Below are 55,075 nucleotides of genomic sequence, written 5' to 3'. Positions count from 1 at the left end.
GATCTACAACGAGGACCGCAGCAAGGCCAACCTGTTTGCCAGCATCGGCCCGGTGCAATTGCCCGGCATTGTGCTGTCCGGGCATACCGACGTGGTGCCGGTGGACGGCCAGCCCTGGACGGTGCCGGCGTTCGAGTTGACCGCACGCGACGGCAAATTGTTTGGGCGTGGCACGGCAGACATGAAAGGCTATATCGCCTGTGTGCTGGCGCTGGTGCCGGCGTTGGTCGAGGCGCCGTTGCGGATGCCGGTGCATATCGCCCTGTCGTATGACGAAGAGGTCGGCTGCCTCGGCGTGCGCTCGTTGCTCAAGGTGCTGGAGCAACGCCCGGTGAAACCGATGCTGTGCATCATCGGCGAACCCACCGAGCTCAAGCCGGTGCTGGGCCACAAGGGCAAGCTGGCGATGCGCTGCGACGTGCATGGCGAGGCCTGCCATTCGGCCTACGCGCCGTACGGGGTGAATGCGATTGAACATGCCGCCGAGTTGATCGGTGAACTGGGACGCATCGGCCAGCAGCTGCGTGGCACCCAGGACGCGCGGTTCGATCCGCCGTTCAGCACCGTGCAGACCGGCGTCATCAGTGGCGGCAAGGCACTCAACATCGTGCCCGCCGATTGCCGCTTCGACTTCGAGATTCGCGCGTTGCCGTCGCAGGACCCAGGCGAAGTGGCCGACGCGTTGAAAGCCTATGCCACGCAGCAGGTGCTGCCGCGCATGCAGGCGGTCAGCGCGCAGAGTGCGATTCACTTTACCGAGCTGTCGGCCTATCCGGGGTTGGTCACCGACGAACGCAGCCAGGCCGCGGAGTTGATTGCCGCGTTCAGTGGTTCACGTGAGTTCGGCACCGTGGCCTTTGGCACCGAGGGTGGCTTGTTCGATGCGGTGGGCATCCCCACCGTGGTATGCGGGCCGGGGAGCATGGACCAGGGGCATAAGCCGGATGAGTTTGTGAGTGTCGACCAACTGGCGGGGTGTGATGCCATGCTGCGGCGGATGCTCGACTCAATCCGTGTGTGAACCGTCTATCTGCAGGCAACACAGGTCACCAATGTGGGAGCTGGCTTGCCTGCGAAAGCGGTACATTAGCCACATCCTGGCAACTGACCCACCGCTTTCGCGAGCAAGCCCGCTCCCACATTTTTGCCCTGCGCTCACTCCAGTAAGCGCGCTCTTCCCGGCAGCCCCCTTCTACTGTGGGAGCTGGCTTGCCTGCGATAGCGGTACATCAGCCACATCCTGGCAACTGACCCACCGCTTTCGCGAGCAAGCCCGCTCCCACATTTTGCCCTGCGTTCATTCCAGTAAGCGCGCGCTCTTCCCGGCAACCTCCTCTACTGTGGGAGCTGGCTTGCCTGCGATAGCGTCACATCAGCCACACCTGGGGCGACTGACCCACCGCCATCGCGGGCAAGCCCGGCTCCCACATTGATCTCCAGTGCTTGCCAGAAAACCGTGCAGATTCACCCCAGCAAGCGCGCCAGTTCTTCGCGGCAGTAATCCACAAACAACTGCACCGGCTTGGTCAGCGGCGCCCGGCGCAACCACACTGCCGACAACCCCGACCCGGTCACCGTCTCCGCCAGCGGTACGCACGCGACCTTCTGCCCATCATAGGTGTATTCGGTAAATGGCTTGGTCACCAGAATCGAAAAGCCAAAGCCCCGTCCCACCATGCCCCGCACCATCTCGATCGACGGCGAGCTGAACACGATATTCGGCGTCAGCCCGCGCTCTTCAAAGATGCTCACGAAGTACGTGCGGCTCGGCAGCACGTCCAGCAAGATCATCGGTTCCAGCACCAGGTCCGCCAGGGATACCTTGGCCTGCTGCGCAAAGCGGTGATCCGCCGGCAGCAACGCGTACGGCTGCTGCGGCGGCATCAGCGGCGTGGTCTCGATGGTCGCGCCCAGGTCATGCTCGAAGAGCATCGCCACATCGATACTGCCCGCCGTCAGCGCCTGTACCAGTTCTTGCTGCTCGCCGTCACGGATGCGGATTTCCACCCCCGGCCAGCGCGCCTTGAAACCGGCGATCAAGCGCGGCAAGTACAGCGGTGCCACCGTTTCAAAGCAGCCGATATCGATCTGCCCCGCGACCACGTCATTGTCGGCCAGGGCGTTCTGTTCGAACTCATGGGCCACCCGCAGCAGCTCCAGGGCCTTGCGATAGAAGCGCGCGCCGCTGGGGGTGAGTGACACGCCCTGGGCGTGATGGCGGATAAACAACTGCACGCCAAAGCTGTCTTCGAGCTGCTTGATCGCAGTGGACACCGACGGCTGCGCGATATACAGCTTGCGCGACGCTTCGGCGACGCTGCCGCACTCGGCCGTGGTGACAAAATATCTGAGTTGGCGCAAGTTGTAGGCAGCCATCGGGACCTCCAGAAACGTGGGACTTCGCCCGCAAAACAGGTGTAGGCAACATACCGGAGCGCGGCAAAGCGCGAGCGATATTTTTTAAGGTCTATAGCAACAAACTTACTAATTTACCTCCCTGCGCCCATTGCAGATGATCACTCCAACAACAAAGCGCCGCGCAGGCGGCGCACAGCGAAGTACGTCCACGTACTCACCTTGCCTTGGAGCTCGTCATGGTTACCACTGCAACATCCTCCGCCCCGCTTATCGAAAAACACACGATTGGATACGTGCCCCCGGAAGATCGCCACGGAAAGGTAAGAGACCTGTTCACCCTGTGGTTCGGCGGCAACATCGCGCCGTTGCCGATCGTCACCGGTGCGCTGGGTGTGCAACTGTTCCACCTCAACCTGATCTGGGGCATCGTCGCTATCCTCGTCGGCCACCTGGTCGGCGGCGTGCTGATGGCGCTGCACTCAGCCCAAGGCCCGCAAATGGGCATCCCGCAAATGATCCAGAGCCGCGCGCAGTTCGGCTCCCTCGGCGCGCTGCTGGTGGTGGTGATCGCCGGCGTCATGTACATCGGCTTCTTTGCCTCCAACATCGTGCTCGCGGGTAAATCCCTGCACGGCGTGGTCGATGCCGTGCCCGTGCCGGTGGGCATCGTGATCGGCGCCATTGGCTCCGGGATCATCGGCATCATCGGCTACCGCTTCATCCATGTGCTCAACCGCATCGGCACCTGGGTGCTCGGCGCCGGCATCGTGCTGGGCTTCGGCTACATCTTCACGCATGTGCAGACCACCGACTTCCTGACACGCGGCAGCTTCAACATTTCCGGCTGGCTGGCTACCGTGTCCCTCGCAGCGCTGTGGCAGATCGCCTTCGCGCCCTACGTGTCGGACTACTCGCGCTACCTGCCGGCCGACGTGCCGGTCGCCTCGACCTTCTGGACCACCTACCTCGGCTCCGCCCTGGGCTCCAGCCTGTCGTTCATCTTCGGCGCCGTCGCCGTCCTCGCCACCCCGGTGGGCATGGACACCATGGACGCGGTCAAACTCGCCACCGGCGCCATCGGCCCGCTGATGCTCGTGCTGTTCTTGCTCAGCGTGATCAGCCACAACGCCCTCAACCTCTACGGCGCCGTGCTGTCGATCATCACCCTGGTCCAGACCTTCGCCTACCGCTGGATCCCCACGGCCAAAAGCCGCGCGGTAATCTCCATCCTGGTGCTCGCCGCCTGCGCGATTGCCGCCGTGTTCGCCTCCAAGGACTTCATCGGCCACTTCGTCGACATGGTGCTGGTGCTGCTCGTGGTGCTGGTGCCGTGGACGGCGATCAACCTGATCGACTTCTACGCGATTCACAAAGGTCAATACGACATCGCCTCGATCTTCCGCGTCGATGGCGGGATTTACGGCCGCTACAACCCCCAGGCGCTGCTGGCCTACGCGGTCGGGATCGCGGTGCAGATTCCGTTCATGAACACGCCACTGTATGTAGGGCCGATTTCCGAACACATCAACGGCGCGGATCTGTCCTGGGTGGTGGGGTTGGTGGTGACGTCGCCGTTGTATTTCTGGTTGGCGAGTCGCGACAGTGCCTATAAACGCCGTATGCATGGCGGGAAATTGGTGGAAGGGGTGTGAGCTGACGGCTTGAAGTGATTCGATTGTGATGTCTGGAACCCTCCATATCGTGGCATCGAGGCCAGGGTGTGGAGGGTTTTTTCATTTTTCAGCGACGTCGCGCATTGAGTGTCGTGCCACCGCCCGCAGGGGGCTGATGACGTAGTGAGGTGTGATCCGAGGGTGCCTAATTGAAAACAAGGCCGGCACCGCAAATCCCTGTGGGATTGAAACGCAAATCCCCTGTGGGAGCCGTCGAGCTTTAGCGAGGCTGCGAAAGCGGTGTGTCAGCCGAAGAAAATGCCAGCAATGCCGCCGCCTTCGCCACCTCGCCGGGCCTCGACAGTTGCTCCCACATTTTTGCTTGTGTGCTCGCCGCAGCCCCCGCGATGGCGATGGCCGGGGCACGCCGTTATCATGGGGTCTTTCGCTCAACCCTCCAGGAAACGCCCATGCCCGCCCTCACCTTCCGCAACGCCCTCCCCGCCGATGCTGCCCGTTGCTTCGAGATTGAAATAACCGCCTACGAAGGCGACGAGGCGGCGACTCTGGAGAAGATCGCCACGCGCATTGCGCAGTACCCGCAGGGCTTCTTGATTCTGGAAGCCGATGGCGAGGTGGTGGGTTTCATCAACTCGGGTTGCGCCCATGACGTGGTGATGTCGGACGAAGCGTTCAAGGAGTTGGTGGGCCATTCGGCCGAGGCACCGAATGTGGTGATCATGTCGGTGGTGGTCGACCCGGCGCATCAGGGCCAGGGCTATTCCAAGCGGCTGATGACCGAGTTTGTGCAGCGCATGCAGGCGCTGGGCAAGCAGACGATTCACTTGATGTGCAAGGAACAGCATGTGCCGTTGTACACCCGCATGGGCTACACCTACGTGCGCCCTTCGCCTTCGGATCATGGCGGGATGGCGTGGCATGAAATGGTGATGGCTTTTTAATATCAACGCTTGGAACTTATGCTGTTGGCGACGTCCAACAAGGCACCACGAATTGACTCGGAGTGCCTTGATGTCCAGGAATCGGATTAGCCGCGTTACCGCTGTGTTGTTCGCCGCCACCTTGATCTCGACCGTGCCGTTGGCCTTCGGCGCCACGGCCCAGGACATTGAACACCTACGCAACGGTTCCTTCGCACAGTTTCAGCGCGAAGCCAGCCAACGGGCCGATGAGCAAGCGCGGCAGAACCGCGAGCAGATGCGTCAGTTTGCCGAGCAGAATCGCCAGCAGATGAAGGACATGGAAGCGCAAATGCACCGCGACCAACAGGCGCGTGAAGAGGCCGACAACAAAGCACGCCTGGCGGCCCGGGAGAAGCCATTGGAAGAGGAGGCAATGCAGGCTAAAGTGCCTGCCTCCTCGACTGAGATACCCGACGATGACGCCACCGCTCATTGAAATCAGCGACCACGCCAACCCCGACGCCGAGCGCATCCTCGGCAACGGCCTCGCCGCCTTCAATACGGCCGCCACCGGCGGCAACGACCGCCGGCCGCTGAACGTGCTGATCAAGGATGCCAGCGGGCAAATCCTCGGTGGCATCACCGGCAAGACCACCCTGGGCACCGCCTTCCTCGACCTTTTCCACCTGCCCGAGACCCTGCGCGGCAGCGGCCTGGGCAGCCAGTTGCTGCACGCCTTCGAAGACGAAGCGCGGCGGCGCGGTTGTACGAATGCGGTGCTCTACACCCTCAGCTTCCAGGCACCGGGTTTCTACGAGCGGCATGGTTGGCTGCGCTTTGGTGAAATCCCGTGTGAACCGGCTGGCAGCTGCCGCGTATTTCTATCTAAGCGGCTGTAGCGTCCAGGGCTTTGCCGAACAAGCGATTCTCATGGGTTTCCCCCTGGAACGTGTACGTCGGCGCGCCCAGCACGGCGTAGCCGCGCCGAGGATAGAACCCCAGCGCCCGCGCATTCCCCGCCCACACCGTCGCCCACAACAACGCAGCACCCGCCGATGCCGCGCGCTGCTCCGCCGCGTGCAGCAATTGATTGCCGATACCCCGCCCGGTGAACCGCTCCTGGATGTACAGGCGTTGCAGTTCGGCGACGTTGGCCGCTTCGATCAGCGCGTGGCCGGCCTCGAGTTGGATCTGGGCAAAGCCAACCAAGTGGTTATTCACCTCGGCCACGATCAATGCCGTGCCCGGTTCGGCGATCAGTTGGGCGATGGATTCCGGTGCAAAGGCGTGCAGCGCTTCCTTGGCAATGGCGCTGCGGATGCCTTCGGTGGCGTAGGTGTCGAGGAACACCTGCATGCCCAGCACGCCGATGCACAGGGCGTCCTGCGGGATCGCGTCGCGAATCAGGCAGGTCATGGCAGGCGGGCCTTCAGCACGTGATGGCCGGCCGTTTGCGCACACAGGCCGTGGGCATCAATCATTGGAGATCAACGTGCCGGTGCCGGCGCTGGGATAGATGATCTCCTGGGAGTCGAGGTCCTTGATGCTCGAATAGGTGCGGTATTGAGTGCTGTAGTTCGGCCCCACACCGCGGGTGCTGGCGGTCAGGCGGTAGCTGACCAGGTAGCGTCTGCCGGCCTTGAACTCCACGTCGTCCGCGCCTTCGTTGCAGAACGCACCGCCGGTGCCGAGGGCGTTCATCGACACGTTGCACCAGCGCAGCGAGTGTTTGCCTGGGCTGAGCTTGAGGGCCTGTTCGCCGCTCACGTTGAGAATCGACTGGCGACCCGCCCCCGGCAACGTTACGCCGTCGACTTCCACCGCAAGTGCCAGGCGGTGAAACGGCACGCCCAGCTCGCGTTCGCGCCAGGTGTCGAAGTACACCAGCACCGCGTCCGGCGCGTTGTTGGAGAGGTCGACAGGGTGGAGTTTTTCCGGCGCCCAGTCGCCCTGGTAGTTCTTGTAGTGGTAGTCGGAGCAGGCGCCGAGCAGTGGCAGGGTCAAGATGGCAGCGAGTTTCAGCAGTTTCATCGGGGGGAACGGTCCTTGTGGTCGATGAGATCCTATCGACATCATCGTGGATTTCTTGAACCGATTGCCACTGCCGATTTGCCACAGTAGGGTTTAGCCCTCGCCAACCCCGCAGGAGCCCTGCCATGAGCTTTTTTTCCGACCCCGACGCCGTCGCCCGTTACGCCGAAGGCCCTGTGCGCCTGGTGCCGGGCTTCGATGGCCTGCAGCGCATGACCACCCTGCTGCTGCGCGAAAGCGTGCCGGCTACCGGCACGGTCCTGGTACTCGGCGCGGGTGGCGGCCTGGAGTTGAAGCGCTTTGCCGACGCCGAGCCGGGTTGGCGCTTTGTGGGGGTGGACCCGGCGGCCGAGATGTTGAAACTGGCGCAGGCGACATTGGGCCCGCTGAATGAGCGCGTCGACTTGCACGAGGGTTACATCGACACGGCGCCGCTGGGGCCGTTCGATGGGGCCACGTGCTTGCTGACCTTGCACTTCATCCCGCAGGAGCAGCGCCTGCAAACCCTCAAGGCATTGTGGCAGCGCTTGCTGCCAGGGGCACCGTTGATTGTGGCGCACCACAGCTTCCCGCAGGCCGCGCAAGACAAGGCCCGTTGGTTGCAGCGCTATGCGGCGTTCGCGGTGGATTCGGGGGTGCCGGTGGCGGACGCCGAGCGGGCGATTACCGCGATCAGCGCGCAGCTGCCGGTACTATCGCCCGAGACGGATGAAGCCTTGATGCGCGAGGCCGGGTTTGAAGGGGTGGAGCTGTTTTATGCCGGCTTCAGCTTCAAGGGCTGGGTCGGCTACAAGCCGCGCTAGCGGCTTTACCAGCTCCCTGAAGCCCCGCCGCCGCCGCTGGAGCCGCCGCCACCGGACGAGCTGCTGCTGGAGCTGGAGCTGCTGGAGCTTGAACCGGATGAACTGCCGCCCGAACCGGAACCCGAGCCGGCGGCGGTCTTGCCAAAGATGAACAGCGCCACGAACGAAGCAATCGGAAACGCCACCAGCCAGCCGTCACGCCCGGCGTCGGCGATCAACCCGGCGGCCACGTACACCGCGACCGCCGCCAGCAGCCGCACCGCAAATCCCATGGGGCTGGTCTTCCAGGCGTCTCTCATGACCACCCACAGCGCCAGGTACGCCCCCAGGACGGCCAGCGCGCCCAGGGGCAAGGCCAGCCAATGGACAAAGCTGACCGCCACGAAACGGTCCGCCACCAGCAAGGCCGCGATGTAGGCCAGCAACCCGATCACGCAGTAAAACACCGTGCGCGCCAGCCACAAGGCGCCGAAGGTCGCGCCGCCGATCAGGATCGTCAACGGCAAGAGCAGCAGGTACATCGGCCAATCCCGCCCACCGGCCAGTGCCGCCAGCGCCACCGAGACCCCGACGGTGAGCATCAAGGCCTGGCGCCAAGGCAGCTTGCCGGCGGCCATCAGCACGCCGCCGATGCCGCCGACGATAAACGCCAGTAACACCGCCACCGCCTGGGGATTGATGCCGGGGCCGGCGACCTTGGGCAAGTCGCCGCCGTCCACCAGCACCACCAGGTCGTTCACGCCCAGGGCCACGCCGCCGGCGAAGTCGCCCTGGCGAAATGCCGGGGTGATGTGTTCTTCGATGATGCGGTGGGCGAGCAGGTCGGTGACGGTGCCCTCAAGGCCGTAGCCGACCTCGATGCGCACCTTGCGGTCGTGCTTGGCCACCACCAGCAGGATGCCGTCGTTGACGTCCTTGCGCCCCAGTTTCCAGGCGCGAAACAGCTGGTTGGCATAATCCTCGATGCTGCTGCCGCCCGTGGTGGGCACCAGCAGCACGGCCACCTGCGCGCCTTTGCGTTGTTCAAGGGCGGCAAGTTGCTCCTTCAGGCGGGTGGTGGTGCCAGGGTCGAGGGTGTTGGAGAGGTCGATGACCCGTTGGTCGAGGGCCACGCCGATCGGCGAAGTGTCGGCCTGGGCGCTGATGAACAGGCTGCAGGCCATCAACACCAGCAGACTCAAGACGGATTGCTGCAACCACCGCATCATGATTGTTACCTGAAGTTTCTTCCTGAAGGCGCCGACTGTACCTGATCAACACTCGAACGCGTAGGCGCTGCCCTGCATCACCGGCGCCACACTGCCGGTCAGCACGACACCGCCCTGCCCGTCCCAGTGCACCGTGACCGTACCGCCATCGCACTGCACCTGCACGGTGGCGTCGAGCAGCCCACGCCGGATGCCATTGACCACCGCCCCGCAGCAGCACGAGCCGGACCCCAGCGGCACGCCGCCACCGCGCTCCCAGATGCGCAGGCGGATATGCCCGCGATCGAGCACCTGCACAAAATGCACATTGGTCTTCGCCGGGAACAACGGATGGATTTCCAGCGCCGGCCCCAGCGCCGCGACGTCGACAGCGGCGATGTCCTGCACAAAAAACGTGCAATGCGGGTTACCCATGCTGCACGCCGCAGGACGTCCCTCGATGGGCAACGTGCGCGTATCCATGGCCTCGGCGAGCGGCACCGCGGCCCAGTCCAGCGACGGCGCGCCCATGTCCACCGACACTCGCCGCCCCGCCTCGCGCACGCACGTCAGCAGGCCGCGATCGGTGCGCAGTACCACCGAATCGGCGCCGGTTTCATGCATCAGCCGATCAGCCACGCCACGGGTGGCGCTGCCGCACGTGGCCAAAGGCGTGCCGTTGGGGTTCCAGAACTTGATGCGTGCGGCGGCGTCTTCGCAATCGAGCACCACCGCCAGCTGGTTGAAGCCGATGCCGGTGTGACGGTCGCCTAGGCGGCGGGCGACTTCGGGGGTGATCGGGTCATCGAGGCCACGGCGGTCGATGATGATGAAGTCGTCGCCATGGGCGTGCATCTTCACAAAGGGCAAGGTCATGGCGCGTCCTGGTATCGACCGGTGGGTGCGCCAGCATACTGAGTTGACGGGAGTTTCATCAAACGCTCGCCGGCTGCGTGCTAGCGTGACGGGGTTCGCGTCCGGCAGAGCTTTTCATGAAAAAAACCATCTTGACCCTGGCTGCCATACTGGCGGCGTTTACCCACGCGGCCTCGGCGGCAAGCCTTTGCCAACCCGTCGCGACAAATCCCGCCTCCCCCGCGCTGCTCGTGGCGGCGCAACGTCACGTGGGTGACCTGCCCCAGCCCCTGGCGCATGTGCACACCGAAGGCACCTTGCCGCACCACGGCATTCGCGAGCAGAGCATCGCGGCCGAACAGGACTGGCCGGTGATGCGCCAGGCGGCACTGGCCTGGCGCTTGAGCGGCGATGCGCGTTACCTCAAGCAGGTCGATGCCTACCTCGCCGCGTGGGCCGGGGTGTACCAACCGGACTTCAACCCCATCGACGAGACCAACCTCGACATGCTGATCAGCGCCTACGCGCTGACCGCCGACCATCTGGACCCGGCTACCCGCGAGGCCAGTCGCCGCTTGATCAGCCAACTGGGCAACGGCTACATCGCGCGCATCGAACAGTTTCACCCGCCGAAAAAAGGCACGCAGACCAATAACTGGCAGAGCCACCGCGTCAAGTTGGTCAGCGTGGCGGCGGCCGCCTTGGGGGACCGGGTGATGCTGGAGCAGGCCTATCACCTGTTCAAGCAGCAGGTCGCCGACAATATTCTGCCCGATGGCTCGGTGACCGACTTCCACGACCGCGACGCCCTGCATTACGTGGTCTACGACCTTGAGCCGCTGGTGCAGGCCGCGCTGGCGGCCAAGCCCTACGGGGTGGGTGGCAACTGGCTGACCAGCACCGCCAATGGCGCATCCCTGGGTGCCGCCCTCGATTGGCTGGTGCCGTATGCCACGGGTGAGCGCAGCCATCAGGAGTTCGTGCACACCCATGTTCAATTCGACAAAGACCGCGCCGGCGTTGGCGAGGCTGGCTACAGCGGCGCCTGGCAGCCCAGGAGCAGCGCAAGCCTGTTTTGGCTGGCTGCGCAACTGGACCCGCGCTACCGACCCGTGGCAATGCAGCTCTCGGCCAAGCCGGCAGACTGGATCAGCGCCTGCTATTTGAAATAGGGCATCTGGGCGTGTGGCCGTCGGGGCGGGAGCAGTTGCGGGAGCACGGTGTTCGGCGTCAGCCATCAGGCGGGAGCGGATGTTGGGGGTGTGATGGGGCTGCTGCGCAGCCCAACGCGGGGCAAGCCCGCTCGCCACAGGAGCCCAGGGGCCAGGGTTTGGGTGGGTTAGAGGACGCTGCCCATCGCCTTCATCAATACCGGGTCACGCGCGTAGATGTCCGGCGCGTAGACCAGGTCGCCCTGGCCGTCGACCTGCACGGTCCAGTAGCCCAACAACACCGGTACCGGCGTGGCCAGGCGGAATTCGTGGGTCAGGCCGGTAGCCAGCAGTTCGTCGGTGCGCGCGCGTTCGGCCGGGCTCACCAGCAGGTCGCGCAACAGCAACGGCTGCTCGACCCTCACGCACCCCGAACTGAACGCCCGTGGCCCTTTGGTAAACAGCGGCTGGCTCGGGGTGTCATGCAGGTACACCGAGTAGGGATTGGGGAAGCGCATCACAATCTTGCCCAGCGGGTTGCGGGGGCCGGCTTCCTGGCGCAGGAGGATATTGCCAGGGCGCGCCCAGTCGACCTGGTCGGGCGCCAGCGGGTGGCCTTGGGCGTCGAGCACCTGCAGGTTCTGCTGGCGCAGGTATTCGGGGTTGAGGCGAATTGCTGGCAACTTGTCCTCGCGCATGATGGTCGGCGGGATGGTCCAGGTGGGGTTGAGGGTCAAGCGGGTAATGCGTGACTTGAGCAGCGGCGTCTGGCGTTCGGCGCGGCCCACTTGCAGGCGGGTTTGCCACACCGGGATGCCGCTCTGGTACACGCTCAGTTGCGCGGCCGCCACGTTGACGAGCACGCCTTCGGGTTCCAGGTCCTGGGCCAGCCAGCGAAAACGCTCGAGGTTGATGCGCAGTTGTTCGCGGCGCACGGCCGGGCTGACGTTGAGTTCGGCCACGGTGCCGGTGCCGATCACGCCGTCGGCCTGCAGCGAGTGGCTGAGCTGGAAGGCCTTGACCGCCTTGACCAACTCGTCGCGATATTGCCTGCTGTTGCCGGTCGGTGCCTTGGCCAGGTAGCCGCCGCTGTACAGGCGCCGCGCGAGTTCGGGCACGCGCGGGTCTTCCATGCCCGGGCGCAGCAGCGGGCCGGTGGCGACCGGGTCCCAATGCGGCAACGGTCGTTGGCGCACGGCGGAATAGGCGTTGCGCAAGCTGCGATAAAGATCGGCGCTGGGGCGCGCCTGGTCGAAGGCCTGGGCCATGTCCTGCAGGCCGGCGGCGGCAAAGGCCAGCACTTCGGTATCCGGGTCATGGGCCGGCGGCTGCGAGTGCCACAGGGGCTCGAAGCGCGACTGCTGCAGGCGCCCGTAATGCAGATCCTGCAGGGCTTGCAGGTACTGCCGGCTGCTGTCGATATCGCTGCACAGCACGTTAGCCGTGGCGTCCTCCGCAGGCAGGCTATAGTGGGTGGGGTCCAGGCCGTCGTCGGCGAGCATCAGCAACTGAGCGTGCAACGCTTGCCGACGCTCATCGGCGGTCCATAAAGGCACATCGCCCTGCTGCTGGTAGAAGGCTTGCAGACGGGCTTGCACGGCGGCATCGATCTGCGGCGCCAGGCTGGGGCAAACACTGGCCAGTTGCCCCAGGGCCTGCTGCACCGGCGCCGTGGCGACCAACGTTGGCGGCGCGACGGGTAACGCGGCGTCCGGCAGCGCATCGGCTGTCGCGACCAATGGTGCAACGAGCAGGCAAATGCTCAAGTAACATGCGTGTTTTTTGAACAATGGCTTTGCTCCAATCCACAGTGGGGGGATGTACTGTAGATGCTGACTTTTTTCTGCCGCCTCGGTTTGATAGCCGTAAGCCTGGCCGCGTTGAGCAATACTGCGCTCGCCGCCAATGGCAATCCTCCTTCCTTGTATAGCAGCCTGGCGCGCTCGGCTCCAGAACTCAATCCCACTGTGCTCAAAAGCGCCCTGAGCGCGGTGCAGTGCGCGGTCAACAACGGCGAGGAACGCTCAGAGCGCCTGGCCGTCATTGACTATTCGCAGCCATCGACCGCTCGTCGGCTGTGGATCTTCGACTTGCGCAAAAAGACCCTGGTACTGCGCGACCTGGTGGCCCACGGTGCCAAGTCCGGGGAAAACTTCGCCACCCAGTTTTCCAACCAGGAAGGCAGCCACCAATCCAGCCTGGGCCTGTTTAGAACCCAGGAAAGCTACCTCGGCGCCCACGGCTACTCGCTGCGCATGGACGGCCTGGAGCCGGGCTTCAACGACCAGGCCCGCGACCGCGCCCTGGTGATTCATGCCGCCGACTACGTCAGCCCCTTGTGGAGCAAGCGCGAAGGCCGTATCGGACGCAGCCAGGGTTGCCCGGCCGTGCGCCCGCAGGTGGCACGCCAGGTGGTGGATAAGCTCAAGGATGGGCAGTTCATGTTTTCGTGGTACCCCGACCAGCGCTGGCTGAAGTCCTCGACGTACCTCAATTGCAAACCCCAACAGGTGGCGAGTAGTCGTACAATCCGTGGCGGATAGCCTGTCCCACAGATAAAAGAGAGCATCGCATGCTGCTACACAAATCCACCTGGATCGAGATCGGACAGTTTCTGGAACGCAGCCGCACGGTGGTGATCCCCATCGGCTCCAACGAACAGCATGGCCCAACCGGCCTGCTCGGCACCGACTGGATGTGTCCGGAAATCATCGCCCATGAGGCGCAGAAAAACGCCGACATCCTGATTGGCCCCACTTTCAATATCGGCATGGCCCAGCATCACCTGGGTTTCCCCGGCACCATTTCGCTGCGCCCTTCCACCTTCATTGCCGCGATTGGCGACTGGGTGCGCTCGCTGGCGGGGCATGGTTTCGAAAAGATCCTGTTCCTCAACGGCCATGGCGGCAATATCGCCACGATTGAAGCGGCGTTTTCCGAGCTGTACGCCGAGGCGAGCTTCGGCCGTCGCCCCGCCGGGTTTGCGCTGAAGTTGGTGAACTGGTGGGATCTGGAAGGCGTCAACGAGTTGGCTCACCGCCAATTCCCGGTGGGCCATGGCAGCCATGCCACGCCGTCGGAGATTGCCGTGACGCAATGGGCGTACCCGGAATCGATCAAGTCTGCCGACTACTCGCCGCAAATCGCCAACACCGGGCCGATCCGCGAAGCCCTCGACTTCCGCGCACGCTTCCCCGACGGACGCATGGGCTCCGACCCCGCGCTGGCGACCGTGGAAAAAGGCGGTGAACTGGTGGCATTGGCGGCGCAAGGGTTGGTCAAGACAGTCAACACCTTCAGCAACGAAGCCAAGCCCTAGGTCCTGCACCGACTAAAAATGTGGGAGCGGGCTTGCCCGCGAAGGCGGTGTGCCAGTTGATGCATTCGCTGGCTGATCCACCGCTTTCGCAGGCAAGCCAGCTCCCACACTTGATCTGCGTACACCCGGGGTCTCAGGCCCCATCCCAAACCCCTGTGGGCAAGGGCTGGCCAGCACTTTCAGCCTCGCAGCCAAACCCCGAGCCCTGCACACATCAAAAAAATGTGGGAGCGGGCTTGCTCGCGAAGGCGATCCGTCAGTTGATGCATTCGCTGGCTGATCCACCGCTTTCGCAGGCAAGCCAGCTCCCACATTTGATCTGCGTACACCCGGGGTCTCAGGTCCCTCCCAATCCCCCGTGGGCAAGGGCTGGCCAACACTTTCAGCCTCGCAGCCACCCCCCGATCCCTGCACACATCAAAAAATGTGTGCGGGCTTGCCCGCGAAGGCGGTGGGTCAGTCACCGCAACTATCGACTGAACCACCGCTTTCGCGAGCAAGCCCGCTCCCACATTGGGGATGTATTTCAAGTTGGAACCGGGTTGTGCAATCCGCTCAAAGGTTGGCGCGTCCACATCCCCGCACCAGGCGATGCGCTGCCGGCAGTTACTTGCATTCCTGCGCGGCAAGCTCCAAACGAGATGGCGTGATCGTCGACGCCAGCGGCTTGCGCTCGTACAAGAACACTTTGCCGCCATCCTGCGATTTGTAGGCTTCCAGCACGTCATCGGCGGCGATCTTGCTGGTGAGTACCACTTTGGCGTGACGCGAGTTTTGCGTCACGGTCGAGGTGATCCCGTGTTTTTCAAGTTTCGGTACAACACACTGCACATAGGCTTCTGGGCCCTTGCTGGTTTGCAGGGTCAGGGTGGGTGCATTCGGAGCGGAAACACAACCGGCCAGTAACAGGGAAGCAAAGGCCAGGGCCGGGACGAAAAAAGAGCGCATGAAAAATTCCTGAAAATAACTAAAAAAGGTCACATCAACTGGCACGAATCAACGCTTTGAGCGATGCATCGAACTGCTTCAAGGCATCAAGCTGTACATCGCGCTGCTGTTCGATCTGCGCAGCAATCTCCGGTGCGGCCTTGTCGTGCACCCACACCGATGGCAGCTGTTTGTGCACCGAGCCTTCGGCCTTGGCGATGTATTGCAGGTTCGTGTCATAGAACCGCGCAATAAAACGCGCCTCGACCTGGTCGTTACGCTGGGTCAGCAGTTGGTTGTGGGTGTCGAGCATCACCACCACATCGGGGTGAGCCTGCATCAGAGCATCCAGGTTGTCGTACACGGTGACCGACAGGAAGGTGCCTTGCAGCGAGCTCATCAACCAATCGATGGCCAGTTCCGGGTCGGAGCTGTTGACGAACGCCTCGCGGATACGCCCGTCGAGAGCATCCTTGGCGCCATTCAAGGCCATGTCGTGGTAGCGTTCAAGGTAGCTGAGATTGTCGCGGGTGTTGTCGCTCAGCAACACACCCACCGATTGCGCACGCTGCAGGGAGTCTACGCTACCGACGATAGGTAGCAAATGGCCTGTGGGCAGTTCATCGGCGATTGCCGCCGTGTTCATGACGACAGTGCCCAGCATCAGGGCCATCAAAGCCAGTTGGATAAATGTCCTCATCGCGCATTTCCTTGAGCAGCGTCTTGATGAGGCGATTTTCCGCCTTTCCTGTAAAAACAGAACTTGCGATGCTTGATGGTGACTATTATCTGAACCGATAGTGCGCACATAAAACTTATAAGGACCACGCCATGAAGCCCCACCAGAAAACCTTCGACCGCATCCGCGAGGCCGTACTGCCGGAGTTTCGCGAGCGGGTCGCCGATTACCTGGTCGACTATGAAACCGTGCTGCAGAACGACACCGCCGATGCCGAGCAGGTGAACGCCAGCGCCCAGCAACTGCGCGGCTATCTGCGCGGCTTGAACACCACACGGGTGCTGGGTATGGCGGATTGGGAAGACCTCGACCGCCGCGTGGAGCAGGCCTGGCTACGGGTGGTGGAAGCCGAATAAGCGGCTCGGCGTATCGACCAGCAACGCCTGCTCGACCTGCGCCGAACAGCCCAAGGCCTGGCGCTGCTCAACCACACTGGCATAGCCCGTGGACGCTTCATGTTGGGTGTGCGGCCAGTCACTGCCCCACACCAGCCGATGCCGACCGAAACTTTGCAGCAGCAGCGGCATGGCCTCGCGCGCAAACACCAGGTTCTGCTCGGGCGTGCCGGCCAGGCGGTAGATACCCGAGACTTTCAGCCACAGGTGGCCGCTGAGTCCCAGTTCCAGCAGCTCGGCAAACCCGCGTTGCTCAACCCCTTGCCGGGCATCGGGCCGGCCAAAGTGATCAATCACCAGCTTGACCCCGAACGGAATCAAGTGCCGAACCAGTTGCGGCAAGTCATCCACCTCGCGGTGCAATTCCACGTGCCAGCCGAGTTCGGCGATCAGCGCGAAAAACCCTTTCCAGCCCGGCCCGGCAAAATCCGGCAGCGCACGCCCCACCAGGTTCAAGCGCACCCCCACGACGCCCAGGCGGGCCATGGCCTGCAAGGTATCGCGACCGACTTTTGGGTCTACGACGACCACCCCACGCAACTGACCGGGCGCCTGCCGCAGGGCCGCGAGCAGGTATTGATTGTCGGTGCCGAGGAAGCTCGGTTGTACCAGCACGCCGTGGCTGAGACCATTGGCGTGCAGGTGGCTGAGGTAATCCCCCAGCGTGGCGTCGTACCCAGGGGTATAGCGCCGCTCACCGGCCAGGGTCAGCGCCTGGCTGAACACATGGGCGTGGGCATCGATGCCGGTGATGGGCGTGGAGCAGTTATCGAGCATGGTGGTCGTCTTTCATCCGTAAATAGGTCTCAGGCCTGCGCGCGCTGGCCGCTGGGGACGCTGTCGACCGGCGCCGCTTCCAGCACGCGGCCACGGGTTTCCGGCAGGCACAGGGCGGCAATCACGGCGACCCCGTAGGCAATCCCGGCATCAATGCCGATGGCCGAGCCCAGCGACATCGAGTCGCTCATGTGCCCCACCAGGAACGGGAACACCGCCGACAGCACGCGCCCGAAGTTGTAGCAAAAGCCCACGCCGGCACCGCGCACATCCGCCGGGTACAGCTCGTTGAACAACGCCCCCAGGCTGGCCGGAATGCCGGCGGCGAAGAAGCCCAGCGGGAAGCCTAGGAACAGCATCTGCGTATTGGTCAGCGGCAGGAACACATAGGCCTGCACGGTGACCACGCAGCACAGCGCGAACAGCACGATGTTCTTGCGCCGGCCGATGCGGTCGATCAGCAAGCCACTGACCACGCAGCCACACCAGAACGCAAAAATGATCACCGCCAGGTAGCCACCCGAGTTGAGCACCGACAGGTTGCGCTCGGTCTTTAGGAAGGTCGGCAGCCAGGTCATCACCGCGTGGTAACCGCCATGTGCGCCCAGGCCCAACAGGCCGCCAAACAGCGTGACGCGAATCAGCTCGGGGCGAAAAATCCCGGCCAGCGACTTGAAGAAGCTCTGCGGGATGACCTGCTCTTTTTGCAGGCGCTGGAAGCTGTCGGGCTCTTCCACATTGCGGCGCACCCAGATGATCAGGAACGACGGCAGCAGGCCCACCACGAACATCACACGCCAGGCCATGTCCTGCGGCACAAACGAATAGATCAGCGCAAACACCCCGACCGCCACGCCCCAGCCCACGGCCCAGGCGCTTTGCACGGTGCCCATGACCTTGCCGCGATACTTGGGGTTGATGGTCTCGGCCATCAACACCGCGCCCGCCGCCCACTCACCACCGATGCCGAAGCCCTGCAGGGCCTTGACGATCAGCAACTGGTGGAAGCCGGTGACAAACGCCGAGATAAACGTGAAGAACGAGAACCACAGGATCATCCACTGCAGGGTGCGCACCCGGCCGTAGCGGTCGGACAAGGTGCCGCCGACCCAGCCACCGATGGCCGAGGTAACCAGCGTGACCCCGCTGATCAGCCCGGCATCGCCCTTGCTCAAGGCGAACGCGGCGATCAGGGCCGGGATCGCCAGGCCGAACATTTGCACTTCCAATGCATCGAGGGACCATCCGCCGAAGCAGGCCCAGAACGTTTTGCGCTCCCGAGGAGTGACTTGGCGATACCAACTGAACATGATTTTTATCCTTATAGGTCAAACGCGAGGCAGCCGAGCACGAACCGCGCCGTTGCAAGGCCAGTGTTGGCAAACACGTGAAACTACGGGTGGTGCGTCAGCGGATATCCACGCGGTATCGGAAGTGCTCGGCGTGCCCGCGCGAGCGGCGCCACTCCAGCGGCTGCCCGGCGTAATCGCGGGCCAGGCGCTCGATCACCACCACCGGGCTGTTGACCGGCACCTGCAGCAGCCGCGCGTACACCTCGTTGACCGACTCGGCGGTAAGGGTCTCCTCGGCCGAGGCCACCACTTGTCCGCAGACGCTTTCATACACCGGGTAGAGCAACGGGCCCTGGGCGGACAAGTCGATGTCGAGCAACGCCTGGAAGCGCTTGCGCGGCAGCCAGATCTCTTCCGCCAGCAACGGCTGCACGTCCAGCAGACGGGTACGCACGATGCGAATCACCTGGGCTTCGGCTTTCAGGCCGAGGACCTCGCTGACTGCAGACGGTGCTGTCACGGACTCCACCGTGAGGATGCGGCTCTCGGGCACCTGGCGTTCGCCCGAGGGGCCTTGGAAACGGAAGAAGCGAAACAGCGAAGACTGGAATTGCGGGCGACGTACGAACGTGCCACGGCCCTGCTGGCGCTCAAGGATGCCCTCGCTCACCAGCGCATCCACCGCCTTGCGCACGGTGCCGGTGGAGATCTCGTATTCGGCGGACAGCACCGCTTCGGTGGGAATCGCTTCGCCAGGGCGCCAGCGATTGTTGGCGATCTGTTCGACCAGATGGTCGCGCAGGCGTTGATAGAGCGGCAGACGGGCATCACTGGAGAGCGTATTCATGGGGCCACATTCACTTTGTTATTTAGTCATATATATGAATATGGCGAGAGTATTTGCCGCGCGGGTGACGCCTGTCAAGGGCGCCACCGCAGGCGGGGGATGAATGGTGGCTTAAAGCGCAGGGCGTGGCAGGTTGACCCATTCCTGCACAGACGGCCGCGCCCACTGGCGCTGCGCGTAATCAACCAGCCCGGCGGGCACGCTGTCGCCGTTGAGAATCAGGCGATTGAGCATCACCGCAAGGTCCACATCGACAATCGACCACGCGCCGAACAGGTACTCCGGGTTACCCGCCAGCAGCGCCTGCGCCGCACTGATCAACGTACCTGCCGCGACCTCGGCCGCCGGCGACAGCGGCGGCATTGTCTGCCCGCAGAACACCACCAGCGTCGAACGCTCCTGGCGGATCGGCAGCAAGTCGCTGCGCAGCCACGCCTGCACCTGACGCGCCCGTGCCCGCTGCCTTGGCTCGACCGGGTACACCGGCGTGTCCGGGTAAAGGTGCTCCAGGTACTCGGTGATCGCTGACGACTCCGACAGCGCAAAATCGCCGTGCACCAGCGTGGGCACGCGCTGGGTCAGGGACAGTTGGGCGAAATCGGCGGTGCGATTTTGCGCGGCGTCCAAGTCCAGGGTCACCACATCGAAGTCCAGGCCCTTTTCGCGCAGGGCGACGAACACCGACATCGCGTAGGGGCTGGTGTAGAGCGAATCAACATAGAGGCGCAACGGGGGCTGGTGCATGGCAGGGTCTCCTTGGGTGAAACCCCACGCTACGAGATGTCCGCCGAGAAAGACAATGCGCTGTTTTTATGGGGGCATTCCTCGCGGGAATAGCCGCTCAGCCGGCGAACCCGCCCTCCTCCAGAAAGCTGCGCTCGTCGGGTGTGGTGAGCCTGGCCAACACGTCGTTGCGGTGCGGAAACCGCCCGAAGCGCTCGATGATGCGCGCGTGCTCCTTGGCCCAGCGGTAGGTGTTGGCGTCCAACGCCGCGTTGAGCGCCACAGAGCGTTGCTGGTCAGCCGCATCCTCCGAGTGCTCAAACGGCAGGTAGCAGAACGCACGCAACGCGAGGTCCACCTGCTGATCGAGGCCGGCATCGACCATGCGCCGGGCATACAGGCGCGCCAGCGGGTCGGTGGCGAACATGTGCGCGGTCCCGCGAAACGCATTGCGTGGATATTGGTCGAGCAGGATCAACAGCGCCAGCGCGCCGTCAGCCGTGTCCAGCCAGCCTTCCAGCTCACGCCGGGCCGCTTGCAGGTGGGTGGCGTGGAAGGTGTCGCGAAAGCTTGCGTCAAACCCGTCATCCTTGGCGAACCAGCGCTTGGGGCCGGCGTGCTGCCAGAAATCGATGACGGACTGCGGCGTGTGTTCGGTCGTACTCACGGTGGCTATCTCCTGTAGGCGCCGGTTGGCCGGCACCTACAGTGGACCGTAGTGGGCGCTTAGAAGTCCACGGTGGCCGACAGCTTGATCGTGCGCGGCTCGCCCTGGGTCAGGTAGTTGTTGGCCGTCGATGCGGAAGCCCAGTACGCCTTGTTCGCCACGTTCTCGACGTTGGCGCGCAGGGTGACGTACTTGTCGTCAGCCTTGAAGCCATAGCGGGCGCCGAGGTCGACGCGGGTCCAGGCCGGGATGTTCAGGGTGTTGGTGGCGTTGACGTATTCCCCGCCGGTGCGCAGCAGCCGTGCGTTGACGGCGGCGCCCTGGAGGCCCGGGATGTCCCAGTCGGCACCCAGGTTGAACTGGAAGCGCGGCACGCCGGCGGCGCGGTTGCCATCGGTGGCGCCGTTGGAGGTGTTCTGCAATTCAGTGTGCATCCACGTGGCACCCGCCAGCAGGCGCAGGCCGTCGATGGGCTCGCCGAACACGTTCAACTCGACGCCTTTGTTGATTTGCTCGCCGTCGACATTGAACGTGCGGGTGCCGTTGGGGAACTGCGGCGTCACACTGTTGGGGTTGTTGTTGGTCGCGCTGTTGGGCTGTTCGATGCGGTAGACGCCGAGGGTCGCACCGTAGTTGTCCCAATCGAGCTTGACCCCGGCCTCGGTCTGTTTGCTGCGACTCGGCGGGAACACGTCGCCGCTGTTGGTGATGTCGACCGCCGTCGGCACCGTGGGCCCCTGGGCCAGCCCTTCGATCCGGTTGGCATACAACGACACGTGCTCCCACGGCTTGACGACCAGCCCATACACCGGCGTGGTGATGGACTCGCCATAGTTCGCCGTGCGCGCGCCGCTGGTGGTGTTCCAGCCATCCACTTCGATGGTCTGGCGACGCACGCCGACGGTCAACAGCACGCGGTCGTCGATGAAGCCGAGCGTGTCCGAAACGGCGGCGCTCTTGATACGGTTCTTGCCGACGACACGCGGGTCGTGAATGTCGCTGCCGAAGTAAGTGACGGTCGGGCGAGGCAACTGGGTCGGGTTGTACAGATTGCCCGGCCGACGGTTGGCCTGCAGGATCGCCTCGAACGCCGAACGCTGCTCGCCCCAGATGCCAGACAACCCGAGATTGACCTGATGGGTCACCGGCCCTGTGTTGAAATGCCCGTTGAGGCCGGCCATGGCGCTCTTGTTGTCTTCATCATGGGGTGAGTACAGGAAGCCGACGCGGCCGCTGCCGTCGTTGCCCACGTACAACGATGAATACTGGCCATTCTCGCGCGTGTGCTTGGCACCGCCGCCGACATAGGCGCTCCAGTTTTCAGTCAGGTCGTACTCGGCATTGAACATGCCGTAGGTGTCTTCCAGCTCCGACCAGCTCCAATCCTGCGCATAGTTGTCCTTGGCCGAAGGCGCCTTCGGCACTTTGGTGCCATTGGGGTACACCACCGAGCGGCCATTGTTGATGCGTTCTTTCTGGTAGCCGAAGTCGGTGGACAGGCGCAGGCGATCACCCCGGTAATCCAGGGCCACGGCCACCAGTTGCGAGCTTTTGAATTCATCCTCGATGGCAGTATCGCCGCCATGCCGGGCCAGGTTGACCCGCGCGCCGAAGCGGTTGTCTTCACCAAAGCGCTGGCCCACGTCGAGGTGGCCGCCGGCCTGGCCATCGGTGGTGGTGTCGAGGGTGACGCTGCGGGTGGCGATGTCTTCGGCGCGCTTGGGCACCAGGTTGACGCTGCCGCCAATGCCGCTGCCAGCCGGCGACACGCCGTTGACGAAGGCGTTGGGGCCCTTGAACAGCTCGACGCGCTCCAGCGCCTCGGTGGTGATGATCTGCCGCGGCAGCACGCCGTACAGGCCATTGAAAGCAATGTCATCGGTGTTCAACGGCAAGCCACGGATGGTGAACACCTGGGAGAAGTTGCCGAACCCGGAAGACTGGCGCACCGACGCATCATTGAGCAGCACATCGCCCACGGTGCGCGCCTGCTGGTCGGCGATAGTCTTGGCGGTGTAGCTGACCACGCTGAACGGCACATCGTTGATCGAACGATTGCCCAACACGCCCAATCGCGCCGAACGCGCGACCTGGCCACCGCCGTAGGTGTCCGCCTGTGCCCCGCCCTCGCCGCTGATGGTGGTAGCGCCCAGCTCCACCGCATCGCCGTTGGCCTGGGGCACCACGGTGTAGCCATTCGCGCCGGTGCTCTGCAGGGTATAGCCGCTGCCCTGCAGCAACTGCATAAAGCCCGCCTGCGCGGTGTAACTGCCTTGCAGGCCTGCGCTGTGCTGGTCATTGAGCAGCTTGGAGTCGAACGACAACGGCACGCCGGACAATGCCGCAAACTGCGCCAGCACATTACCCAACGGCCCGGCGCCGAGGTTGTAGCTGCGCGCCGCGCTGCTTGCCGGCTCGGCGGCCACGGCGCTGTGCAGCGGTGCGATGGCCGCGAGCGCGACGGCCAGGCTCAAGGCCTGCAAGGGGCGGATGGGGTGCGATGTGAAGGTCATGGGCATTCCTGTCGGCGCGGTGCAAAGTTGAGGGTTCTCCCCTACACCGCACGACAACGAAAAAGGTATCAGCGAACAGGCAAAAAAGTTTCAGCGTGGCTCAACAGTGACCCAATAACCGGTCAGGCTGCTGACCTTGACCGGCAACGTGTCCTGCAACAGGCGCAGGCTGGCATCGGTCTCGCGCAGCGGGAACGCGCCGGACACGCTCAACCCGGCCACACTGGCGTGACAGCGCAACACGCCCTGCCGGTAGCGGCCCAGCTCCTCGAGCAAATCCGCCAGGCGCATCTGCTGGGCCAGCAACATGCCGTTTTCCCAGGTCACTGCGCCCACCTCCAGCGGCGCCACCGCCGCCACGCTGCCACTGCCGAACGCGCTCTGTTCGCCGGCCTTGAGGATCAGCCCCCGGCTGGCATGCAGCGGCAGCATTTCCACTGCGCCGTCGATCACCGCCACGCGGCTGCTCTGCTCCCCGACCCGCACACTGAAATGCGTCCCCAGCGCCCGCGCGCTGCCGTGACGGGTCTGCACGCTGAACGGACGGTGCGTCGGCGCCGGGTCCTTGGCGGTGGTAATCAGCACTTCGCCTTGCAGCAATTCGATGCGCCGCACCTGATCGGTAAAGACGATATTCAGCGAGCTGGCGGTGTTGATCAGCAGGCGCGTGCCATCCGGTAACGTGAGGTTGCGCTGCTCGCCGATGGCGGTGTGCTGGTCGGCGGTCCAGGCCTGCCAGGGCTTGTGCTGCCAGGCCAGCCAGCTCGCCGGCCCCGCCAGCAACAACAGCCCGAGGGCCTGGCGCCGACCCAGGGCTTTCTTGCGGCCGATGCGCTTGAGGGTGTCGCCGGCAATCGCGCCGGGCACGCTGTTGAAATCGCCGAGGATCGCTTCCGCCCGCTGCCAGGCCTGGGCGTGCTGCGCGCTGCGGCACTGCCATTGGGCGATGGCGCGGCGATCCTCGTCGGTGGCGCTGCCGGACTGCAACTGCACCATCCAGTCAGCGGCCTCGCCGAGGATCAGCGGGTCGATCGACGGGCTCATGCCACGCTCAGGCAGGCGAGAAATGCATCGCGCATATAGCGTTTGACCGACACCAGCGACACCTGCAGGTGCTCGGCGATCTGCGCGTAGGTCAAGCCGTCGATCTGCGACATCAGGAAGGCCTGGCGGGTTTTGTCGGGCAGGTCGCGCAGCATGGCCTCGATGCGGTACAGCGCCTCGAGGATCAGCCAGCGGGTTTCCGGCGACGGCACTTCCTGCTCGGGCAGGTGGGCAATAGTCTCAAGGTAGGCGCGCTCGACTTCCTGGCGGCGCCAACTGTCGATCATCAGGCCCTTGGCGATATGCGTGAGCAACGCACGCGGTTCGCTGCCAAAACCGTTGCCGGGCTGGCGGGTGAGCAGGCGCATGAAGGTATCGTGGGCCAGGTCGGCCGCGTCGCTGGCGTTGCCCAGCTTGCGGTCGAGCCAGCGGTACAACCATCCGTGGTGTTCGCAGTACAGGTCCTGGATAGGCAGATTGAGGGGGGACGACATGCGAGTCACCGGCGCGGGGCCAAGGAGTAATTAAGAATTGATCGCATTCTAATCTGCACAACGAAGCACGGCAACGCGCAAATTAATGTTATAGGATAACGCTCCTCGCCCGCCTTGCCCTGTGATGCCGCCCATGACCGACGCTGTTCCCCAACGCCCACGCCTGCTGGCCATCGACGCCCTGCGCGGCCTGGTCATCCTGTTCATGCTGCTCGACCACGTGCGCGAAACCTTCCTGCTGCACCGCCAGGTCAGCGACCCGATGAACATCGACAGCACCGAACCCGCGTTGTTTGTGAGCCGCACCCTCGCCCACCTGTGTGCGCCGGTGTTTGTGCTGCTCACGGGTTTATCCGCGTGGCTGTACGGCCAGAAGTACCAGGGCCGGCGCGATGTGTCGGCGTTCCTGTTCAAGCGCGGGCTGTTCCTGGTGGTGCTGGAGTTCACCCTGGTCAACTTCGCGTGGACCTTCCAACTGCCGCCCAGCGTGATCTACATGCAAGTGATCTGGGCCATCGGCGTGAGCATGCTCGCCCTCGCCGCACTGGTGTGGCTGCCGCGTCCGTTGCTGATCGCGGTGGCCCTGGTGATCATCGCCGGGCACAACCTGCTCGATGGCCTGCACTTCACGCCGGGGTCGGCGCTGCAAAACGCCTGGGCGATTCTGCATGAGCGCGGTTGGATCGAGGTTGGCGACGCGTTGCGCCTGCGGATCACGTATCCGGTGCTGCCGTGGATCGGCGTGATTGCCCTCGGCTACGGCCTCGGCCCGTGGTTCGCGAATACCCTGCAGCCGGCGCTGCGCCAGCGCTACCTGTTGCTGAGCGGTGCGGCGGCGTTGCTGGGATTCGTAGTGGCGCGCGCGGCCAATGGCTATGGCGAGAAACCCTGGCAGGCCTATGACGACGGCGTGCGGACGCTGATGAGCTTTTTCAACGTCACCAAGTACCCGCCTTCGCTATTGTTTCTGGCGCTGACCCTGGGGCTCGGGTTGCTGCTGTTACTGGCGTTTGAACGTGCCGGACAAAAACGCTGGATCGGCGTGCTTGCCACCTTCGGCGCAGCGCCGATGTTCTTCTACTTGCTACATCTTTATGTGCTGAAAATGCTCTATGTCATCGGTGTGGCGCTGTTCGGGCTCAACCAGGGCAACTATTTCGGCGCCGACAGCATCGGCGCCATCTGGCTGGTCGCGTTAGCGCTGCCTGTGGCGTTGTACGTGCCAGTGCGTTGGTTCGCCAGACTGAAAGCCCGCCGGCGGGATTTGGCTTGGCTCAAGTACCTTTGACTCAACACGGCCGAGTGTAGGAGCTGGCCGGACTCCAATACATCTGACCCAACACGAACTAATGTGGGAGCTGGCTTGCCTGCGAAGGCGGTGTGTCAGCACCAGATGTATTCACTGACACGCCGCTTTCGCAGGCAAGCCAGCTCCCACATTTTTGACCGCATTCAGCCAGTCAGATGTGTGGTGGCTGCACACAAGCCACCACGCCTCGACCTGGACAGACTCAAATACCTCTGACTCAACACGGATTAATGTAGGAGCTGGCCGGACTCAAATACCTCTGACTCAACACAGCCTAATGTGGGAGCTGGCTTGCCTGCGAAGGCGGTGGCTCAGTACCAGATGTAGTCTCACGTTGAAACCAAATGCACATAGAACGCGTGAAACATGAAATACGCGCACACCGCCAGCGCCACGCCCATGCTCCGATTGAACAGCGTGAAGGCCGACGCCCCATTGATGCGCCGCCCCAGCACCGCGCCCAGCAGTGCATACACCCACGGCGCACCAAACGCCCCGAACGCCAGTAATGCCGAGACCCCGGCGATGGATGCCCCGGTAATGTGCGCCGCCGGCAACATCACACTGGTGATCGGCAACACTGCCATGATGCCCTTCGGGTTGAGCAACTGGATCACCAGGCCATTCCAGAACGTGAGGGTCCTGGTCGCAGGGTTTGCAGACTCTTCAACTTCGGTGCGCGCGTTGAACACCTGATAGGCGAGGTACAACGTGTACACCCCGCCAATCAACGAGATGTACGGCAGCACCGCCGGGGAGATGAGCGCTTCGCCGGTGTAGCCAAACAGCACGAACAACAACAGCATCGCGCAACCAACGCCGATGAAAAACCCGGTGGAGCGCCGGAACTGGCCGGTGAGCCCGGCATTCAGGCCCATGAAATTCACCGGACCTGGGCTGTACATGACACTGAAGGCGTAGAGGAAAATATCCATGGGGAACCAGCAATAGAAGAAGTGAGGCGAGTCTACTGAGCCGCCCTGGCGTGCTTCTTGAACGTTTGTGGTCCCAAGTGCTGGCACGCTCTGTGGTATTACGCCTACCCTGTAATAACGCCCAGTCGACGAAAGCCCCCCATGATCAAAGCCAGTCTGCGTAGTCACCTGACCCTGTGGTTTGCCGGTTTGTCGTTACTCACGTTATTGAGCGTGGGGGTCTATGTCGGCCATATCGCCACCGAACAGATGAAACAGGCCAGCGGCAACGCCCTGTTGAGCACGGCCCGCTCGACGGCGGCGCTGCTGGCGGTGCAATTGCGTGAACGCCAGTTGGAAGTCTCGCTGCTGAGCAAGGCGCCGATCATGCGCAAGGGCGACCTGGACGCGCCGGACATCCTGACCTTGATGGAGCTGCGCACCCAGTCGCGCGCCGAATACGCGTGGATGGGCGTGGCCGACGCCAACGGGCAAGTGCGCCAGGCGGTCAACGGGTTGCTGGTCAATCAGTCGGTGCAGCAGCGCCCGTGGTTCCAGGCCGGCATGCGCGGCGAGTACACCGGTGATCCTCACGAGGCGGTGCTGCTGGCCAAGCTGTTGCCGGGTTCGCCGAGTGGCGAGCCGTTGCGCTTTATCGACTTTGCCGCGCCGATTCGCAACGCACAAGGCGAAACCATTGGCGTGCTGGGCGCTCATGCGCACTGGCGCTGGGTGACGCAGATCGTCGATTCGGCCGTGATGCAAAAAGATGCGATCCCACAGATCGAGGCGCTGATCGTCGACTTCGATGGCAAGGTGCTCTACCCGGAGTTGCTGGCCGGCGAGCAAATGCCGCCAGACAACTTGCGCAGCGCGTCCGGCTGGTCGACCGGCAATGGCTACGTCACCGCCTCCATCGCCGTGCCGAGCCCGTCCAACGCGAAAATGACCTGGTACATCATGGTGCGCCAACCGCTGGATGTAGCGCTGGAGCCGGCGCGCACCCTGCTCTACAAATTGCTGGTGCTGGGCTTGCTGGCTGCGGTCGTGTTTGTGCTTGCCGCCTACTTCCTGGCCTCCTCCCTCAGCCGCCCGATCGAGCGCCTGGCCAAATCGGCCAAACAGGTGCAGAACCACCAGCCCGGCGCGGTCTTCCCTCAGGACCACCCCGTGCTGGAAATCGCCCAACTGGGTCGCTCCCTCACCGGCATGACGCAATCATTGCTCTCCAAGGAACGCGAACTGCAAGAGGCCAACGCCTCCCTGGAAGCCACCGTGGCCCAACGCACCGCCGACCTCACCCAGGCCAATGCCGACCTGCTCAAACTGGCGACCCACGACGCCCTGACCGGCGTGTTCAACCGGCGTCGCTTCGATGAAAAACTGGCCGAGAACAGCCTGCTGTTCCAGCGCACCGGGCGCACCTTCGCGCTGCTGCTGATCGACGCCGACTACTTCAAGCGCGTCAACGACACCTACGGCCACGCCATCGGTGATGACGTGCTGTGCCAGCTCGCGGCGCTGATCGAAAACACCACCCGCGCCACCGACTTCGTCGCGCGCTACGGCGGTGAAGAGTTCGCCGTGCTGCTGCCCGAAGTCGAGGAGCCGGACAGCCCCGAAGTGGTCGCCGAAAAAATCCGCGCGGCCGTGGAAGCTGCCGTGTTCCCGACAGTCGGCCATGTGACGGTGAGCATCGGCGTCGGTGTGGCCGAACCCTCGGACCGCGACTCCCTGGCGCTGCTCAAACGTGCGGACATGCGCTTGTACGAGGCCAAGGGCTCAGGCAGAAACCGCGTGGCCTGAGCCCCGTCCTGGACCGTGGCGAGGGAGCCTGCTACCGCTGAGGTGCGCAGCAGCGCCCGCCCCCGCCATGGAAAGCCCGATGCTTCAATCAATCAACCCATTCGCGTCATAAAACGGGTACGGCCCCGGGTACTCCCCGAACACGCCGTTGTGGCTGATCAACCCCTGTTGCGCATCCCAGCGATGCAGCAAGTACCCCGCCGGCTCCAGGTTGAAATGCGCCGGCGCGGTATCTTGCAAGTCCAGCACGATCTGGTGCGAAGTGCCGGGACACACGCAACTCATGCTGCCGCCGAAACGCCGCTGCATCGGCCGGTGCAGGTGCCCACACAATAGGCGCTCCACTTGCGGATGGCGGGCCACGACGGCTTCCAAAGCCGCCGCGTTGATGAAGGGCTCTCGGTCCATATGCCCGATGCCGCTGATAAACGGCGGGTGGTGCAGGATCAGCAGCGTGGGCGCGTCGGGGCGCAGTGCCAGCTGCTCGTCGAGCCACTGCAATTGGCTGTCCAGCAACTGCCCGCCGTGGCCGCCCGGAATGGTCGAGTCGAGGCCGATCAGGCGCAGTGGATGCGCGTCCACCACCCAGTCCAGCGGCCCCTCGGCCGAGGCCGGCAAATAGGCGTGATCACCGAACGCATCGAGCATCGGCCCGCGCGCGTCGTGGTTGCCGGGCACCAGGTAGACCGGCATGTGCAGGCGCGCCAGTTCAGGGTGCAGCACCGCGTATTCATCGGCGCGGCCGAAGTCCACCAGGTCACCGCTGACCACCACGATATCGGGCCGTGGGTGGCTGGCGTTCAGATGATCGACGGCGCGGCGCAGCGCACCGAGGGTATCGACCACGCCATAGGTGAGGCGCTGGCCGGCTTTAAGGTGCAGATCGCTGATCTGCGCAACAACAAAGGCACGATTGGACATAAGTTCTCAGGCGTTCAAGGTGAACAACATGTGCGGTGTGATCGCCAGGGCAATCGGCGCGCCCACGGCGTAGAGCTGGTTGTCGCTGCTGTCGACCAGCAACGGTTGCGGACCGCCCACATCCACCAGCAGGCGGCTTTGCGCGCCCTGGAAAAACTGCGCCAGCAGATGGCCGTGCAGGTGCCCCTCGCCGTCCATCACGCGCAGGTGTTCAGGGCGGCAGTACACCGTGCCGGGCAGGTTGGCCGCCTGCCACGGCAATTCGCCGCCGCAGACTTTCAGGCCCAGGGGCGAGGCTTCGAGCACCGAGAACGCATTCAGGTTGCCGACGAATCCGGCGACGAACGCGTTGGCCGGTTTCTGGTAGATATCCCGCGGGCTGCCCAACTGCGCCACGCGGCCGTGTTCCATCACCAGGATGCGATCACCCAGCGCCATGGCTTCACCCTGGTCGTGGGTGACGAACACCGAGGTGATCCCCAGGCCCCGCAGCAGTTGATCCAACTCGCTGCGCAGGCGCTCACGCAATTGCGCATCAAGGGCCGCCAGCGGCTCATCAAGCAACAGCACTTTCGGGCGCGGTGCCAATGCACGGGCCAGGGCCACGCGCTGGCGCTGGCCGCCGGACAACTCGTGGATGCTGCGCTTGCCGTGGTGCTGCAAGCCCACCAGTTCCAGCAACTCGTCGCAGCGCTTGTTGCGTTCGGACGCCGACACGCCGCGAATCTTCAGGCCGTAGACGATGTTGCCGGCCACATCCAGGTTGGGGAACAGCGCGTAATTCTGGAAGACCATGCCCACGTCGCGACGCTCGATGGGCAGGCGGGTCACGTCCTGGTCGCCGAACAACACCTGGCCGACATCCGGACGTTCGAGGCCGGCGATCAGGCGCAACGTGGTGGTCTTGCCGCAACCGGACGGGCCGAGAATCGCCAGGGTTTCGCCGCCTTCGACGGTCAGGTTCAAGTCATGCACGGCCACGGTGCCGTCGGCGAACGCCTTGCGACAGCCTTGCAGGCGAATAGTGATAGCAGTCATCGACGCTCTCCACGGGACAAACGCGCGCTGATGGCCTGCAGCGCAATCAACAGCGGCACGATCATCAGCAAAAAGATAAGGGTGTAGGCGCTGGCGATTTCCAGGCGCGCCGAGGCGTAGCTGTCGGCCAGGCCCACCGGCAGGGTCTTGGTCATCGGTGTGTGGAGCATCCAGGTCAGGTTGAATTCACCCAGGGACAAGGTCACCACCATCAGCACACCGGCGAGGATTCCCGCGCGGCAGTTGGGCACCACCACGCTGAAAAAGCGCTCGATCGGCCCGGCGCCCAAGCTCGCCGCCGCCTCTTCCAACAGCGGCAAGTGCTGGCGCTGCATCACCGCCATCACCGGGCGCACCAGGAACGGCAAGGTGAACAGCACATGCCCGACCAGGATGAACAACCAGCTGCTGCGGAAGGTGCCGAACTGGCCGTAGGTCAGCAGCAAGGCCAGCGCACTGGCCAAACCCGGCATCGCCACCGGCAGCACCATCAACTCTTCGAAGGCACGGCTGAAGCGGTTGTTCATGCGCACCAGGGCATAGGCCGCCGGCACGCCGATCACGCAGACGCACACCGCGCACGCCAGCGCCAGTTGCAACGACAGCCACACCGTCGGCGAATAGGCTTGCCAGACCTGGATCAACCAGTCGAAGGTCAAGCCACTGGACAGCCCCACAAAGAAATTGCGCGTGAGCCCGGCGAGCAATGACATCAGCACCGGCACCAGCATGAAGGCGCACACCAGCAAGGTGAACAGCAGTTGAATCACAAACAGCGATGAGCGCTTCACAGGACCGTCCCCGCATTTTTCACCAGCCGGCGCGTGAGCAGCAAGACCGCCCAGGTCAGCGCACCCAGCACCACCGACAACGCGGCGGCGACGGCAAAGTTGGCGTAGTTGGTGAACACGTTGTAGATCGCCACCGGGGTCACGTTCAGGCGCGTGCCCAAGGTAAACGCGGTGCCGAAGGCGCCCATGGAGGTGGCGAAGCAGATCGCCCCGCACGAGGCCAAAGCCGGCGCCAGGCCGGGCGCGATCACGTCGCAGACCACGCGCCAGTGCCCTGCCCCCAGCGAATGCGCGGCTTCCTCCAGGCTGCGGTCGAGGCTTTCGCACGCGGCCATCACCGTGAGGATCACCCGTGGGATCGAGAAGTACAGGTAGCCGACAAACAGCCCGGCCAGCGAGTAGGCAAAGATCCAGCGCTCACCTGCCAGTTGCAGGCCGAGGGAGGCCAGCAGGCCCTGGCGCCCCCCCAACAGGATCACCAGGAACCCCACCACCACTCCTGGAAACGCCAAGGGAAAGGTCAACAGCGCGACCAGGGCCGAACGCCCGAAGAACTGCTGGCGCGCGAGGAACACCCCGCTGATGCCGCCGATCAACAGCGCGACCAATGTCACTACGACCGCCAGCACCAGCGTCTGCCCCAGGCTGCCCAGGTATTGCGCACTGCTGAGTACCTGCCAGTAACCGCTGCCGAGGCTGTCGCGGCTCTCGGCGCCGAGCAGCATCAGGTGGGCCAGCGGCAACAGCCAGAACGCGAGCAGTACCGCACAGGCCGGGGCCAGCGCCCAGGCCGCGTGTTTTGCCGATGCTGCCACTTACTTGACCTCGTTCAGGTAACGGGCGGCGAAGGCTTCCTGCACGGCGGCCATTTTTTCGTAGTCGACCACGCCGGCGCGGGCGTAGTCGCTGTCGGGCAGGAATTGCGCGGCGACGTCGGCAGGCATTTTCAGCGGGCGCACCGGGCGCAGATAAGCCTTGGCCCACAGTGCCTGGCCGGCGTCGGACAGCACGAAATCGAGGACTTTTTGCGCATTGGCGCGGTGCGGCGCGTTGGCCACCAGGCTCATCACGTAGGGCACGCTGATGCTGCCTTCCGTGGGGATCACGAAGGCCACGTTGGCGTTGTCTTTGTAGCGCGCGCGGTAGGCGTTGAAGTCGTAGTCCACCAGGATCGGCAACTCACCGGAGAGCAACCGCGCGTACGCAGTTTGCTTGGGCACGATGGGCGCGTTTTTCGCAAGCTTCTGGAAGTAGTCGATGGCCGGGGCGAAGTTGTCGAGGTCGCCGCCCAGGGCGCGGTTGATCGCTACCGCCGAGACGTAGCCGACAAACGCGCTGGACGGGTCCAGGTAACCGACCATGCCTTTGTATTCAGGCTTGAGCAGGTCGGCCCAGCTGTGCGGCACCGGCAAGCCACCGAGCGCGTCGACGTTGACCATGATGCCCAAGGTGCCGGAGTGGATCGCGAACCAGTGGCCGTCCGGGTCCTTGAGGCCGGCGGGAATCTGCTCCCAGCCCTTGGGTTTGTAGCCGTCGACCACGCCGGCCTTTTGCGCCTGCAGGCCGAAGGTCACGCCGTAATACACCACGTCCGCCACGGGGGCGGCCTTCTCGGCCACCAGTTGCGCCAGGGACTGGCCGGAGTTCTTGTTGTCCAGCGGCACCTGCACACCGGTGTCTGCAGCGATGGCCTTGAGTTGGGTGCCCCAGTCGGCCCAGTCCGGTGGGCAGTTGTAGCAAATTGCGGTGTCGGCGGCCTGGGCCAGGCCGGCCATACCGCAGAGCAGCACGGCTGCCAGGGTTTTACGCAATGCGCGCATCGAAGCTCTCCTCATGGGGTTGAGTGCTGTCGCCCGGCCGGATATGGCAAGGCAGGCAGTGGGATATCGGGTCGTTACCGGCGATCTGCGCCAGCAGTTGATCAATCACCGTGCTGGCGAGCAGTGCGATGGGCTGCACCACGCTGCACAGGGTCGGGTGCATCTGGGTGCCGAGGGCGATGCCGTCAAAGCCCACGACCGACAGTTGCTGCGGCACCTGCCAGGCATTGCGGCGCAGTTCGGCGATCAGGCTGATGGCCAGGAAATCGTTGGAACACACCAGCGCAGTCGGCGCCTGGGGCCCTTGCAGGCAGGCTTCGATAGCGGCGAATTCGGCCTGTGTGTGGGCCGGCATTTCGATCACCGGCCGGCTTGCAAGCCCGTATTCGCTCATCGCATCGCAGTAGCCCGCATAACGCAGCCGGGCCCGGTCCGACTGCAACGCGGGCCCGGCGACCATGCTGATGCGCCGGTGACCGGCTTCCAGCAAGTAGCGGGTAGCCAGGGCCATGCCCGCGCGGTTGTCGACCGACACAGCGCTGTAGTTGGGGTTGCCGGGTTGGTGGTAGGCGAGCACGAACGGGGTTTTTTCGCTGTTCAGGCTGCTGAGGACGGTGTTGCTTTCGGCGTCGGTCACCGTCAGCACCAGGCCGTCGACGCGCTGGCGCAGCAACTCTTCGACCACGCTGCTTTCGCGCTCGCTGTCGTAGTCCGTGGTGGCGAGCACCAGGCTGTAGCCGCGCAACCGCGCCGCACGCTCCATGGCCTGGAACTGCTCGGCGAACACCGGGTTGAGCAGGTTGGGCACCACCACGCCAATCAATTGGGTAGTTTGCAGCCGCAACTGGCGGCCGAGCAGATTGGGGCGAAAGCCCAGCTCGCGGGCGGCGGCAAACACTTGCTCGCGAGTGGTCGGGCGCACTTGGTCGGGGGAAGCAAAGGTGCGGGCGGCAGTGGCACGGGATACCCCGGCCAACCGCGCAACGTCTTTCAGGTCAGTCATCGTCACTCGCTTGAGATCGATCTCATTGGCGAGGACAGTAGCGAGGGAATATGGCAGTCACATGGTGGGCAGATGACAGTTTGATGTCACCGATAACCTGCAGGAGCCAGCTTGCCGGCTCCTACAGGGGGGTGTGGAGCAATCCTTTGTCGAGTGCGATCGCCAGGAGGTCCTGTGCAGGCAGGTATCGGGAAATGGCCTGACAGGCGATGTCGAATTCTCCCGTCACTGCCTGACGAAACTCGGCCAGGCAGCCCGAAGCCTCCAGCCAGTGCAATGTCCATGCGTCCATTCTCACCTCTCGTCGCCCCAGCCTGGCTCAATCACCATGACCGTTCATCATCCTCACGGGCTGTCATATTCGCAGGCCAGATTAAAGGCGGCGCAGCAAAATCCGCCCACTAACCTTTCGATCTGATCCAAGTGCGGGCACAATGCGTGTCCTTTTTTGGCAGGCACCGCCGCAGGCTCTCAAAAATGATCAAAACGCCGTACTACCTCATCGATAAACAGAAGCTTCTGGTCAACATGCAGAAGATCGCTTACGTGCGCGAACAGTCCGGCGCCAAGGCCCTGCTGGCGCTCAAGTGCTTTGCCACCTGGTCGGTGTTCGACCTGATGCAGCAATACATGGACGGCACCACCTCGTCGTCACTGTATGAGCTCAAGCTCGGTCGCCAGAAGTTCGAAGGCGAGGCGCACGCCTACAGCGTGGCCTGGGCCGACGATGAAATCGAAGAGATGCTGGATAACTGCGACAAGATCATCTTCAACTCGATCAGCCAGCTGCAGCGTTTTGCCGAACGCAGCAAAGGCAAGACCCGTGGCCTGCGCGTCAACCCGCAGGTGAGCAGCTCCGACTACCTGCTGGCCGACCCGGCGCGCCCGTTCAGCCGCCTGGGCGAATGGGACCCGGAGAAGATCGAAGGCGTGATCGAGCAGATCTCAGGCTTCATGTTCCACAACAACTGCGAGAACGGCGACTTCAGCCTGTTCGACAAAATGCTCGGCACCATCGAAGAACGCTTCGGCGCGCTGTTGCACAAGGTCAAGTGGGTCAGCCTCGGCGGCGGCATCCACTTCACCGGTGAAGGCTATGCGCTGGACGCATTCTGCGCGCGCCTGAAGGCGTTCTCCGAGAAGTACGGCGTGCAGGTCTACTTGGAACCCGGCGAAGCGGCGATCACCAACAGCGCCTCGCTGGAAGTGACCGTGCTCGACACCCTCTACAACGGCAAACACCTGGCCGTGGTCGACAGCTCCATCGAAGCGCACCTGCTGGACCTGCTGATCTACCGCCTCAACGCCAAGCTGGCACCGAGCGAGGGTGAACACACCTACATGGTGTGCGGCAAATCCTGCCTGGCCGGGGACATCTTCGGCGAGTACCAATTTGATCGTCCGCTGGCCATCGGCGATCGGCTGTCGTTCATCGACACCGCGGGCTACACCATGGTCAAGAAAAACTGGTTCAACGGCCTGAAAATGCCGTCCATCGTAGTGAAACAACTCGACGGTACAGTCGAAGTGGTTCGTGAATTTGGTTACGACGACTACCTGTCCAGCCTTTCGTAAGCTGGCGGATAAAGGAGAGATAAAGCAATTGAAAAAGAACGTTCTTATCATTGGTGCAGGAGGTGTCGCCAAGGTGGTGGCCCACAAGTGCGCGCAGCACAACGACGAACTCGGTCGTATTGCTATCGCGTCGCGCAACATCTCCAAATGCCAGGCCATCATCGACAGCGTCAAGGCCAAGGGTAGCCTCAAGGTACCCGCCGACATCCAGGCCTTCGCGCTGAACGCTTTGGACGTGGAAGCGACCAAGGCCCTGATCCGCGAGACACAATCGCAGATCGTCATCAACGTGGGTTCCGCGTTCCTCAACATGTCGGTCCTGCGTGCCTGCATCGACACGGGCGTCGCGTACCTCGACACCGCCATCCACGAAGAGCCGGGCAAGGTCTGCGAGACCCCGCCGTGGTACGGCAACTACGAATGGAACCACCTGGAAGAGTGCAAACAGAAGAACATCACCGCCATCCTTGGCGTGGGCTTCGACCCGGGTGTCGTCAACGCGTACGCCGCGCTGGCGCAGCAACAGCATTTCGACCGCATTGATTCGATCGACATTCTCGACGTCAATGCCGGCTCCCATGGCAAATACTTCGCCACCAATTTCGATCCGGAAATCAACTTCCGCGAATTCACCGGACAGGTGTGGAGCTGGCAGAACAGCCAGTGGACCAGCAACACCATGTTCGAAGTCAAGCGCACCGACGACCTGCCGGTAGTCGGCTCGCAGAACCTCTATCTCACCGGCCACGATGAAGTGCACTCGCTGTCGAAAAACCTCGACGTGCCCAACGTGCGGTTCTGGATGAGCTTCGGCGAACACTACATCAACGTGTTCACCGTGCTGAAAAACCTCGGCCTGCTCTCCGAAAAGCCGGTCACCACCGCCGAAGGCCTGGAAGTCGTGCCGTTGAAACTGGTCAAGGCCGTGCTGCCCGACCCGTCGTCGCTGGCGCCTGGCTACACCGGCAAGACCTGCATCGGCGACCTGGTCAAGGGCACCAGGAACGGCCAGCCGCACGAGGTGTTCATCTACAACGTGGCGGATCACGAAGAAGCCTTCGCCGAGACCGACAGCCAGGGCATCTCCTACACCGCAGGCGTGCCTCCGGTCGCTGCTGCGCTGCTGGTAGCCCGTGGTGAATGGGATGTGCAACGCATGGCCAACGTCGAGGAACTGCCGGCTGAGCCGTTCCTCAAGGCGCTGGACGTGATGGGCCTGCCGACTCGAATCAAAGACGAGCACGGTGATCGGGCTTGGGATGCGATTGCCTGATAGGCGATGGCTGACCGAACAAAAAAATGCGCCCCAAGGGGCGCATTTTTTGTTGGGGCTCACATAACTATCAAAGAAAAATGAAGATCAAAATGTGGGAGCGGGCTTGCTCGCGAATGCGGTGTGCCAGTCACTGCATCTGGCGACTGATACACCGCATTCGCGAGCAAGCCCGCTCCCACATTGAATTGGCCGTGTTCTTGAGAATGGGGCTATTCAAGATTGCGCGCCGAATTGCTCAACGCCCTGGAGCACTGCAACAACGCCGGCGCCAACTGCTTCTCCGCATCCGCCCGACTCCAGCGACTGGTCGGCGCCACCACATGCACCGCCGCCACTGGCCGGCCATTCGCGCCCAGCACCGGTGCGCCGATGGTCATGTCGCCGAGGAACAGCTCCTGGGCATTGACCGCATAGCCCTGCTCACGCACCTGCTGCAACGATTCCAGGATCCTGTCGACCTCGGTCAATGTCTGGCTGGTGTGCGCAATGCGCTGGCTGTGCTCGATCAGCGCCAACGCTTCATCCGTAGGCAACGCGCTCAAATACGCGCGCCCCGACGCCGTGCAGTACATCGGAACTCGCGAGCCGATCGGCATGTGCACCGGCACAAAGCCCGCGCTGACGAACCGCGCGATATAGGTCATGTCGTAGCCCGCAGGCTCGGTCAGGCAGGAGGTTTCGCCGGTCAGCCGCGTCAGTTCGGACAGGAACGGGTTGGCCACTTCGATCAGCGAATGCGCGTCCAGGTAACTGAAGCCCAACTCCAGCACGCGCGGGGTGAGTTGGTAATGCCGGGTGCGCGAGTGTTTCCGAAGGTAACCCAGGCTTTCGAGGGTAAACACCATGCGCTGGGCCGAGCTCTTGGTCATGCCGGCGGCCTCGGCCACCTCTGCAAGGCTCATGCTGCGGCGCTGGGCGCTGAATGCCTTGAGCACCGACAGGCCTTTTTCCAGGGATTGGTTGTGCAAACTGTTGCGTTCTTCGGACATGGCGGACTCGCGGTCAGGACGATCAGGCGTGGCGATATTTCTACCCTAAATCGCAAAAATAGACCACTAAATATCGCATATCGATACGCCAAGTTCATTTTGTCGCATTTAAGTTGTGATATTCGATTTACTCCAATCGAAATGGCACAGAGCTTGCGGTTTCATCGGCAGCCGCTTGCGCTACTGACTTTCCGTTTTCCTTTTGGAGTAACCCGATGAACAGTCTTTCGCCCGTGTTTCGCCGCCTCGCCTTCGCCGTGTGCGCCACGCTCTGCGTCAGCGCCGCGCACGCAGAAAGTGCGTCCACGTACAAAGTCGGTGCAACGGCCAGTGGTTCGCCGTTCACCTTCCTCGATATCAAGAGCAACAGCATCCAGGGGGTGATGGTCGACGTGGCTGAAGCCGTCGGCAAGGCCGGCGGCTTCACCAGCCAGATCGAACAGACCAACTTCGCCGCGCTGATCCCCTCCCTGACCTCCGGCAAGCTCGACTTCATCTCCGCCGGCATGCTCAAGACCGAAGAACGCACCAAGGTCGTCGATTTCAGCGCCCCGGTGTATGCCTACGGTGAAGGCTTGATCATCAACGCCGAGGACAACACCGCCTACCCCGACCTCACCCCGTTGAAGGACCAGGTGGTCGGCGTGCAGGCCGGCACGATCTTTTACGATCAACTGAACAAGCTCGGCATCTTCAAGGAAATCCGCACCTACGACTCGATTGGCGAGATGGTCCGCGACCTGTCCCTGGGCCGCATCAAGGCCGCCGTTGGCGACCAGCCGGTGGTGGCGTACCAGATCCGCCAGAAGCTGTTCAAAGGCGTGAAACTCGCCGCCGACTACCAACCGGTCAACGTCGGCGAGGTATGCCTGGTAGTGCGCAAGGGCGACGCGCAAACCCTCGAACGCCTGAACACTGCCATCGCCAGCATCAAGGCCGACGGCACCCTGGACAGCATCCTCAAGAAGTGGGGACTTGATACCCAGGTGCGCCCATGAACCTGGCTGAGTTCCTGCAGAACGCCCAGGATTTCCTGCCGATTCTGCTGCAGGGCGCCTGGGTGACGATCCAGATCACCGTGCTGTCGTTCCTGCTCAGCAGCGCCATCGGCCTGGTGCTGGCGTTGCTCAAGCTGTCGCCGATCCGCGCGCTGTCGTGGACGGCGAGCACCATCATCAACGTGATCCGCGGCCTGCCGATCATCGTGCAGCTGTTCTACATCTACTTCGTCCTGCCGGACATGGGCGTGCACCTCACGGCGTTCTACGCCGGGGTGATCGGCATGGGCATCGCCTATTCGGCGTACCAGGCCGAGAACTTTCGCACCGGCATCATTGCGGTCGAACAGGGCCAGCGCGAAGCCGCCGAAGCCCTGGGCATGCGCTCGGCGTTGATGATGCGCCGGGTGATCCTGCCGCAGGCGTTTCGCATTGCCTTGCCGCCCTACGGCAACACCCTGGTGATGATGCTCAAGGACTCGTCCCTGGTGTCGACCATCACCGTCGCCGAGATGACCCGCCAGGGCCAGCTGATCGCCTCGTCGACCTTCCAGAACATGACCGTCTACACCCTGGTCGCCCTGCTCTACCTGCTGATGAGCCTGCCGCTGGTGTATGGCCTGCGCCGTATGGAGCAGCACCTGGGCCGGAGGAAAAAAGCATGATCGAGATTCGTCAGCTGCAAAAACATTACGGCAGCCACCGCGTATTGCACGGCGTCGACCTCGACGTGGCCAAGGGCGAAGTGGTGTGCCTGATCGGCCCCTCGGGCTCGGGCAAATCCACCCTGCTGCGCTGCATCAATGCACTGGAAGCCTACGACGGCGGCACGATCAGCGTGTTCGGTGAAACCGTGCAGCGCGGCAGCAAGACCGTGCACGCCCTGCGCAGCCGCATGGGCATGGTGTTCCAGCGCTTCAACCTGTTCCCGCACCGCACGGTGCTGGAAAACGTGATGGAGGGCCCGGTGTACGTCAAGGGCGAGTCGCCTGGGCAAGCGCGCGAGGAAGCCCTGGTGCTGCTGGAAAAAGTCGGCCTGAGTGCCAAGGCCGACGCCTACCCGGAACAACTCTCCGGCGGTCAGCAGCAGCGCGTGGCTATCGCCCGCGCCCTGGCGATGAAGCCCGAAGCCATGCTGTTCGACGAACCCACCTCGGCCCTCGACCCGGAACTGGTCGGCGATGTGCTGGCGGTGATGCGCACCCTGGCCGATGAAGGCATGACCATGATCGTGGTCACCCACGAGATGGGCTTTGCCCGCGAAGTGGCCGACCGCGTGTGCTTCCTGCATGGCGGCTACATCGTCGAGAGCGGCCCGGCCGAGCAGGTGCTGGGCGACCCGCAGCACGCGCGCACCCAGGACTTTCTGCGACGCGTGCTGCACCCCACCGGCACTGCAAGGAGCCTGTCATGAAGTCGTTGTGGTCGGCGACGGCGCCGTCCGTGCTGCCAACGCCCGCGCTGGCGGAGTCGCTGAAGGTCGACGTGGCGATTGTCGGGGCGGGCTATACCGGCCTGTCGACGGCGCTGCATTTGGCCGAGCGCGGGGTCAGTGTGTGCGTGCTGGAGGCTAACGATCCGGGCTGGGGCGCCTCGGGGCGTAACGGTGGACAGGTCAACCCGACACTCAAATACGACCCGGAGCAACTGGTGCAGATGTTCGGACCGGAGCGCGCCGAGCCACTGATCTCGACGGTGTCGAATTCGGCGGACCTGGTGTTCAGGTTGATCGACAAGCACGGCATTGATTGCGCGCCGGTGCGCAAGGGCTGGATGCAGGTGTCGTACACACAAAAGGGCGTGGCCGGGCTGCATGCACGAGCCGAGCAATGGGCGCGACGCGGCGTGCCGGTGCAGCGCCTGGATGCAGCAGCGGTGGCCGCGCGCATGGGCAGCGAGGCGTTCGCTGGCGGCTGGCTGGACGGCCGTGCCGGGGCGATTCAGCCGCTGGCGTATGCCCGTGGGCTGGTCGGCGCGGCGCTGGCGGCGGGTGTGCACATTCATGGGCACAGCGCGGTAACAGGGTTGCAGCGCCAGGGCGGCGGATGGCAACTGCAGACGGCTGGCGGGGCTCAGGTCACGGCTGATCAAGTGGTGCTGGCCACCAACGGCTACAGCGGCAACCTGTGGCCCGGGATGGCGCAGAGCATTCTGGCGGCGAACAGTTTTATCGTCGCCACCAAGCCGCTGAGTGGGCGCGCGGCAGAGTGCATCCTGCCGGGACAGGAAACCGTGTCCACCGCGCAACGGCTGCTGCTGTACTTTCGCAAAGACAGTCATGGACGCTTATTGATGGGCGGGCGCGGGCTGTTCAACGATCCCACATCGCCGGCCGACTTTGCCCACCTTGAGCGCTCCCTGGCGCTGCTGTTTCCGCAATTGGGCCCGCTGGAATTCGAGTACCGCTGGGCCGGGCGCATCGCAATCACCCGCGACTTCATGCCCCACGTGCACCAACCCGCGCCGGGGCTCACGCTGGCGTTGGGCTGCAATGGTCGCGGCATCGCATTGTGTACCAGCCTGGGGCAGCAATTGGCCGCACGCTTGTGCGACAGCCACGCGGAGTTCGCCTACCCGGTGACACCGTTGCAACGCTTGCCGATGCACGGGTTGCAGCGGTTCTACATTGGCGCGGGGGTGGCGTGGTACAGCCTGCTGGACCGGCTCAATATCAGCTGAATCCTATTCCCAGGCACACTGCAGACTGTCAATTCTCACAGGTTGCCGCGCGTGCAAAACTCGCTAGGCTTAGTCCAGATGCATTGGCTGGCCTGCGGGGATTGCGGGCGATCAACTGAGTGAGAAGGACATCCATGAACCTCGAACATCCTCCACACACCGCCCGAATGCTCGGGCTGGTGTACAGCGCCTGCTGCTACCTCGTATTCCTGTGCACCTGCGTGTACCTGATCGGCTTTGTCGGCGAGATGGGGGTGCCCAAGCACATCAACGACGGCCCACCCGGTGAGTGGCCGACAGCCGTGTTGATCGATGCCGCGCTGATCATGCTGTTCGGCGCCCAGCACACGGTCATGGCGCGCCGAGGTTTCAAGCAATGGCTGGCAGGGTTCATCCCGGCGCCGGTTGAACGCTCCACGTACGTGCTGCTCAGCAGCCTGGTGCTGGGGTTGATGTTCTGGCTGTGGCAGCCCATTACGGCGAGTGTCTGGGAGGTTGAAGCCGCCTGGGCCGATGCCCTGTTGATGGGCTTGTTCTGGCTGGGCTGGGGCATCGCGTTGCTGGCAACGTTTTTGATCAACCACTTTGAGCTGTTCGGGCTCAAGCAGGCCATCGACCGTTGGCGCAAGCCCACGTCACAGCCGCCGGTGTTTACGACGCCACTGTTTTACAAGCTCGTGCGTCACCCCCTGTACCTGGGATTCCTGATTGCCTTCTGGGCAACGCCACACATGACCGCCGGGCATCTGTTGTTTGCGGTCGGAATGACGGTTTACATCTTCATCGGCGCACGCTTTGAAGAAAAGGACCTGGTGACGCTGTTCGGTGAGCGGTACCGACGCTACCAGCAAGAGGTCGCCATGATTATCCCCGGGTCAAAGCCCCCGAAAAAACCCAAAAACTAGCCCTCTCCCTTTTTTTGTGGTGAGCGGGCTTGCCCCGCGTTGGAGTGCGCAGCACTCCCGCTGTTTCCAGCCCAACCCCAATCAACAAGCCCCCGCCGTGATCAGCTCACAGGCACCCACGGACTGCCACGCCGCACCGAGATTGACTGAATCAACCCGCCGATAAACGGTGCCCCGCGCATGCGGCTCTCGGATTTTTCCGACAAGGCTTTCAGGTTGTGGCTCGCCAGGGTGCTGGCTAACCTCTCGTCGTCGCTGCCAATTCAGCGGCCGGATTTGACCGTCCGCCCTCCCAAATGCATCTGTGCCACATCGAATCAGGCGTTTTGTGTACGCCTGTTGTATCGTGTCGCGGCAGCTGTACGCGGGATACCTTCGGGTATGCCGGGCTACTTTGGGACCGGTCGGTCAACCCGCGTATAGCTGCCATCCTCTCTCGTTTGACCGCGAATCGTGGCAGCTCCATTCCCGGAGAGATTCCACCATGATTAAAGACAGCCCCAACCCCCCAAGCCATCCCGATTTCGACACCAGCACCCTGCACGAAGTGGCCTACCGCGCCATCGATCACTACCTCAACCCAAAACCCGCCACGCCTGAATCCAGCGACGGACTCTTCACCGTGCGCGCCGACCTGGGCACCGAAACCCTGCTGGTCAACGCCTCCCAGGACCTGGCCTGCATCAGCGACATCGCCGCTCACCTGGCGTTCGAGATCGACGGTACTCAACGCAATGTCGCGCTGGGCATCTGTCGCATGCTCGAAGGGGTACAACTGCTGGTGGACAAGGCACTGAGCGTGGCCCATCCGGCGGCGTGACAATGGACGCGATACAGCGCCTGAGCTATCTTCGGGCGCTCTATCGAAAGCCTGAAACAGGAAGTTACCGCTTGAGCACGTCGCCCCTACTGCGAGGCCGCACCTTCGCCCTCCTCGCCGGCCTCGCCTTTATTGCCGTGGACCAACTCGTCAAACTGCTGGCCCTGGTTTCACTGCACGCCCACAGCTTCAAAATCGGCGCCAACCCGATCAACCTGGCACTCGAATTGAGCCTGAATCCCGGCGCGTTCCTCAGCCTGGGCGCCGCGTTGCCGCCGCAGGTCAAACAGCTGATTTTCATCGTCGGCGTGGCTGTCGTAGTGGCTTGGGCACTGTGGTGGTCCCTTTCCAACTGGAACCAGCCCCTGCGCAAAGTCCTGCCGCTGTACGCCATCGCCCTCGGCGGCATTGCCAACCTGATCGACCGCGTCTTTCGCGACGGGCACGTGGTTGATTACATGGTGCTGAACGTCGGGCCGACCCATACCGGCGTGTTCAATATTGCCGATATCGCAATCACCGTGGGCGCGCTGTATTTGATGATGGATTTGTTCGTGAAGCCGCGCAAAGCCTAGGCCTGTCAGTACGCCTCCCCCTCGTCGCCCCTGATAGTCGCGGCAAGCGATTGAGCAATAGCCTTGGCTTTCACGATCGCTTCATCGCTGTACACAAAGGCAATCTCACCACGCCGATAGTCAAAATAGTAAGCCTGCTGCGTGGTGGGAGAGGTCCAGTAGGCGGTTTGATTTCCGCCCATGGAAATCACCGCACCGGTAGTGGGATTAATGCCGGTCACCTCGTCCTGCAGCTCCAGGGTTGGATCGCTGGCACACAACGCGCGCCACTCTTCAGGCGCAATTGCATGGCTGTCGGCACGGGCGATGTGAAGTTCGTAAGCCATGAAGATACCTATCTGGACACTGCAGAAATGCTCGTTCCCACGCAGCGCAGGAACGGCCTGGAACACCTTTATAACCTCAAAACACCGACCAACCAATCCGCTCGCTCAACAACTCCAACGCCTTCATCCCCGCCAGCGAGTTCCCCGCCGCGTTCAACTCCGGCGACCATACGCACACCGTGAACTGCCCCGGCACCACCGCGACGATCCCGCCGCCGACGCCGCTCTTGCCCGGCAAGCCGACGCGATAGGCAAAGTTGCCCGCCTCGTCGTACAGCCCGCTGGTGGCCATGATCGAGTTGACTTGCTTGGTCTGGCGCGCGGTGAGGATCTGTTCGCCGCTGTGGGCACTCACGCCTTCGTTGGCCAGGAAGCTGAAGGCCTTGGCCAAGTCCAGGCAGCTCATCTGCAGCGCGCAGTAGTTGAAGTAACTGTGCAGCACCGCGTCGACGTCGTTATGGAAGTTGCCGAAGGATTTCATCAGGTAAGCCATGGCCGCATTGCGCGCGCCGTGCTGGGCTTCGGAGTCGGCGACGACGCTGTTCACCAGGATCTGCGGGTTGCCCGACAGGCGCCGCACGAAATCGCGCATCGACAGGATCGGCACGGCGAAGCGCGACTGGTTGATGTCACAGATCACCAGCGCGCCGGCGTTGATGAAGGGATTGCGCGGGCGGCCGCGTTCGAATTCCAGCTGCACCATGGAGTTGAACGGCTGCCCCGACGGCTCGTGGCCCAGGCGCTCCCAGATAGTTTCGCCGCCGTGGTCGATGGCCTGTACCAGGCTGAATACCTTGGAAATGCTCTGCACCGAGAACAGCGTATCGGCATCGCCTGCGCAGTACGCCGAACCGTCGTTGCCGTACACCGCAATGCCGAGCTGGTTGGCGGGTACATCGGCCAAGGCGGGGATATAGTCGGCGACTTTGCCCTGGCCGATCAGTGGGCGCACTTCGTCGAGGATCGACGAAAGCATCACCTGCATGTCTTGTCCTGTCATCTGTCTTTGAATCAATGGGAAGCGGGCCGCGGAGGATACTTCAATGCGCGCGGAAGCCCCAGACTATCTCGACCATGCGTTCGGCAATCACCAGGTAAACCAGGATCATCAGCAGTTGCAGCACGAGGTGGTAGCGCAGCTTGGAAAGCCTGCGAATGCCGTCGCTCACGTTCAGCACCAACAACAGCGACGACAGGATGATCAGCCCCCAACCGGCCACGCTGGAGGCGAACACGCCGATAAACAAGTCACGCTGCCCGAGCACTGTATTAGTCCCCGCCGCAAACAGCAGTGCGCACACCAGCAGGTTCTTCACATTGTCGAAGATTTGCGTGCTCAGGTCGTTTTCCAGCAGTGCCACATAGCGTTTCCATAACGTGTGCATGGGTCAGTACCGGGAGGGATCGCTCGTCATTCAAAGTAGTCCAATTGCCCGTACACTGCACCGTTGCGCTTACTCCACGAGGACTTTTGCATGAAATTGATGATCGGCCTGGCCGCCCTGCTGTTGCTATCGGCGTGCTCTGCAACACCGCCCGCCCAGGACTCCACCGCGTCTGCCTGCCTGGCCGGCGGCGGCACCATGAAGCAAGTTGGCAAGCTGCAGAGCTGGAAGTGCGTTACACCGTACAAGGACGCCGGCAAGGCCTGCACCGACTCCAGCCAGTGTGAAGGCGAGTGCCAGACCAGCGTGACGACCCAATCCGGCAACGGCCCGGTAACCGGCGCATGCCAGGTGGACAACGGACATTTCGGCTGCTCGGCAACCGTAGAAAAAGGCCAGTTGGGCCGCGCGATCTGCGTGGACTAAGGCCGCCATCGCCCCCCTGTGGGAGTGGGCTTGCTCGCGAAGGCAGTGTGTCAGTTGATGCATGAGGTGCCTGACACACCGCCATCGCAGGCAAGCCAGCTCCCACTTTTTGATCTCCATGCATCCAGGTGCCTAGGCGCTACCCCAATCCCCACCTTTGATCTCCATGCACCTGGATGCCCAGGCCCGCCCCCAATCCAATGTGGGAGCGGGCTTGCTCGCGAAGGCGGTGTGTCAGTTGATCTATCAGGTGCTTGACACACCGCTTTCGCAGGCAAGCCAGCTCCCACTTTTTGATCTCCATACACCCAGGTGCCTAGGCTCCAGCCCAATCCCCACCTTTGATCTCCATACACCCGGATGCCCAGGCCCCACCCCAATCCAATGTGGGAGCGGGCTTGCCCGCGAAGGCAGTGTGTCAGTTGATGCATCCGGTGCCTGACACACCGCTTTCGCAGGCAAGCCAGCTCCCACTTTTTGATCTCCATGCATCCAGGTGCCTAGGCGCTACCCCAATCCTCACCTTTGATCTCTATGCACCCGGATGCCCATGCCCCACTCCAATCCAATGTGGGAGCGGGCTTGCCCGCGAAGGCAGTGTGTCAGTTGATGCATCAGGTGCCTGACACACCGCCTTCGCAGGCAAGCCCGCTCCCACTTTTTGATCTCCATGCATCCAGGTGTCTAGGCTCCAGCCCAATCCCCACATTTGATCTCCATGCACCCGGATGCCTAAGCCCCACCTCAATCCAATGTGGGAGCGGGCTTGCCCGCTCCCACTTTTTGATCTCCATACACCCAGGTGCCTAGCCGCCACCTCAATCCCCACCTTTGATCTCCATGCACCTGGATGCCTAAGCCCGACCCCAATCCAATGTGGGAGCGGGCTTGTATTGGCACAGCTCAGAAATGCGCCACATCCGACACCTGCTCATCCAGCACATCGCGCGCGAGTGCCCAGGCCTGGTCCTTGGATTCGACCACCAGCAGCGGGTAGCCCCAGGCCTTGCCGAACATGACCGCAAACGGTTTGAGAGCCAGGCGTTGCGCGGCGCTGGGCTCGACCTGGATCATGCCTTTGACGAACGTGCGCAGCGCCTGTTTGTTCTTTTTCATCCAGATCGACGCCTGCTTGCGCTCTTCGTGGGAGTGCTCGTGATTGTTTTCATCGGCGGATTTTTCGTGCAGCAGCATGAAGGCTTGCTCCCTCGCCAACAGGCGTTCAAAGGCCAGGAACGCATCCTCCGGCCCGCCTTCGTTGGGGGCGTCAAACACGATTTTCACCACGGGGAACGTTGTACTGTCGAGTCGCATGGCCAAGCTCCTTAATGAGAGTGACTCTCACTATAATGAGCCCGGCACTGGACGGCATTGCACAGAATAGCCAGACTGTTTCGCAATTCAGCCAAACTGCGAACGCGCCATGAGACACCACCGCCTGGACTTGCACGACCCACTGATGGCCAAAGATGCCGACGTGTTCCCGCGTGCCGTGGTCGCGGTAGGTGCCACCAGCGCCTCGGACACCTGGGAACACGCGCAACACGCGCACCGCAAAGGCCAGTTGATGTACACCCTGCGCGGGGTGATCCATTGCGAAATCGAAGCGGGAATCTGGATCGTGCCGCCGCAATGCGCACTGTGGATTCCCGGCGGCACCTGCCATGCGGCGCGCGGCTCGGGTGAGGCGGAAGTCTATTGCCTGCTGATCGACCCCGATGCCGCCTGCGCCCTGCCCCCGCAGTGCTGCACCCTGGCAGTGTCCGGCCTGTTGCATGAGTTGATCAGCAAGGCGGTGAGTTTCCCGCAGCTGTATGACGAGGCCGGCGCCCAGGGCCGCTTGATCAACACGCTGCTGGACGAGCTGGCCGCTGCCCCCATCGAAGCGCTGCACCTGCCGATGCCCCGGGACCCGAGGCTGCGGCGCCTGGCCGACAGCCTGCTGGCCGAGCCCGCCGACAAGGCCACGCTTGGCCAATGGGCGGTGCGCATCGGCATGAGCGAGCGCAGCATGACGCGCCTGCTGCTCGAGGAATTGGGCTTGAGTTTCGGCCGTTGGCGACGGCAGTTGCATGTGATCCTGTCGTTGCAGCGCCTGGCCAAAGGTCAGAGCGTGCAAGCCGTGGCCCTGGACCTGGGCTATGAGAATGCCAGCGGCTTTATCACCATGTTCCGCAAGGCGGTGGGCCAGCCGCCGGCGCGCTACCTGGCCGAGCGCGCCGGTGTGTTGAGCGCGACCAGCCAGACCATTGCGCTGAAAGATGCGCGCTGACTACCAGCTTTCTCCGAGCCCCAGCAGGCCAAGAATCTGCCGCCGCAAATCGACCAGATAGGGGTCGTCGCGGTGCCGTGGATACGGCCTGTCGATGTGCAGTTGCGCCTGGATTTTCGCCGGGCGGTCGCTGAACACAATCACCCGATTGGCCAGCAGCAGCGCCTCTTCCACATCGTGGGTCACCAGCAATGCCGTGTAGCCCTGGCGTTGCCACAGGTCGATGAGTTCCTTTTGCATGGTGATGCGCGTCAGCGAATCGAGCTTGCCCAGGGGCTCATCGAGGATCAGCAAGCGCGGCTGGTTGACCAGCGCACGCGCCAGCGCGACACGTTGCGCCATGCCGCCGGATAATTGCCGAGGGTAGGCACGGGCAAACTGGCTGAGACCGACTTTTTCCAGCGCCTCGTCGACCTTGCCTGCATGGGTCTTGAGCAGGCCCTGGGCTTCCAGGCCAATGGCGACGTTGTCCCACACGCGGCGCCACGGGTACAGGGTCGGGTCCTGGAACACCACCACGCGGCTCGGGTCGGGGCCGAGGATGGCCTCGCCGTCGGCCAGCAGCTTGCCGGCATCCGCAGGTTCGAGGCCGGCCACCAGGCGCAGCAAGGTGGATTTGCCACAGCCCGAAGGCCCGAGCAACGCCACGAACTCGCCCGGTGCAACATCCAGGGAGACCCGCTCCAATACCGGCAGGTGCTGACCGTCCAGGGCAAAGCCATGGCTGAGGTTTTCAATACGCAGTGCCAACCCCGTGGAAGCGGCGACTGCAGTTGCCAGGGCTACCATTTCATCGTTCCTTTTTGCCAGGCCAACAACCGATCGCGCACCAGGAACAACCCGGTGATCAACCCCGAACAGGCCAACGCCATGATCAACAGTGCAGCGTACATATTCGCGTAGGCGGCCCAGCCCTGGGCCCACTGCAGGTACCAGCCGATTCCGGATTTCACGCCCATCATCTCCGCCACGACCAGGGTGGAAAACGACGCGCCAAGGCCCATGAACAGGCCGACGAAAACGTGGGGCAACGCGGCGGGAATCGCCACCTTGAAAATCAGAAAGCCCTGCTTCGCGCCCAAGGTGCGCGCCACGTCGTAATAAGCTTTATCGACGCTGGCGACGCCGGACCAGGTCAGCACCGTGACCGGAAACCAGGTGGCCAGCGCGATCAGGAACACGCTGGCGCTCCAGCTGCTGGGAAACAGGAAAAAGCACAGCGGCAACAACGCCGTCGACGGCACCGGACCGAGGATGCGCAACACCGGGTGCAGCCAGTAACCGATCCGCGTGGACCAGCCGATGGCCACACCGGCGACAAAGCCGGTGGCGGCGCCCAGCGCCACGCCGGAGCCCAGCAACACTGCCGAATGCAGCAGGCTGTCGGCCAGCCGCGCGTAGTCTTCGAGGTACACCGCGAGCAAGGCCTGCGGTGGGGCAAAGAACGGCACCGGCAACAGCGCCAGTTTGGCGGTGAGCAATTCCCAGAGACCCAGCAGCGCCGGCAAGGCGATCAGCCAAGGCGCTGCCGTGTGCAGGCGCAGCCCGAGCCTGGTCAATTTGCGCCCGAGCAGGCTCAGCAGGATAAACACGACCGCTACGCCGACGCACAGATTCGCCAGGCCCTGGGTCATCGGCCAATTGCGCGTCGCGTTGGGCCAATAGCTGATCAACAGCGCGACGGCCACCCAGGCCGCCACCACGGCGGCGCCCTGCCAGCCGACCTTGAGGGCCACCGGCGGATTGAGGGTTGTGGCGTCAGCTGAAGACATCGGCGGTGATCTCCTTGGCGAATTCCACCGGGTCGGTGCCCTTGCTGATCACTTCGACGGTTTTCAGGTCAGTGACGTAGGTGGTGATCTCCTGGGTCAACGCCGCGCCGACCGCATGGTGGCCGTGGGTGTGGTCGTGGAGGATCGCCTGCACTTCTTCGGTGGAGGTGTTCAGCGCATAGGCCTGGAAGCCCTTGGCGACGGCCTCCGGGTGCTGCACGGAATAATCATGGGCTTCGAGAATCGCCTGGGTCAGCGCCGCCACTACGCGTTTGTCTTCACGCACCAGCTTGCCGGTGACACCGACCACGCAGCAGCTGAGGTTGGCGTATTCCTCCACCAGGTTGGTGGACAGCTCGCGTGCCACGCCAGACTTGATCAGGCGGTACATGAACGGGTCACTGCCGCTCACCGCCTGCACTTCGCCACGCTCCAGCGCAGTGCCCAGCAGGTCGGCCGGGTACAGGCGCCATTCGACATCGCGCACCGGATCGACGCCGTGCTTTTTCAGCAGGATCGAAAAGAAATTGCGGTCCGGGCTGGCCATGTCGGTCACGCCGATGGCCTTGCCCTTGAGGTCTTCGAGCTTGCTCACGCCGCCGTTCACGGCACTGAGCAATCGCAGGCAACCGCCATGGGTGCCGGCAGTGAGCTTCACATCAAAGCCCTGCTCCAGCGCCTTGAGCCACCGCAGCGCCATGCCCACGCCCGCATCCGCCTTGCCGGTGGCGATGGCTTCGAGCAGCACTTCGGTGGAGTTGCCGAAGTTGACCAGTTCCACGTCGAGATTGTGCTGGGTGAAAAACCCCTGGCCGTGGGCGATCACCACAGGGGCGAGGCACACGGCGTTGAGGTTGACGGCCAGTTTCAGCTTGCGCGGCGCGTCCAGGCGGATGAAGTCTCCGGTGCCGGCGGGCTCCTGGGGCGCGTTGTGGCCGGCGTGTTCATCGGCGGCAAAGCCCAGGCCGGGCAGCGACAGGCCAGCCAGGGTCAGGCCGGCCATGCCGAGCAGGCGGCGACGGGTCAAGTGATCGAAAGTGGCCATGCTCAATATCCCTTTTAAATTGATGTTCTTGGTTATGCGGTAAGCGGGCTTTTCTGTGGTGAGTGGGCTCGTCTGTGGTGAGTGGGCTTGCCTGTGGTGAGTGGGCTTGCCTGTGGAGAGCCCGCTTGGATGTGGTGAGCGGGCTTACCTGTGGTGAGCGGGCTTACCTGTGGTGAGCGGGCTTGTCACAAAAAAGCGGGCTTGCCACAAAAAAACCGTTCACCACAAAAAAACCGTTCACCACAAAAAAGCTCGGTCCCCACAAAAAAGCGCGTGTGTCGCGCAAGTTGCGGTCAGGCTTGCAGGTCAGCCAGTCCCAAGTGCTCGCGCAGCGTGGAGCCCTCATACGCTTTGCGGAACACGCCTTTGCGCTGCAAGTGCGGAATCACACTCTCGACAAACTCAGTAAACGACCCCGGCAAATAACCCGGCGAAATTACAAACCCGTCGCAACCGCCCTGCTCGAACAGTTCGGCCAGTTGGTCGGCGATCTGCGCGCCGGTGCCTACCAGTTGCGGCACGCGCACGCTGCTGGCGAAGATCCGGCCGAGTTGTTCCAGGGTGGTCTGCGGGCCTTGCATCAGCAGCTTTTCCGCAGCAGCCGGATGGATCAGCGGTGACTGCGCGATTTCCGCCAGCGTGGCGCTCAACGGGAAGGGCGACAGGTCCACATTCAACTGCGAAGCCAGCGTCACCAGGCCCAGCTCGGGACGCGCCAGGGCGTTGTGCCGGTCGCGCTTGGCGCGGGCTTCGGCTTCGCTGCCGCCAATGAACGGCATCACCGCTGTCAGCACCTTGCAACTGTCGGCCTCGCGGCCTTGCTGCACGACCTGCGCGCGTACGTCATCGCGAAACGCGCGCATGGCTGCCAGGTGCGGGTGAATGGTGAAAATCGCTTCGGCCCAGCGCGCGCCGAACCGACGGCCACGTCCGGAGGAGCCGGCCTGGATCAGCACCGGCCGCCCCTGGGGCGTGCGCGGAATATTCAGCGGGCCCTCGACCTTGAACCACTCGCCCTGATGCTGCACCGACTGGATCAACGCCGGGTCGGCGAGCACGCCGCTGGCACGATCGAGCTTCAATGCGTCCTTGCCCCAGCTGTTCCAGAGCTTCAGCGCGACTTCGACAAACTCATCGGCGCGGTCATAGCGCAGGTCGTGTTCCAGGTGCTTGTCCTTGCCAAACAGGCGCCCTTCGCTGTCGTTCATCGAGGTGACGATATTCCAGGCAGCACGGCCCTTGGACAGGTGGTCGAGGGTGGCAAACTCGCGGGCGATGTGTGCCGGTTCGTAATAGGTGGTGGACCGCGTCGCGCCCAGGCCCAACTTGCGGGTCTGGCCGATCAGGTAGGAGAGGATCGGCAGCGGGTCCAGGCGCGTGGCGTCCTGGGCGCCGTAGCGCAAGGCCAACTCGCGGGAGCCGCCCATCTGGTCACCCACCGCCAGGCGATCAGCGAAGAACAGAAAGTCGAACAGCCCCTCCTCCACCACCTTGGCCACTCGCGCGTAGTACTCGGGATCGAGGTAATTGCCGACAGTTTCCGGATGGCGCCACACCGCATGGCTGTGCACCACGGGCCCGCTCAGCAGGAAGGCTGACAAGTGGATCTGGCGGCTCATGGCTTCGGCGTCCACACGGTGATATCAGAGACTTTCAGCGGCTTGGGAATCAGCTTGGCGGCGTAGTAGTAATCGGCGATGCGTTGCTGTTCGGCGAGGTTGTCCACCTTGACCGGGATGATGTCGTAGCTGCGTCGGCTGTTGGCGCGCTCCACCGTCGCCGGGGCGATGTTGCCCCACAGCGGACCGAGAATTTCAGCGGCCTCCTTGGGATGGGCTTTGACCCATTGGCCGGTCTCGCGCAGGGTGTCGAACGTCACCTGCAACACGTCCGGATGCGCCTTGGCGAACCGGGTCGTGGCCAGGTAGAAGCGGTTGTAATTGGCCAGGCCGTCGCTGCCGTCGGCAATCACGCGCGCGTGGTGGTCGAGTTGCTGGGTCGCGTAGAACGGGTCCCAGATCACCCAGGCGTCCACGCTGCCATTGGCGAACGCCGCGCCGCCGTCGGGGGCTTCGAGGTAACGCGGGGTGATATCGGCAAGGGTCAGCCCGGCTTTTTTCAGCGCACTGATCAGCAGGAAATTGCTGCCCGAGCCTTTGGACACGGCGACGGTCTTGCCCTTGAGGTCGGCAACGCTGTGGATCGGCGATTTATCCTGCACGATGATCGCCTGCGCGCCGGGCGACGCGTTTTCCTGCGCGTAGTAAGTCAGCGGCGCATCGGCGGCCTGGGTGAACAAGGCGAAGGCGTCGGCCACATCGGCATGCAGGTCGACGCTGCCGGCGTTCAACGAGCTGAGCAGGCCGGTGCTGAATTCATGCCAGTTGACCGTGAACCCCAGCGGCTTGAGGCGCTGTTCAAGCTGGCCATTTTGCTTGAGCAGGATCCACAGGGTGGATGAGCGCTGGTAGCTGATATCCAGGGTCTGCTCGGCATGGGCCGCCGCTGCGGCAAACAGCAGGCTGGCGGCGAGAATGAGTTTCTTGAACGTCATGAAAAGGCCTTGGCATAGAAGAAGTGAAAGAAGCTGCATATGCCAAAACGCGGCATAAGGCCTGGCAAACAAGCGAACTTGATTATATTAATGACCGGCGATTATGAAAGAACTCTATAATTCTATGGTTATGCCGAATTCGCAGGACTGTGCGAAAAGCGCCCTAAGCTAAGATCGAAAGAGTATTTATCGAATAGTTTTTAGAACTTTATGCTTGGCGATATTTCGCTGAAGATCGAGCTCGCCATGTCCATTCGCCGTCCCCTCGCCGTCGTTTTAGGGTTGCTGGCCTTTTCCGTTGCCATCAGCGCCGAAGCCCAGGAAACCCTGCGCATCGGCTACCAGAAATCCTCGACCCTGATCACCCTGCTGAAAACCCAGGGCACCCTGGAACAAGCCCTCAAGGCTGACAACATTGATGTGAGCTGGCACGAGTTCCCCAGCGGCCTGCCGCTGCTCGAAGCGCTGAACGTGGGCAACGTCGACATCAGCGCCGATGTGGCGGATACCGTGCCGATCTTCGCCCAGGCGGCCCAGGCCAAACTCACCTACTTCGCCCAGGAAGCGCCCTCGCCTTCGGCCCAGGCCATCGTGGTGCGCAAGGATTCGCCGATCCAGCAACTGGCGGATTTGAAAGGCAAGAAAATCGCGGTGACCAAGGCGGCCGGCACCCACTATTTGCTGATCGCGGCGCTGGCCAAGGCGGGGCTGGCTTTCTCGGATATCGAGCCTGCGTACCTGTCACCGGCCGATGGTCGCGCGGCGTTCGAGAACAACAAGGTGGATGCATGGGTCACCTGGGAACCCTTCCTGACCAGCGTGCAGCGTCAATTGCCGACACGCACCTTGGCCGACGGCGCCGGGCTGGCCAGTTACAAGCGTTACTACCTGACCGGGACGCCGTACGCCAAGGCGCATCCCGAGGTGTTGAAAGTGGTGTACGCGCAGCTGGAGAAAACCGGCGAGTGGGTGAAGAAAAACCCGCAGGACGCGGCGAAAATCCTCGGCCCGTTGTGGGGCAACCTGGATGTGGCCACTGTAGAAGCGGCCAATGCGCACCGCAGTTATCAGGTGCAACCGGTGACGCTCGATCAGTTGGGTGAGCAGCAGAAGATTGCCGACGCGTTCTTCAAGGCCGGCTTGCTGCCCAAGGCGGTAGACGCCAAGGATGTGCAGACCTGGAAGCCCTGAGGCCGGGCACGGTCTAACTGTGGGAGC

General features: G+C 63.2%; 58 protein-coding genes (1 of these 58 cut by a window edge). 24 read left to right on the top strand and 34 right to left on the bottom strand.

What is annotated here, in order from left to right:
* On the top strand, positions 1-1,021 hold the 3' portion of the coding sequence (gene argE, locus BBG20_RS23425) for an acetylornithine deacetylase (RefSeq protein ID WP_065907641.1). It extends 125 nt beyond the left edge of the window; the window shows 1,021 of its 1,146 coding nt (coding positions 126-1,146); its start codon lies beyond the left edge, outside the window; the stop codon is at positions 1,019-1,021.
* A 443-nt stretch (positions 1,022-1,464) separates the two neighbouring features.
* On the opposite strand, the gene BBG20_RS23420 is transcribed toward argE, so the two are convergent.
* A complete protein-coding gene (locus BBG20_RS23420; RefSeq protein WP_065907639.1) occupies positions 1,465-2,376 on the bottom strand; it encodes a LysR substrate-binding domain-containing protein in 912 nt (303 codons plus the stop codon).
* A gap of 218 nt (positions 2,377-2,594) precedes the next feature.
* Between BBG20_RS23420 and BBG20_RS23415 the strand changes: the two genes are divergently transcribed.
* From BBG20_RS23415 to BBG20_RS23400, 4 genes are all read left to right on the top strand, one after another.
* On the top strand, positions 2,595-4,010 hold the full coding sequence (locus BBG20_RS23415; protein WP_065907637.1) for a purine-cytosine permease family protein: 1,416 nt from the start codon (positions 2,595-2,597) through the stop codon (positions 4,008-4,010).
* A 431-nt stretch (positions 4,011-4,441) separates the two neighbouring features.
* Entirely contained in the window at positions 4,442-4,933 is a 492-nt protein-coding gene (locus tag BBG20_RS23410; protein WP_065907635.1) for a GNAT family N-acetyltransferase, read from the top strand.
* 70 nt (positions 4,934-5,003) lie between these two features.
* A complete protein-coding gene (locus BBG20_RS23405; RefSeq protein ID WP_141697314.1) occupies positions 5,004-5,390 on the top strand; it encodes a hypothetical protein in 387 nt (128 codons plus the stop codon).
* Positions 5,371-5,793, top strand: coding sequence for a GNAT family N-acetyltransferase (locus BBG20_RS23400; RefSeq protein WP_065907630.1), 423 nt, complete (start codon positions 5,371-5,373; stop codon positions 5,791-5,793). Before BBG20_RS23405 ends, BBG20_RS23400 begins: the two co-directional genes overlap by 20 nt.
* Here the strand turns inward: BBG20_RS23400 and BBG20_RS23395 are convergent.
* The gene (locus BBG20_RS23395) at positions 5,780-6,310 is read right to left on the bottom strand and encodes a GNAT family N-acetyltransferase (RefSeq protein ID WP_065907629.1); all 531 of its coding nucleotides are present in this window, start codon (positions 6,308-6,310) and stop codon (positions 5,780-5,782) included. The two genes, BBG20_RS23400 and BBG20_RS23395, sit on opposite strands and share 14 nt — an antisense overlap.
* 57 nt (positions 6,311-6,367) lie before the next feature.
* Positions 6,368-6,925 (bottom strand): hypothetical protein, encoded by a 558-nt coding sequence (locus BBG20_RS23390; protein WP_083221467.1) that lies wholly within the window; start codon positions 6,923-6,925, stop codon positions 6,368-6,370.
* A 125-nt stretch (positions 6,926-7,050) separates the two neighbouring features.
* Here BBG20_RS23390 and BBG20_RS23385 point away from each other — a divergent pair, with 125 nt between their 5' ends.
* On the top strand, positions 7,051-7,728 hold the full coding sequence (locus BBG20_RS23385) for a class I SAM-dependent methyltransferase (protein ID WP_065907627.1): 678 nt from the start codon (positions 7,051-7,053) through the stop codon (positions 7,726-7,728).
* Between the two features lie 5 nt (positions 7,729-7,733).
* Here the strand turns inward: BBG20_RS23385 and BBG20_RS23380 are convergent, their stop codons facing one another.
* Entirely contained in the window at positions 7,734-8,936 is a 1,203-nt protein-coding gene (locus tag BBG20_RS23380; protein WP_065907625.1) for a TPM domain-containing protein, read from the bottom strand.
* Positions 8,937-8,981: 45 nt separating this feature from the next.
* Complete coding sequence (dapF, locus tag BBG20_RS23375; RefSeq protein WP_065907623.1) at positions 8,982-9,791, bottom strand: diaminopimelate epimerase; 810 nt, start codon at positions 9,789-9,791, stop codon at positions 8,982-8,984.
* A 116-nt stretch (positions 9,792-9,907) separates the two neighbouring features.
* Between dapF and BBG20_RS23370 the strand changes: the two genes are divergently transcribed.
* A complete protein-coding gene (locus BBG20_RS23370) occupies positions 9,908-10,942 on the top strand; it encodes an alginate lyase family protein (protein ID WP_065907622.1) in 1,035 nt (344 codons plus the stop codon).
* Between the two features lie 167 nt (positions 10,943-11,109).
* On the opposite strand, the gene BBG20_RS23365 is transcribed toward BBG20_RS23370, so the two are convergent.
* Complete coding sequence (locus BBG20_RS23365) at positions 11,110-12,711, bottom strand: L,D-transpeptidase family protein (protein WP_065907621.1); 1,602 nt, start codon at positions 12,709-12,711, stop codon at positions 11,110-11,112.
* A gap of 39 nt (positions 12,712-12,750) precedes the next feature.
* On the opposite strand from BBG20_RS23365, the gene BBG20_RS23360 reads away from it, so the two are divergent.
* Together BBG20_RS23360 and BBG20_RS23355 are read left to right on the top strand one after the other, a co-directional pair.
* On the top strand, positions 12,751-13,464 hold the full coding sequence (locus tag BBG20_RS23360; RefSeq protein WP_065907619.1) for a murein L,D-transpeptidase catalytic domain family protein: 714 nt from the start codon (positions 12,751-12,753) through the stop codon (positions 13,462-13,464).
* 29 nt (positions 13,465-13,493) lie between these two features.
* Positions 13,494-14,240, top strand: a complete 747-nt coding sequence (locus BBG20_RS23355) for a creatininase family protein (protein ID WP_065907618.1) — start codon at positions 13,494-13,496, stop codon at positions 14,238-14,240.
* A gap of 606 nt (positions 14,241-14,846) precedes the next feature.
* Here the strand turns inward: BBG20_RS23355 and BBG20_RS23350 are convergent.
* Entirely contained in the window at positions 14,847-15,188 is a 342-nt protein-coding gene (locus BBG20_RS23350) for a hypothetical protein (RefSeq protein WP_065907613.1), read from the bottom strand.
* A gap of 34 nt (positions 15,189-15,222) precedes the next feature.
* A complete protein-coding gene (locus BBG20_RS23345; RefSeq protein WP_065907612.1) occupies positions 15,223-15,867 on the bottom strand; it encodes an ATPase in 645 nt (214 codons plus the stop codon).
* Between the two features lie 131 nt (positions 15,868-15,998).
* On the opposite strand from BBG20_RS23345, the gene BBG20_RS23340 reads away from it, so the two are divergent.
* Entirely contained in the window at positions 15,999-16,262 is a 264-nt protein-coding gene (locus BBG20_RS23340; protein WP_065907610.1) for a hypothetical protein, read from the top strand.
* On the opposite strand, the gene BBG20_RS23335 is transcribed toward BBG20_RS23340, so the two are convergent.
* The 8 genes from BBG20_RS23335 to BBG20_RS23300 form a co-directional block, all read right to left on the bottom strand.
* Entirely contained in the window at positions 16,239-17,078 is an 840-nt protein-coding gene (locus BBG20_RS23335; protein WP_065907608.1) for an amidohydrolase family protein, read from the bottom strand. The genes BBG20_RS23340 and BBG20_RS23335 overlap by 24 nt on opposite strands.
* Positions 17,079-17,107: 29 nt before the next feature.
* Positions 17,108-18,388, bottom strand: coding sequence for an MFS transporter (locus tag BBG20_RS23330; RefSeq protein ID WP_065907606.1), 1,281 nt, complete (start codon positions 18,386-18,388; stop codon positions 17,108-17,110).
* Positions 18,389-18,485: 97 nt separating this feature from the next.
* Entirely contained in the window at positions 18,486-19,217 is a 732-nt protein-coding gene (locus BBG20_RS23325; RefSeq protein ID WP_065907604.1) for a GntR family transcriptional regulator, read from the bottom strand.
* A 111-nt stretch (positions 19,218-19,328) separates the two neighbouring features.
* A complete protein-coding gene (yfcF, locus tag BBG20_RS23320; protein WP_065907603.1) occupies positions 19,329-19,961 on the bottom strand; it encodes a glutathione transferase in 633 nt (210 codons plus the stop codon).
* Positions 19,962-20,058: 97 nt separating this feature from the next.
* Positions 20,059-20,607: a DUF924 family protein gene (locus BBG20_RS23315; protein WP_065907601.1), complete on the bottom strand. Its 549-nt coding sequence runs from the start codon at positions 20,605-20,607 to the stop codon at positions 20,059-20,061.
* Positions 20,608-20,666: 59 nt separating this feature from the next.
* Complete coding sequence (locus BBG20_RS23310) at positions 20,667-23,120, bottom strand: TonB-dependent receptor (protein WP_065907599.1); 2,454 nt, start codon at positions 23,118-23,120, stop codon at positions 20,667-20,669.
* A gap of 90 nt (positions 23,121-23,210) precedes the next feature.
* Entirely contained in the window at positions 23,211-24,164 is a 954-nt protein-coding gene (locus BBG20_RS23305) for a FecR domain-containing protein (RefSeq protein ID WP_065907598.1), read from the bottom strand.
* Positions 24,161-24,658 carry a sigma-70 family RNA polymerase sigma factor gene (locus tag BBG20_RS23300; protein WP_065907596.1) on the bottom strand — a complete coding sequence of 166 codons (498 nt, stop codon included), beginning with the start codon at positions 24,656-24,658 and terminating at the stop codon, positions 24,161-24,163. The genes BBG20_RS23305 and BBG20_RS23300 overlap by 4 nt, the downstream gene beginning before the upstream one ends.
* 133 nt (positions 24,659-24,791) lie before the next feature.
* Between BBG20_RS23300 and BBG20_RS23295 the strand changes: the two genes are divergently transcribed.
* Positions 24,792-25,946, top strand: coding sequence for a DUF1624 domain-containing protein (locus BBG20_RS23295; protein WP_065907765.1), 1,155 nt, complete (start codon positions 24,792-24,794; stop codon positions 25,944-25,946).
* Between the two features lie 350 nt (positions 25,947-26,296).
* On the opposite strand, the gene BBG20_RS23290 is transcribed toward BBG20_RS23295, so the two are convergent.
* Positions 26,297-26,902, bottom strand: coding sequence for a LysE family translocator (locus tag BBG20_RS23290; protein ID WP_065907594.1), 606 nt, complete (start codon positions 26,900-26,902; stop codon positions 26,297-26,299).
* Between the two features lie 141 nt (positions 26,903-27,043).
* Between BBG20_RS23290 and BBG20_RS23285 the strand changes: the two genes are divergently transcribed.
* Positions 27,044-28,687 carry a sensor domain-containing diguanylate cyclase gene (locus tag BBG20_RS23285; RefSeq protein WP_065907593.1) on the top strand — a complete coding sequence of 548 codons (1,644 nt, stop codon included), beginning with the start codon at positions 27,044-27,046 and terminating at the stop codon, positions 28,685-28,687.
* Between the two features lie 84 nt (positions 28,688-28,771).
* Here the strand turns inward: BBG20_RS23285 and BBG20_RS23280 are convergent, their stop codons facing one another.
* The 7 genes from BBG20_RS23280 to BBG20_RS32980 all read right to left on the bottom strand — a co-directional run bounded on the left by BBG20_RS23280 (position 28,772) and on the right by BBG20_RS32980 (position 34,552).
* Positions 28,772-29,608, bottom strand: a complete 837-nt coding sequence (locus BBG20_RS23280; RefSeq protein ID WP_065907591.1) for a phosphodiesterase — start codon at positions 29,606-29,608, stop codon at positions 28,772-28,774.
* Positions 29,609-29,614: 6 nt separating this feature from the next.
* A complete protein-coding gene (locus BBG20_RS23275) occupies positions 29,615-30,646 on the bottom strand; it encodes an ABC transporter ATP-binding protein (protein WP_065907590.1) in 1,032 nt (343 codons plus the stop codon).
* Positions 30,643-31,437, bottom strand: a complete 795-nt coding sequence (locus BBG20_RS23270) for an ABC transporter permease (RefSeq protein ID WP_065907588.1) — start codon at positions 31,435-31,437, stop codon at positions 30,643-30,645. The genes BBG20_RS23275 and BBG20_RS23270 overlap by 4 nt, the downstream gene beginning before the upstream one ends.
* Positions 31,434-32,252 (bottom strand): ABC transporter permease, encoded by an 819-nt coding sequence (locus BBG20_RS23265; protein WP_065907586.1) that lies wholly within the window; start codon positions 32,250-32,252, stop codon positions 31,434-31,436. Before BBG20_RS23265 ends, BBG20_RS23270 begins: the two co-directional genes overlap by 4 nt.
* Positions 32,253-33,257, bottom strand: coding sequence for an ABC transporter substrate-binding protein (locus BBG20_RS23260; protein WP_065907584.1), 1,005 nt, complete (start codon positions 33,255-33,257; stop codon positions 32,253-32,255).
* Positions 33,241-34,260: a LacI family DNA-binding transcriptional regulator gene (locus tag BBG20_RS23255; RefSeq protein WP_065907583.1), complete on the bottom strand. Its 1,020-nt coding sequence runs from the start codon at positions 34,258-34,260 to the stop codon at positions 33,241-33,243. The genes BBG20_RS23260 and BBG20_RS23255 overlap by 17 nt, the downstream gene beginning before the upstream one ends.
* A gap of 121 nt (positions 34,261-34,381) precedes the next feature.
* Positions 34,382-34,552: a hypothetical protein gene (locus BBG20_RS32980; RefSeq protein ID WP_158267387.1), complete on the bottom strand. Its 171-nt coding sequence runs from the start codon at positions 34,550-34,552 to the stop codon at positions 34,382-34,384.
* Positions 34,553-34,737: 185 nt separating this feature from the next.
* On the opposite strand from BBG20_RS32980, the gene BBG20_RS23250 reads away from it, so the two are divergent.
* Entirely contained in the window at positions 34,738-35,835 is a 1,098-nt protein-coding gene (locus BBG20_RS23250) for a carboxynorspermidine decarboxylase (RefSeq protein WP_065907582.1), read from the top strand.
* A gap of 28 nt (positions 35,836-35,863) precedes the next feature.
* Entirely contained in the window at positions 35,864-37,108 is a 1,245-nt protein-coding gene (locus BBG20_RS23245) for a saccharopine dehydrogenase family protein (protein ID WP_065907580.1), read from the top strand.
* A 212-nt stretch (positions 37,109-37,320) separates the two neighbouring features.
* On the opposite strand, the gene BBG20_RS23240 is transcribed toward BBG20_RS23245, so the two are convergent.
* The gene (locus tag BBG20_RS23240; RefSeq protein ID WP_065907576.1) at positions 37,321-38,100 is read right to left on the bottom strand and encodes an IclR family transcriptional regulator; all 780 of its coding nucleotides are present in this window, start codon (positions 38,098-38,100) and stop codon (positions 37,321-37,323) included.
* A 215-nt stretch (positions 38,101-38,315) separates the two neighbouring features.
* On the opposite strand from BBG20_RS23240, the gene BBG20_RS23235 reads away from it, so the two are divergent.
* From BBG20_RS23235 to BBG20_RS23205, 7 genes are all read left to right on the top strand, one after another.
* A complete protein-coding gene (locus BBG20_RS23235) occupies positions 38,316-39,098 on the top strand; it encodes an ABC transporter substrate-binding protein (RefSeq protein ID WP_065907574.1) in 783 nt (260 codons plus the stop codon).
* Positions 39,095-39,763 carry an amino acid ABC transporter permease gene (locus BBG20_RS23230; RefSeq protein WP_065907573.1) on the top strand — a complete coding sequence of 223 codons (669 nt, stop codon included), beginning with the start codon at positions 39,095-39,097 and terminating at the stop codon, positions 39,761-39,763. The genes BBG20_RS23235 and BBG20_RS23230 overlap by 4 nt, the downstream gene beginning before the upstream one ends.
* The gene (locus tag BBG20_RS23225) at positions 39,760-40,512 is read left to right on the top strand and encodes an amino acid ABC transporter ATP-binding protein (protein ID WP_065907571.1); all 753 of its coding nucleotides are present in this window, start codon (positions 39,760-39,762) and stop codon (positions 40,510-40,512) included. Before BBG20_RS23230 ends, BBG20_RS23225 begins: the two co-directional genes overlap by 4 nt.
* Complete coding sequence (locus BBG20_RS23220) at positions 40,509-41,777, top strand: NAD(P)/FAD-dependent oxidoreductase (RefSeq protein WP_065907570.1); 1,269 nt, start codon at positions 40,509-40,511, stop codon at positions 41,775-41,777. Before BBG20_RS23225 ends, BBG20_RS23220 begins: the two co-directional genes overlap by 4 nt.
* Positions 41,778-41,911: 134 nt before the next feature.
* Positions 41,912-42,682 (top strand): methanethiol S-methyltransferase, encoded by a 771-nt coding sequence (gene mddA / locus BBG20_RS23215; RefSeq protein WP_065907568.1) that lies wholly within the window; start codon positions 41,912-41,914, stop codon positions 42,680-42,682.
* Positions 42,683-43,166: 484 nt separating this feature from the next.
* A complete protein-coding gene (locus BBG20_RS23210) occupies positions 43,167-43,502 on the top strand; it encodes a DUF6124 family protein (RefSeq protein WP_065907566.1) in 336 nt (111 codons plus the stop codon).
* 71 nt (positions 43,503-43,573) lie between these two features.
* Positions 43,574-44,077 carry a signal peptidase II gene (locus BBG20_RS23205; protein WP_065907564.1) on the top strand — a complete coding sequence of 168 codons (504 nt, stop codon included), beginning with the start codon at positions 43,574-43,576 and terminating at the stop codon, positions 44,075-44,077.
* Between the two features lie 5 nt (positions 44,078-44,082).
* Here the strand turns inward: BBG20_RS23205 and BBG20_RS23200 are convergent, their stop codons facing one another.
* From BBG20_RS23200 to BBG20_RS23190, 3 genes are all read right to left on the bottom strand, one after another.
* Positions 44,083-44,403 (bottom strand): hypothetical protein, encoded by a 321-nt coding sequence (locus BBG20_RS23200; RefSeq protein ID WP_065907763.1) that lies wholly within the window; start codon positions 44,401-44,403, stop codon positions 44,083-44,085.
* 76 nt (positions 44,404-44,479) lie between these two features.
* Positions 44,480-45,388, bottom strand: coding sequence for a glutaminase B (glsB, locus tag BBG20_RS23195; RefSeq protein ID WP_065907563.1), 909 nt, complete (start codon positions 45,386-45,388; stop codon positions 44,480-44,482).
* Between the two features lie 55 nt (positions 45,389-45,443).
* Positions 45,444-45,788 (bottom strand): hypothetical protein, encoded by a 345-nt coding sequence (locus BBG20_RS23190; protein ID WP_065907561.1) that lies wholly within the window; start codon positions 45,786-45,788, stop codon positions 45,444-45,446.
* Positions 45,789-45,878: 90 nt separating this feature from the next.
* Between BBG20_RS23190 and BBG20_RS23185 the strand changes: the two genes are divergently transcribed.
* Positions 45,879-46,214 carry a hypothetical protein gene (locus BBG20_RS23185; protein WP_065907552.1) on the top strand — a complete coding sequence of 112 codons (336 nt, stop codon included), beginning with the start codon at positions 45,879-45,881 and terminating at the stop codon, positions 46,212-46,214.
* 903 nt (positions 46,215-47,117) lie between these two features.
* On the opposite strand, the gene BBG20_RS23180 is transcribed toward BBG20_RS23185, so the two are convergent.
* Positions 47,118-47,528 (bottom strand): hypothetical protein, encoded by a 411-nt coding sequence (locus BBG20_RS23180; RefSeq protein WP_065907546.1) that lies wholly within the window; start codon positions 47,526-47,528, stop codon positions 47,118-47,120.
* A 109-nt stretch (positions 47,529-47,637) separates the two neighbouring features.
* On the opposite strand from BBG20_RS23180, the gene BBG20_RS23175 reads away from it, so the two are divergent.
* Complete coding sequence (locus BBG20_RS23175) at positions 47,638-48,486, top strand: AraC family transcriptional regulator (RefSeq protein WP_065907544.1); 849 nt, start codon at positions 47,638-47,640, stop codon at positions 48,484-48,486.
* Here the strand turns inward: BBG20_RS23175 and BBG20_RS23170 are convergent, their stop codons facing one another.
* The 5 genes from BBG20_RS23170 to BBG20_RS23150 all read right to left on the bottom strand — a co-directional run bounded on the left by BBG20_RS23170 (position 48,487) and on the right by BBG20_RS23150 (position 53,857).
* On the bottom strand, positions 48,487-49,275 hold the full coding sequence (locus BBG20_RS23170; protein ID WP_065907542.1) for an ABC transporter ATP-binding protein: 789 nt from the start codon (positions 49,273-49,275) through the stop codon (positions 48,487-48,489).
* Positions 49,269-50,258, bottom strand: coding sequence for an ABC transporter permease (locus tag BBG20_RS23165; RefSeq protein WP_065907539.1), 990 nt, complete (start codon positions 50,256-50,258; stop codon positions 49,269-49,271). The genes BBG20_RS23170 and BBG20_RS23165 overlap by 7 nt, the downstream gene beginning before the upstream one ends.
* Positions 50,245-51,303 carry an ABC transporter substrate-binding protein gene (locus tag BBG20_RS23160; RefSeq protein WP_065907537.1) on the bottom strand — a complete coding sequence of 353 codons (1,059 nt, stop codon included), beginning with the start codon at positions 51,301-51,303 and terminating at the stop codon, positions 50,245-50,247. Before BBG20_RS23160 ends, BBG20_RS23165 begins: the two co-directional genes overlap by 14 nt.
* A 293-nt stretch (positions 51,304-51,596) precedes the next feature.
* Complete coding sequence (locus tag BBG20_RS23155) at positions 51,597-52,922, bottom strand: LLM class flavin-dependent oxidoreductase (RefSeq protein ID WP_065904575.1); 1,326 nt, start codon at positions 52,920-52,922, stop codon at positions 51,597-51,599.
* Positions 52,919-53,857 carry an aliphatic sulfonate ABC transporter substrate-binding protein gene (locus BBG20_RS23150; RefSeq protein WP_065904577.1) on the bottom strand — a complete coding sequence of 313 codons (939 nt, stop codon included), beginning with the start codon at positions 53,855-53,857 and terminating at the stop codon, positions 52,919-52,921. Before BBG20_RS23150 ends, BBG20_RS23155 begins: the two co-directional genes overlap by 4 nt.
* A gap of 246 nt (positions 53,858-54,103) precedes the next feature.
* Here BBG20_RS23150 and BBG20_RS23145 point away from each other — a divergent pair, with 246 nt between their 5' ends.
* Complete coding sequence (locus BBG20_RS23145; RefSeq protein WP_065904578.1) at positions 54,104-55,048, top strand: aliphatic sulfonate ABC transporter substrate-binding protein; 945 nt, start codon at positions 54,104-54,106, stop codon at positions 55,046-55,048.
* Positions 55,049-55,075: the final 27 nt, after the last annotated feature.

The sequence above is a fragment of the Pseudomonas aylmerensis genome, from assembly GCF_001702265.1.
GTDB lineage: Bacteria > Pseudomonadota > Gammaproteobacteria > Pseudomonadales > Pseudomonadaceae > Aquipseudomonas > Aquipseudomonas aylmerensis.
Note: the sequence above shows the minus strand (reverse complement) of the source record. Positions and strands in the feature narration are given on the sequence as shown.

Bases quoted from the DNA above. Each gene is read 5' to 3' on its own strand.
- BBG20_RS23415 (WP_065907637.1), top strand. From the start codon at position 2,595: ATGGTTACCACTGCAACATCCTCCGCCCCGCTTATCGAAAAACACACG.
- BBG20_RS23300 (WP_065907596.1), bottom strand. From the start codon at position 24,658: ATGTCGTCCCCCCTCAATCTGCCTATCCAGGACCTGTACTGCGAACAC.
- BBG20_RS23220 (WP_065907570.1), top strand. From the start codon at position 40,509: ATGAAGTCGTTGTGGTCGGCGACGGCGCCGTCCGTGCTGCCAACGCCC.
- BBG20_RS23155 (WP_065904575.1), bottom strand. From the start codon at position 52,922: ATGAGCCGCCAGATCCACTTGTCAGCCTTCCTGCTGAGCGGGCCCGTG.
- BBG20_RS23165 (WP_065907539.1), bottom strand. From the start codon at position 50,258: ATGTCTTCAGCTGACGCCACAACCCTCAATCCGCCGGTGGCCCTCAAG.
- BBG20_RS32980 (WP_158267387.1), bottom strand. From the start codon at position 34,552: ATGGACGCATGGACATTGCACTGGCTGGAGGCTTCGGGCTGCCTGGCC.
- BBG20_RS23350 (WP_065907613.1), bottom strand. From the start codon at position 15,188: ATGCGCTCTTTTTTCGTCCCGGCCCTGGCCTTTGCTTCCCTGTTACTG.
- BBG20_RS23400 (WP_065907630.1), top strand. From the start codon at position 5,371: ATGACGCCACCGCTCATTGAAATCAGCGACCACGCCAACCCCGACGCC.
- BBG20_RS23225 (WP_065907571.1), top strand. From the start codon at position 39,760: ATGATCGAGATTCGTCAGCTGCAAAAACATTACGGCAGCCACCGCGTA.
- BBG20_RS23330 (WP_065907606.1), bottom strand. From the start codon at position 18,388: ATGTTCAGTTGGTATCGCCAAGTCACTCCTCGGGAGCGCAAAACGTTC.
- BBG20_RS23275 (WP_065907590.1), bottom strand. From the start codon at position 30,646: ATGACTGCTATCACTATTCGCCTGCAAGGCTGTCGCAAGGCGTTCGCC.
- BBG20_RS23200 (WP_065907763.1), bottom strand. From the start codon at position 44,403: ATGGCTTACGAACTTCACATCGCCCGTGCCGACAGCCATGCAATTGCG.
- BBG20_RS23160 (WP_065907537.1), bottom strand. From the start codon at position 51,303: ATGGCCACTTTCGATCACTTGACCCGTCGCCGCCTGCTCGGCATGGCC.
- BBG20_RS23260 (WP_065907584.1), bottom strand. From the start codon at position 33,257: ATGCGCGCATTGCGTAAAACCCTGGCAGCCGTGCTGCTCTGCGGTATG.
- BBG20_RS23405 (WP_141697314.1), top strand. From the start codon at position 5,004: ATGTCCAGGAATCGGATTAGCCGCGTTACCGCTGTGTTGTTCGCCGCC.
- BBG20_RS23335 (WP_065907608.1), bottom strand. From the start codon at position 17,078: ATGCTCGATAACTGCTCCACGCCCATCACCGGCATCGATGCCCACGCC.
- BBG20_RS23180 (WP_065907546.1), bottom strand. From the start codon at position 47,528: ATGCGACTCGACAGTACAACGTTCCCCGTGGTGAAAATCGTGTTTGAC.
- BBG20_RS23150 (WP_065904577.1), bottom strand. From the start codon at position 53,857: ATGACGTTCAAGAAACTCATTCTCGCCGCCAGCCTGCTGTTTGCCGCA.
- BBG20_RS23355 (WP_065907618.1), top strand. From the start codon at position 13,494: ATGCTGCTACACAAATCCACCTGGATCGAGATCGGACAGTTTCTGGAA.
- BBG20_RS23420 (WP_065907639.1), bottom strand. From the start codon at position 2,376: ATGGCTGCCTACAACTTGCGCCAACTCAGATATTTTGTCACCACGGCC.
- BBG20_RS23360 (WP_065907619.1), top strand. From the start codon at position 12,751: ATGCTGACTTTTTTCTGCCGCCTCGGTTTGATAGCCGTAAGCCTGGCC.
- BBG20_RS23345 (WP_065907612.1), bottom strand. From the start codon at position 15,867: ATGAGGACATTTATCCAACTGGCTTTGATGGCCCTGATGCTGGGCACT.
- BBG20_RS23285 (WP_065907593.1), top strand. From the start codon at position 27,044: ATGATCAAAGCCAGTCTGCGTAGTCACCTGACCCTGTGGTTTGCCGGT.
- BBG20_RS23250 (WP_065907582.1), top strand. From the start codon at position 34,738: ATGATCAAAACGCCGTACTACCTCATCGATAAACAGAAGCTTCTGGTC.
- BBG20_RS23410 (WP_065907635.1), top strand. From the start codon at position 4,442: ATGCCCGCCCTCACCTTCCGCAACGCCCTCCCCGCCGATGCTGCCCGT.
- BBG20_RS23385 (WP_065907627.1), top strand. From the start codon at position 7,051: ATGAGCTTTTTTTCCGACCCCGACGCCGTCGCCCGTTACGCCGAAGGC.
- BBG20_RS23290 (WP_065907594.1), bottom strand. From the start codon at position 26,902: ATGGATATTTTCCTCTACGCCTTCAGTGTCATGTACAGCCCAGGTCCG.
- BBG20_RS23370 (WP_065907622.1), top strand. From the start codon at position 9,908: ATGAAAAAAACCATCTTGACCCTGGCTGCCATACTGGCGGCGTTTACC.
- BBG20_RS23170 (WP_065907542.1), bottom strand. From the start codon at position 49,275: ATGGTAGCCCTGGCAACTGCAGTCGCCGCTTCCACGGGGTTGGCACTG.
- BBG20_RS23310 (WP_065907599.1), bottom strand. From the start codon at position 23,120: ATGACCTTCACATCGCACCCCATCCGCCCCTTGCAGGCCTTGAGCCTG.
- BBG20_RS23325 (WP_065907604.1), bottom strand. From the start codon at position 19,217: ATGAATACGCTCTCCAGTGATGCCCGTCTGCCGCTCTATCAACGCCTG.
- yfcF (WP_065907603.1), bottom strand. From the start codon at position 19,961: ATGCACCAGCCCCCGTTGCGCCTCTATGTTGATTCGCTCTACACCAGC.
- BBG20_RS23190 (WP_065907561.1), bottom strand. From the start codon at position 45,788: ATGCACACGTTATGGAAACGCTATGTGGCACTGCTGGAAAACGACCTG.
- BBG20_RS23210 (WP_065907566.1), top strand. From the start codon at position 43,167: ATGATTAAAGACAGCCCCAACCCCCCAAGCCATCCCGATTTCGACACC.
- mddA (WP_065907568.1), top strand. From the start codon at position 41,912: ATGAACCTCGAACATCCTCCACACACCGCCCGAATGCTCGGGCTGGTG.
- BBG20_RS23175 (WP_065907544.1), top strand. From the start codon at position 47,638: ATGAGACACCACCGCCTGGACTTGCACGACCCACTGATGGCCAAAGAT.
- BBG20_RS23280 (WP_065907591.1), bottom strand. From the start codon at position 29,608: ATGTCCAATCGTGCCTTTGTTGTTGCGCAGATCAGCGATCTGCACCTT.
- BBG20_RS23395 (WP_065907629.1), bottom strand. From the start codon at position 6,310: ATGACCTGCCTGATTCGCGACGCGATCCCGCAGGACGCCCTGTGCATC.
- BBG20_RS23145 (WP_065904578.1), top strand. From the start codon at position 54,104: ATGTCCATTCGCCGTCCCCTCGCCGTCGTTTTAGGGTTGCTGGCCTTT.
- BBG20_RS23185 (WP_065907552.1), top strand. From the start codon at position 45,879: ATGAAATTGATGATCGGCCTGGCCGCCCTGCTGTTGCTATCGGCGTGC.
- BBG20_RS23240 (WP_065907576.1), bottom strand. From the start codon at position 38,100: ATGTCCGAAGAACGCAACAGTTTGCACAACCAATCCCTGGAAAAAGGC.
- BBG20_RS23255 (WP_065907583.1), bottom strand. From the start codon at position 34,260: ATGACTGACCTGAAAGACGTTGCGCGGTTGGCCGGGGTATCCCGTGCC.
- BBG20_RS23230 (WP_065907573.1), top strand. From the start codon at position 39,095: ATGAACCTGGCTGAGTTCCTGCAGAACGCCCAGGATTTCCTGCCGATT.
- BBG20_RS23380 (WP_065907625.1), bottom strand. From the start codon at position 8,936: ATGATGCGGTGGTTGCAGCAATCCGTCTTGAGTCTGCTGGTGTTGATG.
- BBG20_RS23305 (WP_065907598.1), bottom strand. From the start codon at position 24,164: ATGAGCCCGTCGATCGACCCGCTGATCCTCGGCGAGGCCGCTGACTGG.
- glsB (WP_065907563.1), bottom strand. From the start codon at position 45,388: ATGCAGGTGATGCTTTCGTCGATCCTCGACGAAGTGCGCCCACTGATC.
- BBG20_RS23295 (WP_065907765.1), top strand. From the start codon at position 24,792: ATGACCGACGCTGTTCCCCAACGCCCACGCCTGCTGGCCATCGACGCC.
- BBG20_RS23235 (WP_065907574.1), top strand. From the start codon at position 38,316: ATGAACAGTCTTTCGCCCGTGTTTCGCCGCCTCGCCTTCGCCGTGTGC.
- BBG20_RS23390 (WP_083221467.1), bottom strand. From the start codon at position 6,925: ATGAAACTGCTGAAACTCGCTGCCATCTTGACCCTGCCACTGCTCGGC.
- BBG20_RS23340 (WP_065907610.1), top strand. From the start codon at position 15,999: ATGAAGCCCCACCAGAAAACCTTCGACCGCATCCGCGAGGCCGTACTG.
- dapF (WP_065907623.1), bottom strand. From the start codon at position 9,791: ATGACCTTGCCCTTTGTGAAGATGCACGCCCATGGCGACGACTTCATC.